At 55.3% G+C, this 57,671-nt stretch carries 41 protein-coding genes and 1 pseudogene (1 of these 42 only partly in view); 27 read left to right on the top strand and 15 right to left on the bottom strand.

The features are described from left to right. Positions 1-61 precede the first annotated feature (61 nt). Complete coding sequence (locus tag F3J17_RS23740) at positions 62-856, top strand: AraC family transcriptional regulator (RefSeq protein WP_167064608.1); 795 nt, start codon at positions 62-64, stop codon at positions 854-856. Between the two features lie 62 nt (positions 857-918). On the opposite strand, the gene F3J17_RS23735 is transcribed toward F3J17_RS23740, so the two are convergent. The 6 genes from F3J17_RS23735 to F3J17_RS23710 form a co-directional block, all read right to left on the bottom strand. Beyond that, positions 919-1,980 (bottom strand): hypothetical protein, encoded by a 1,062-nt coding sequence (locus F3J17_RS23735; RefSeq protein WP_167064604.1) that lies wholly within the window; start codon positions 1,978-1,980, stop codon positions 919-921. Between the two features lie 43 nt (positions 1,981-2,023). Further along, positions 2,024-3,721: an ATP-binding protein gene (locus F3J17_RS23730; protein WP_205194926.1), complete on the bottom strand. Its 1,698-nt coding sequence runs from the start codon at positions 3,719-3,721 to the stop codon at positions 2,024-2,026. Positions 3,722-3,765: 44 nt separating this feature from the next. Continuing rightward, the gene (locus tag F3J17_RS23725; RefSeq protein ID WP_167064598.1) at positions 3,766-4,803 is read right to left on the bottom strand and encodes an SIR2 family protein; all 1,038 of its coding nucleotides are present in this window, start codon (positions 4,801-4,803) and stop codon (positions 3,766-3,768) included. A 577-nt stretch (positions 4,804-5,380) separates the two neighbouring features. Beyond that, positions 5,381-6,202 (bottom strand): tyrosine-protein phosphatase, encoded by an 822-nt coding sequence (locus F3J17_RS23720; protein ID WP_167064594.1) that lies wholly within the window; start codon positions 6,200-6,202, stop codon positions 5,381-5,383. An 810-nt stretch (positions 6,203-7,012) separates the two neighbouring features. Beyond that, the gene (locus F3J17_RS23715) at positions 7,013-7,945 is read right to left on the bottom strand and encodes an NADP-dependent oxidoreductase (RefSeq protein WP_167064591.1); all 933 of its coding nucleotides are present in this window, start codon (positions 7,943-7,945) and stop codon (positions 7,013-7,015) included. A 919-nt stretch (positions 7,946-8,864) separates the two neighbouring features. Further along, positions 8,865-10,319 (bottom strand): MFS transporter, encoded by a 1,455-nt coding sequence (locus F3J17_RS23710; RefSeq protein WP_167064588.1) that lies wholly within the window; start codon positions 10,317-10,319, stop codon positions 8,865-8,867. Positions 10,320-10,686: 367 nt separating this feature from the next. Between F3J17_RS23710 and F3J17_RS23705 the strand changes: the two genes are divergently transcribed. Both F3J17_RS23705 and F3J17_RS23700 read left to right on the top strand, forming a co-directional pair. Further along, on the top strand, positions 10,687-10,998 hold the full coding sequence (locus F3J17_RS23705) for an EthD family reductase (protein ID WP_167064586.1): 312 nt from the start codon (positions 10,687-10,689) through the stop codon (positions 10,996-10,998). 1,070 nt (positions 10,999-12,068) lie between these two features. Then, positions 12,069-12,755, top strand: a complete 687-nt coding sequence (locus tag F3J17_RS23700; protein WP_167064583.1) for a TetR family transcriptional regulator — start codon at positions 12,069-12,071, stop codon at positions 12,753-12,755. A 1,141-nt stretch (positions 12,756-13,896) separates the two neighbouring features. On the opposite strand, the gene F3J17_RS23690 is transcribed toward F3J17_RS23700, so the two are convergent. The 5 genes from F3J17_RS23690 to F3J17_RS23670 form a co-directional block, all read right to left on the bottom strand. Further along, positions 13,897-15,486: a carbohydrate porin gene (locus F3J17_RS23690; RefSeq protein ID WP_167064575.1), complete on the bottom strand. Its 1,590-nt coding sequence runs from the start codon at positions 15,484-15,486 to the stop codon at positions 13,897-13,899. Positions 15,487-15,880: 394 nt separating this feature from the next. Further along, on the bottom strand, positions 15,881-16,744 hold the full coding sequence (locus tag F3J17_RS23685) for a polysaccharide deacetylase family protein (RefSeq protein WP_205194925.1): 864 nt from the start codon (positions 16,742-16,744) through the stop codon (positions 15,881-15,883). Between the two features lie 21 nt (positions 16,745-16,765). Next, the gene (locus F3J17_RS23680) at positions 16,766-17,278 is read right to left on the bottom strand and encodes a nuclear transport factor 2 family protein (RefSeq protein WP_167064572.1); all 513 of its coding nucleotides are present in this window, start codon (positions 17,276-17,278) and stop codon (positions 16,766-16,768) included. Positions 17,279-17,329: 51 nt separating this feature from the next. Next, positions 17,330-18,172 carry an SDR family oxidoreductase gene (locus F3J17_RS23675; protein ID WP_240161130.1) on the bottom strand — a complete coding sequence of 281 codons (843 nt, stop codon included), beginning with the start codon at positions 18,170-18,172 and terminating at the stop codon, positions 17,330-17,332. Between the two features lie 801 nt (positions 18,173-18,973). Next, positions 18,974-19,915, bottom strand: a complete 942-nt coding sequence (locus tag F3J17_RS23670; RefSeq protein WP_167064566.1) for a LysR family transcriptional regulator — start codon at positions 19,913-19,915, stop codon at positions 18,974-18,976. Positions 19,916-20,037: 122 nt separating this feature from the next. On the opposite strand from F3J17_RS23670, the gene F3J17_RS23665 reads away from it, so the two are divergent. Genes F3J17_RS23665 through F3J17_RS23655 form a run of 3 tightly spaced genes read left to right on the top strand, consistent with a single transcriptional unit; the run spans position 20,038 to position 22,666 of the window. Beyond that, positions 20,038-20,571: a phosphonopyruvate decarboxylase gene (locus tag F3J17_RS23665; RefSeq protein ID WP_167064563.1), complete on the top strand. Its 534-nt coding sequence runs from the start codon at positions 20,038-20,040 to the stop codon at positions 20,569-20,571. Between the two features lie 2 nt (positions 20,572-20,573). After that, positions 20,574-21,170, top strand: a complete 597-nt coding sequence (locus tag F3J17_RS23660) for a thiamine pyrophosphate-dependent enzyme (protein WP_345891238.1) — start codon at positions 20,574-20,576, stop codon at positions 21,168-21,170. 26 nt (positions 21,171-21,196) lie between these two features. Continuing rightward, the gene (locus tag F3J17_RS23655) at positions 21,197-22,666 is read left to right on the top strand and encodes an aldehyde dehydrogenase (RefSeq protein WP_167064557.1); all 1,470 of its coding nucleotides are present in this window, start codon (positions 21,197-21,199) and stop codon (positions 22,664-22,666) included. A 434-nt stretch (positions 22,667-23,100) separates the two neighbouring features. Here F3J17_RS23655 and F3J17_RS23650 read toward each other — a convergent pair whose 3' ends face one another. Next, positions 23,101-23,913, bottom strand: a complete 813-nt coding sequence (locus F3J17_RS23650; protein WP_167064554.1) for an IclR family transcriptional regulator — start codon at positions 23,911-23,913, stop codon at positions 23,101-23,103. 724 nt (positions 23,914-24,637) lie between these two features. Between F3J17_RS23650 and F3J17_RS23645 the strand changes: the two genes are divergently transcribed. Continuing rightward, the gene (locus F3J17_RS23645; RefSeq protein ID WP_345891237.1) at positions 24,638-26,581 is read left to right on the top strand and encodes a tannase/feruloyl esterase family alpha/beta hydrolase; all 1,944 of its coding nucleotides are present in this window, start codon (positions 24,638-24,640) and stop codon (positions 26,579-26,581) included. Between the two features lie 2,926 nt (positions 26,582-29,507). Beyond that, positions 29,508-30,212 carry a GntR family transcriptional regulator gene (locus F3J17_RS23640; RefSeq protein WP_205194924.1) on the top strand — a complete coding sequence of 235 codons (705 nt, stop codon included), beginning with the start codon at positions 29,508-29,510 and terminating at the stop codon, positions 30,210-30,212. 36 nt (positions 30,213-30,248) lie between these two features. Here the strand turns inward: F3J17_RS23640 and F3J17_RS23635 are convergent, their stop codons facing one another. Next, positions 30,249-30,521, bottom strand: coding sequence for a hypothetical protein (locus tag F3J17_RS23635; protein WP_167064551.1), 273 nt, complete (start codon positions 30,519-30,521; stop codon positions 30,249-30,251). 323 nt (positions 30,522-30,844) lie between these two features. On the opposite strand from F3J17_RS23635, the gene F3J17_RS23630 reads away from it, so the two are divergent. From F3J17_RS23630 to F3J17_RS23550, 17 genes and pseudogenes are all read left to right on the top strand, one after another. Further along, positions 30,845-31,600: a GntR family transcriptional regulator gene (locus F3J17_RS23630; RefSeq protein ID WP_240161128.1), complete on the top strand. Its 756-nt coding sequence runs from the start codon at positions 30,845-30,847 to the stop codon at positions 31,598-31,600. An 88-nt stretch (positions 31,601-31,688) separates the two neighbouring features. Continuing rightward, on the top strand, positions 31,689-32,483 hold the full coding sequence (locus F3J17_RS23625) for a phytanoyl-CoA dioxygenase family protein (RefSeq protein ID WP_167064548.1): 795 nt from the start codon (positions 31,689-31,691) through the stop codon (positions 32,481-32,483). Positions 32,484-32,604: 121 nt separating this feature from the next. After that, positions 32,605-33,402 carry an SDR family NAD(P)-dependent oxidoreductase gene (locus F3J17_RS23620; RefSeq protein WP_167064545.1) on the top strand — a complete coding sequence of 266 codons (798 nt, stop codon included), beginning with the start codon at positions 32,605-32,607 and terminating at the stop codon, positions 33,400-33,402. 34 nt (positions 33,403-33,436) lie between these two features. Further along, positions 33,437-34,447, top strand: a complete 1,011-nt coding sequence (locus F3J17_RS23615; RefSeq protein ID WP_167064542.1) for a TRAP transporter substrate-binding protein — start codon at positions 33,437-33,439, stop codon at positions 34,445-34,447. A 112-nt stretch (positions 34,448-34,559) separates the two neighbouring features. Next, positions 34,560-36,452, top strand: a complete 1,893-nt coding sequence (locus F3J17_RS23610) for a TRAP transporter large permease subunit (RefSeq protein WP_167064540.1) — start codon at positions 34,560-34,562, stop codon at positions 36,450-36,452. A gap of 58 nt (positions 36,453-36,510) precedes the next feature. Beyond that, positions 36,511-36,780 (top strand): annotated as a pseudogene (locus F3J17_RS23605) (LysR family transcriptional regulator); the annotation flags it as partial. Positions 36,781-37,489: 709 nt separating this feature from the next. Continuing rightward, a complete protein-coding gene (locus tag F3J17_RS23600) occupies positions 37,490-38,800 on the top strand; it encodes an MFS transporter (protein ID WP_167064534.1) in 1,311 nt (436 codons plus the stop codon). Between the two features lie 4 nt (positions 38,801-38,804). Continuing rightward, positions 38,805-39,707, top strand: a complete 903-nt coding sequence (gene ltnD / locus F3J17_RS23595; protein ID WP_167064531.1) for an L-threonate dehydrogenase — start codon at positions 38,805-38,807, stop codon at positions 39,705-39,707. Positions 39,708-41,129: 1,422 nt separating this feature from the next. Continuing rightward, positions 41,130-42,296: an acetyl-CoA acetyltransferase gene (locus F3J17_RS23590; protein ID WP_167064528.1), complete on the top strand. Its 1,167-nt coding sequence runs from the start codon at positions 41,130-41,132 to the stop codon at positions 42,294-42,296. A gap of 21 nt (positions 42,297-42,317) precedes the next feature. Further along, positions 42,318-43,904 carry an acyl-CoA synthetase gene (locus F3J17_RS23585; protein ID WP_167064525.1) on the top strand — a complete coding sequence of 529 codons (1,587 nt, stop codon included), beginning with the start codon at positions 42,318-42,320 and terminating at the stop codon, positions 43,902-43,904. Next, the gene (locus F3J17_RS23580; RefSeq protein WP_167064523.1) at positions 43,904-44,428 is read left to right on the top strand and encodes a gamma carbonic anhydrase family protein; all 525 of its coding nucleotides are present in this window, start codon (positions 43,904-43,906) and stop codon (positions 44,426-44,428) included. Before F3J17_RS23585 ends, F3J17_RS23580 begins: the two co-directional genes overlap by 1 nt. A 19-nt stretch (positions 44,429-44,447) precedes the next feature. Further along, entirely contained in the window at positions 44,448-44,633 is a 186-nt protein-coding gene (locus F3J17_RS23575; protein WP_167064520.1) for a hypothetical protein, read from the top strand. Position 44,634: 1 nt separating this feature from the next. Then, the gene (dld, locus tag F3J17_RS23570) at positions 44,635-46,383 is read left to right on the top strand and encodes a D-lactate dehydrogenase (RefSeq protein ID WP_167064518.1); all 1,749 of its coding nucleotides are present in this window, start codon (positions 44,635-44,637) and stop codon (positions 46,381-46,383) included. 76 nt (positions 46,384-46,459) lie between these two features. After that, complete coding sequence (locus tag F3J17_RS23565) at positions 46,460-47,404, top strand: AEC family transporter (RefSeq protein ID WP_167064515.1); 945 nt, start codon at positions 46,460-46,462, stop codon at positions 47,402-47,404. A gap of 171 nt (positions 47,405-47,575) precedes the next feature. After that, positions 47,576-48,160, top strand: coding sequence for a hypothetical protein (locus F3J17_RS23560; protein WP_167064512.1), 585 nt, complete (start codon positions 47,576-47,578; stop codon positions 48,158-48,160). Beyond that, positions 48,157-48,585, top strand: coding sequence for a PPC domain-containing DNA-binding protein (locus F3J17_RS23555; RefSeq protein WP_167064509.1), 429 nt, complete (start codon positions 48,157-48,159; stop codon positions 48,583-48,585). The genes F3J17_RS23560 and F3J17_RS23555 overlap by 4 nt, the downstream gene beginning before the upstream one ends. 359 nt (positions 48,586-48,944) lie before the next feature. Then, positions 48,945-52,457 carry a pyruvate carboxylase gene (locus F3J17_RS23550; protein ID WP_167064791.1) on the top strand — a complete coding sequence of 1,171 codons (3,513 nt, stop codon included), beginning with the start codon at positions 48,945-48,947 and terminating at the stop codon, positions 52,455-52,457. Between the two features lie 1,128 nt (positions 52,458-53,585). Here the strand turns inward: F3J17_RS23550 and F3J17_RS23540 are convergent. Beyond that, the gene (locus F3J17_RS23540) at positions 53,586-53,951 is read right to left on the bottom strand and encodes a VOC family protein (protein WP_167064503.1); all 366 of its coding nucleotides are present in this window, start codon (positions 53,949-53,951) and stop codon (positions 53,586-53,588) included. Positions 53,952-54,346: 395 nt separating this feature from the next. On the opposite strand from F3J17_RS23540, the gene F3J17_RS23535 reads away from it, so the two are divergent. Beyond that, positions 54,347-55,111, top strand: a complete 765-nt coding sequence (locus tag F3J17_RS23535; RefSeq protein ID WP_167064500.1) for an H-NS family nucleoid-associated regulatory protein — start codon at positions 54,347-54,349, stop codon at positions 55,109-55,111. Between the two features lie 194 nt (positions 55,112-55,305). On the opposite strand, the gene F3J17_RS23530 is transcribed toward F3J17_RS23535, so the two are convergent. After that, a complete protein-coding gene (locus F3J17_RS23530; RefSeq protein ID WP_167064497.1) occupies positions 55,306-56,970 on the bottom strand; it encodes a hypothetical protein in 1,665 nt (554 codons plus the stop codon). A 547-nt stretch (positions 56,971-57,517) separates the two neighbouring features. Here F3J17_RS23530 and F3J17_RS23525 point away from each other — a divergent pair. Further along, positions 57,518-57,671, top strand: the 5' portion of a protein-coding gene (locus F3J17_RS23525) for a 3'-5' exonuclease (protein WP_167064494.1). Its footprint extends 1,247 nt past the window's final position; only the first 154 of its 1,401 coding nucleotides appear in the window; its start codon is at positions 57,518-57,520; its stop codon lies beyond the right edge, outside the window.

The raw sequence follows: 57,671 nt of genomic DNA, 5'->3' as shown, positions 1-57,671 counted from the left end.
AGTCGTCTCCCCCGGTGGGGTGCAAGACTGGCCGTCGTCGTGTGTCGGGCTATGGAGAGGGATGCCTCTCGATGTTCGATCTTTCGATGGCGCTGCTGAAGTTGGATCAGTCGTTCATGATGTCCCTCATATTTTTCTGTTCGGGACCGGGAGCGGCGCATATACTTTGCGCTCCGGTAAGAAAATCTGGGAGGGGCGCGGTCGGCTTGGATGCGGTCAGATTGTGCCGGCTGGATTTGAGCTTGATAAAGGCACGTGGAGTGGTCAATGGAATCGGTGTTTAGGAATCCAGGTGTCGTCGGATTTCGTTACATCATTTCTCGAAGAAGATGTCAAAAAGCTCCGCATTGAGCCGGATCTCAATCTAGCTGATACTAGATTCGCCATAGTGAGATTGGCAATACTAGACGAACTCAGACGCAATTGCAGTTCCGGGACGCTTTATGCGCAGAGTATATCCCTTGCGCTGGCAGGACTCCTTCAACCCCAGCGGAGCTCGCTCCTGGAGGAGACTAAACCGGCACGTAAGCTGTCGACAGTGGTTAATGCGAGAATAAACGACTACGTAGATTCCAATCTGGGTTCGGAGATTAGTATTAAACACCTCGCTTCGTTGGCAAATCTCGGGCCTTCGCAATTTTCGCGGGCGTTCAAGGCGACAAATGGCGTAACCCCATATCAGTTCGTGCTTCAGAAGCGTGTACAACGCGCCGTAATACTGCTCCGCGGGACGCAGACGTTGGCACAAATCGCTCACGCAATTGGCCTAGAAAATCAATCACATTTCACTCAGACATTCAAAAAATCGTGTGGCGTGACGCCCGGTGCCTTTCGGGCGATGGCCCAATCTACTTGAGGCTATATTTTCTGCCGAAGACTACGCGAGTTGAACTGGTGGGGCTGCTAGCCATGGGCAGGTCACCTCGACCGGCGCCGCTCGAGATACGTCCGTATCCAGTTCGCATCGAGTTCAAGGCGGACATTTCTTTGAATTCCTCCGATCACGCCGGCAAGGTCGATGAAGGAGAAATGTTCTTGTTTGATTTGTGCAACTGCCACGTCGTCGTCCCACGCATCGGCGACAAGTTCGGCGATCAGCGGAGGAAGACTAAACTCCAGCTCAAACCACGCGCTATCACCCTGAGTCAAGTTTGCAGGAACAAACTTCCACTCATTTCGATCGTTGCCTCTGACCTCGCATCTAACGGTGTCGCTCGTGAACGCCGACGGAGGCAACGGTGCAGCCCGGAGTAAATGTAAGGGCCAGCGGCCTTGGAGCATTCCAAAATACGACCCCTGTATCCTCGTGCACGCCCGAACAATCGAGCCAGTAAGGAGCGTTATCCCCGAGGCGGTCAACGTACTTTCGATCTCGATATCGACGTTTTCACCATTAAGAATTGCTCTGAAAAAAGTTCGTACAGCTGACGCAGCCGCGTTATTTATCGCCTTCAGGCACGTTTCATCGAAGCTAAAAATAGCATCGACAAGAGGTTGAATCGCGGGAACATCCTCGTATTGAATCAAGAAGACCTGATGGGCTATTGCGTACTCGATCGCGCCACGTGTAAATCCAGACGTCGAGAAGATCGCAGCAGCATAATTGTAGCGTACCGCTTGAAAGATACTTCCGCGCCTAGTCCGTACGGTAAAAAAATTCTCGGATATATCTTTGAGAACCCCAACCGCGTTTCTCGGAACCTCTATCTGAACCGGTCGATGCGCGCTGTAGCACTTGGCTTCCACCATAAGTTGAAGCGGATACATGAAGGCAGGGGAATGTCTCCACAATGCAAACGCGTCCAACTGATGCCAAGTTCCTCGTCCTCGAACTTCAAGACCGGAGTGACCTGATCTCAATCCGTCGATAGGCCGAACTGCGAGCGTTCTAGGATCGAAAACTTCATATCCAATTTTTTGCAGAAGAAATAAAACCGCCTCCTCCAACAAAGCACCACGAATTTGAGAAATTGTCGCCATTCTCTTGTTATCCGTATTGATTTATGATTTCGTCGCCAGAGCATTAAATTCTCGCCTGGCTTCGCAGGCTCTCGATGGCCAACTTGATTGCATCTTCCTGCGGCTCTTGTGTTCCCCATTCCCTCCAAAAATCTCTTGTCGCGCTATCCGGCGTGATCTTTGGGATATCGAGCTTAATACGCGTCGGCAGCAGCACCGCGTCGCCTAAAAGCAGAGCTTCTCCTGTGTCGAGAAGCGGGAGCACACTGGTCAACCCTGCTAGTGAATCCGGCATAAGCCGTTTTATTACGCCTTGATCCGTCTCATTCGTCAATCGCAATGCCAGGAAATTATTACACTGGCTAAGAATCGTTCTGCTAACGTCGGCAGGGCGTTGACTGACCACCAATAGCGAAAAGCCGTACTTACGGCCTTCCTTAGCGACCCGTTCAAACGAGCCAAGTGCTTGCCGCTGCACTGCGTCAGCATCTTCCCGCACGGGGAGATAAAGATGAGCTTCGTCGCAGAGCAGCGTAACCGGTGTCCGCTTCCCTGAACGCATCCAGAATTGGACGTCATAGAGTAACCGCGCTAAAGTGCCAGTCACGACGGGGAGAACGTCGGCGGGCACCTCGGAAAAATCAACGACCTTGATCCCCGACCCGCCGCTTGATGTCAAAAGCTTGAGGACTTGGTTGGCCAACCAGTCATATGCCATCGCCGCTAGCGGCGGTGCAAACATGAATCCATACCGACGATCGTCGAGCTTCGCTTCCAGCCGCGACAGGAAGCGGGTAAGCTTGTCCTCCCACTCGCCCTTCACTGGCCCGGTTTTCCCCATGCCCTTGGTCGTATTGTCTGTCTCCAGCAGCGTTACGAGCTTTTTTATGTCATAGGGGATCGGCGAGTCTACGGTGAATGTCTTCTTAACCACATCCCGTTTCTCAGTATCGAGTGTCTCGCTCTTGAGGGTACGGACATGCAGTGTGAACCGTGAGGCCTGATTCGGCGCATTCTGGTCGCTTCTGTCGAGGATCATCGAGAGCATCTCGTCACGATTCAGAAGCCAATACGGCAAAAACAAAACATCATCGCCCGGCTTGTCTAAATCACCAGGTCCAGCGATCCGAAATCGTTGCGCAAAGCCGCCGATTGCTTCATCGGCAAGTGGCGCGTACTCCCCGTGCATATCAAAAACGATGATGTTAGGAAATTTCAGTTTCGCGGCTCGTTCCAAGATAAGTGCCACAGCCCAACTCTTGCCCGAACCGGTACTCCCTAAGATGGCCGCGTGCCGTTGAAAAAATTTGTCGCCACTTGCGATCGCATCGGCCGACCGGTCAGCGACAAATGTGCCGAGCTTCAGGCGCTCCTCTTCCTCGAAGCCTGCACCGAGGATACCCATGAAACGCTGAAGATTTCCGCCCTCGATGACATAACACTCTCGGTCAATCTGGGGGAAACTGTCCGCGCCGCGCTTGAAGGTGTTCACCTTCTCACCCTCGATCGTGCGGAAGGTGCCAATAAGAACGGCTTGGATCAAATCATCCGCAACCGCTTCTAGAAGTTGGCCATCCACTCCGGAATCGTCGGAATTTGGCAACTCATCACGCATGCTTCGTGTAACGCGCTCGGTCATGGCAATGAGGTACTCTCGTTCCGTCGTACCGCGAATGGCGATGAGCTGGCCGATTCCAATGCGGGTAAGAAGGATTGAGTTAGTTACATCCACTGCCACGCGACTTGTGTCGACCGATGCCACCCGACCAATCCTATCGTCGTCAGCAAACTGGAGAGCGGCTTCTATCACGGTTCAAGTACCTCCGAAATGAATGAGTTGAGATCCCAGAGAGCAAGCCCTGGCACGAAGTCCTCAATCCTGTTGACGAAGACCGACGAGCCGGACACCCCGTCGACAGCCCGGTGCTGGATCGCAATAACGTTGGTGTGGTCACGAGCGAGCTTCAGAGCGTTGCCTGAAAGCGAGTGTGTCATCAAAAGCGTAGGTACCCCACTTTTGATTCGCGGCGTCAGATGCGTTTCAAGGTGATCGTCGTTAAATCCGTAGCCCAACACGAGAAAGCGGCTCGCCTTGTCGATCGCCCCATTTGCGCGCTCGCGGTGTCGATCAAAGGGACTCTCGTAACCGCTCCGAAATTTATTCAAGCCCGGTGTGATAATTAAACGCTGCAAGTCGAGGTCGCCAGCATAACGCACAGGTTTGCCATCACGATGGTACCAGTCGAGGCTACCATGTGGCTTGAAGACATTCACCTTTTGCCGATAGCGATATTGAACGCTTTTTCCCTTTAGGGTGACCTCGCGACAGAAACTTAATTTACTTTCGTGTTCGTCTAACCGTCCAGCGAATTGACCTACAAACAGTGTGTCCGCACCGAGGCCAGCCTCCTCCGCTGCGATCTCCAGCAGTCGATCGTAGTTGGTGGTGACAACCGGCACTCCCGTAGTTGGCTTAAGAAGGTGTTTCAAAAGACGAGTGAAACGAAGGGTGCGCGCCTTAGTGAATACCTCAGCAACTACGTCACGTTCACGCTGCGCGATTAATTCGACTGTTTTTGCGACAATGGCGGTTTCAAGCGTAGGTGTCGGCGGTTTAGATAGTAGTGCAGCTTCGAGTCCGTTTGCCGTGATCAAGGGCGACAGTTGGGTCCAGTGATTCTTGTCGTCATTCGACAAATCGGCCTCGATGTTACCTTGGAGGTAATGTGCAAGTTCGCCCATGCCCGGAAGCCCCTCTGCGCATGACAAACCAGAACCGACGATGGTTACCAGTCCATCAGTAAAGTGCTGCTGGAGCAGCAATTTTAGTTGACTAAGCTCCAAGTTCGCCGCCCAAGTTGGTTTTCGGTAGGAATAGTCAGCGCATTGTTGCATCGAAATTCTAGCTCGAACATCTGAAATGCGCGATGACCCTTAGACCTGAGAAAGCCGCCACTCACTTGGTGCGGAATGCAACGGCAGAAATGGGTCGTAAGCTTTGTCGGCTGACCTTCGTGGACGGCCACGGAAGGTGCAGCCGTATCGCGAGCTGTTGTTTGAGATCGAGCGGTGTTTTCCCGCGTAACTGCTTTTGCGTGGATCGACCTAAGCAACAGGTGGCGCATACCCTGCCGCGATGCGAAATGACTCGCGTAATCCGAACTATGGCCAAGCGACGCTATTGTGGCCTTCCTCGTGGAACAACCTGACACACCAACTCCCCTTTTCCACATCGTGGCTCGATGTCGCCGGCGACGGATCTATTGCGATCTACGATTCAGTATTGCCGCATGCCAGACGCGGTGCCCCTGTGTTGCAGTCTGCCCGGGCCGGTTTCAACGGAACACTTTCGCGGGCTCGCGAAGAATCGCGTGGTTTTGGGAGCTCAGATCGGAGTCACCAGGGGAAGTTGTGTCCTTTCTCAGGACTCGAGAAGTCTTCCCTTCAACTTGTTTTGCAGATCGCTTCCCACGCCCAATCCTTCGGTAACGTAGCCAGTCACGGACCCGTAGCTTGTGTTTGCCTGATTAAGTGCTGCGCTCAACCATTCCTCTTGAGCGACAGAACCTGGATAAAAAATATCTGCCTCGGCTTGTCCGTAAGCCGCAATGTTAGCTTCGTATTGAGCCTGTATTAGGGCAGCGTCGTACGTGTTGGTGAGTAGGTAGTCGGACATGATGACGTCCGTCGGAAGATCTACAAGCGATTGCAGTACCGCAGAAACCCAGCCGGTGCGGTCTTTTCCCGCTGTACAGTGAAAGAGTTGTACGCTCGGACCATTCGCCATATTGGTTAGCAATTGCCCCAGATTGGCACGCTCTGTTGCGCTTGTAACAAACTGCTGATACGAAGTTACCCCGAAAGCCATCGTATCTGCCACTGAATTAAATGTACCGTTGGGGGGGGCTGTCGTACCGTAAATATTTACGTTCACATCCGTTGCGCCGCTCGGAATGCGATCGGGACTGGCGGCAACTTCGCTGGTCGTTCGAAGATCGTAAATGGTTCCGATTTGCAGTGAAGTCAGGGTCGCGAGGTCGGCGCCGGATGCACTGCTTAGCGCATTTGATCGATAGAAGACTCCCCGACGAAGTTTCTGTCCAGTCTGTGTCTTGTATACCGTTGCATCGCTTGAGCCCGCTATATCGCGAAAATTCGGAATGGAGGCCAATCGAGGTGTCGGTGCAAGGTCATATTGCACGCCGTTAGAGCCGCCTCCACATGCGGCGAGCCAGGGACTCATCGCTACGCCCAAAGTGATCGCCGACGATTTTCGAAGAAAAGCGCGTCTTGCGCGGAAACAACTGGACTGGTCTTGTAAGCTTCGAGACATTTCCCACCCTGCTGGAGTCAATTGAGTTCTTGAAAGATCCGGGGATTATCAGGCGTGGCGTTTTCCACTGTATATTGAGAAACGCCTAATTTTTGTCGGAAAACAGCTTTGTTGAGTTGACCGATTTTAGAAAAACATAATATTTTGTCGGTCTATGAGATTTATAAAAAATCATCATTAATTTAATAAAAATGACACAAAAGTAACCGCTTCTAGGTGGTCGGACGATTTGCACAATTGTTTTGACACAGGTTCGGGCTAGCTCGGCCATCTGCGTTGTGCCAGCGCACAGGCAGGTGAACAGCTGCCTCCCAGCCCCAAATTTCGCTTGCGAGTTTAGATACGAAACGCAGACGCAGATTGTCCAGTTGAGCGTCTGCGGTGGTTCCGCCTCTTAGTTCCGTGCTTGGGATAGGCCGCGGCAGACCAACGATGAACCTGCACGCCAGAATGTGCTCACCCAGCCGACCGGAGATCAATTGCTTAGTTACACGCGGAAGAATCTAATCCTCCAGACTGGGTGCGCGCCGCGCCGGTCGTCTGGGGCGTCCGCCATCAAATATGGCAATGGGTGTCGCGAGTGTAGGTCCCTAGCGCAGCCCAAGGTCTTCGGACATGCCCGGAATTTGTGAGGCACGGCGAGGGCGGGACGACAGTCGGAACGCAACAGTCGCCATCTTCAATGGCGTCATTTTTATCGACTAGTTCCTGCGGTGGACGTTAGAAGGTAAGGACGATCCTTCCGTGCAACCCCCCGGCGTCGAGCCGGTGATGTGCTTCGACAGCTTCTTCCGCAGTAAGACAGGCGCACACTCTAGGCTTTAGCGCTTGAGCTTCTACTGCCTTGCGAAGAAAATTTAGCAGTTTGGTATCTTGGCTGTGCTGACCACTCATGACCGGCAGAAATCGGACGTCTCGGTCAACGGTCGTTTCAAGGCCGCGTAGTGTTGCAACCGTTCCACCTTCACGAACGATGGCGGCAAGCTCGAGTCCGACGACGCCCGCGTCAACCACGCCGTCGATTCCGTTTAGCGAGAATGCCGCCACTTCGGTCGCGAAGCCGGCTCCGCGCGGCACAACTACGTCTGCCCCAAGTTCCCGGAGGAGTCTTTCGTCTTCAGGCTTCGCATCCGCGATTACGCGTAGCCCCGCGGATTTCGCGAGCTGAACAGCGAATCCGCCCACAGCGCCAACTGCGCCTGTAACGGCGACTGTATCGCTTTTGGACAGCCCGAGTGCGTCGAGAGCGAGTTTCGCCGTAAGAGCGTTCATCGGTATTGTCGCGGCTTCAGCGTCCGTAACCCCGCGAGGCGAGCGGACTACTGAGGCCGCGGGTAGCACAACGCTCTCGGCGTAGCCACCATGAGTACCGTGAGGAACGACGATTGCCATCACTCGATCGCCTACTTCAAGGTCGGTCATGGTACCTCTACCGATGCAACTCACGATTCCAGCAACCTCCATACCAGGCACATATATAGGATGATTCGGAGGAGGGGCGTAGAAGCCAGTGCGAACATTTCGATCGGCCGGATTTACCGTTGCTGCAAGTACCCGCACTTCGACTTCCTGGGACCCAGGCTCACGGTGAGGAAGGTCTAGTACTTCGAGTACTTCAGGTCCACCGAAGGTACGGAGTCCGACTGCTTTCATTATTTATCCGCCTTTTTGGGTTAGAAAACCTTGATGCAAGCATAAGTGCGCGTCTGAGGTCACCGAATCGCGTAAATGGCGAAGTGCGCGCTGGCCGTGTATGACACGACGTCATCCCTCGAATGGTTATCAGCAAGTGCGCGAACGTGTGAGCGCGCGATTCCGGTCGTTAGGGAAGAGATAGCGGTCACCCACACTCGCGCCCCTAATATAAGTGTCGCTCCGAGGTCTCGGGGCGGGTAAATGAGCAATCTCGAGCGCTTCGACCAACTCATGACTTGTGCTTCGCTTCGCCGAGGTCTGCCATGATATTTAGTTGGAACTCCTTTCGAATAACGGCCGCCTCCGCGACTGTTTGGTGAAAGATCGGCAGAATATCTCGATTAAGAAACACCTCTATGAAGTGCCCCAGCTCTGCCCTCGCGGCATGCCAAAATAATTCATTACCTCGACCAGTCTAGCCGTGAGCGAAGAGCGGATAGCTCTGTGCTTCTAGTCGCCTCCTGACGGATGCGGGGTTATCCGTCAGGAAACCGGCTTGGCTCATCGTATTCGGACGTGTGCTAGGCAGTTCTTGCAGCTCAGGAATCTCCTTTTTAAAAGTAAAGTTCTGCAACTCGGGCGCGAAGCGTCCAAACTTTCCGTTGGCCGAATTCACCGTGTAAGAGGCCATTTCTCCTCTAAAGTCGACCTCGAAATGATTTGAAAAATATCAAAACGGACCAACTCCATACCTCGATACCCATGTTTCCATTACTTTCGAAATGTCTTTGGCAGCGATTTTATGTGGTATATGCCGAGCTGTTTGAAATAGAATTATCGCTTCGGCATATTGTTCTCTCAGGCTCCAGACTATTCTGGCGCCAAAGCATGGCGCGTGCTCTCAATGACCGTAGAGCGATGTTGGACACGCGCCCGCTTAAACTCCCGCAGTGGCGCGTGCCACGTCCACGCGTCGGCCGTGTGGAACAACAAACATCACGAAAGGAACTGCAATAGCTGCGATTGCCGCAATCACCTCGAAGCTTAGTCTGTAACCGACTGCACCGAAGTAGTAACCGGTTGCGAGTTCAATCGTATGTTGTCCCAAGATCATAAAAATTAGTTGAGTAGGTATTCCGGCTCCAAGGACCATAACGGTTGCTTGAGTGGTAGCAGCGATTCCCTGTATTTCTTGCGGAACCGACTGCATCATCAGGTTAGGAAGACATCCGGTGGTTATCCCAACCCCGAGTCCGTACACGGCCATGATCGACATGATAGTTACAGGCGCATCGGGCAAAGTCCTCAGTGCCATTGTTGATGTTGCAACCGCAAGAAGGCCGATGATAAGGGGTACACGGATGCCCCAGAATCTAGACATCGCGCCGACAAGTATTCCGCCCGCAGTAAGTGTAATTGCCATCGGAACCATAAAGCGCGCAACACCATACTCGTTCAGGCCGAAGCCGAAGCCTGCACCGATGCCTGGAGGCGTTTGCAGCATTCCTGGCAAAATACTATTGGTCGCATTTGTAGCTGAAAAAACGACGAAGGTGACAACTAGGGTGGTCCACATGCGGCGCGTTCGAAGTTGCTTAATCTCAATAAGAGGATGCGGATGCTTGCTATCACGCTTTATCCAGAGAGCGTAACAAAGCAGGCCGGTCATTACGCCGCCGACAAACTTTGTTGATGTCCAGCCCCATTCGGAACTTTCGCCGATGGTGTAGATGAGGATTGCGCTGCCAATCCCAACCAGGGCAGACGCGACCCAATTCAATTTCCCTTGAACGCGAATGGTTGATTCCGGAACCGTGATAACGATTCCCACCATACAGATCACCTGGTAAATTGAAAGAAACCAGAACACCGACAGTAATCCGAAGTTGTTGATCAACCATCCGGCAACGAAAGGCCCTGCGACGTACACGACACCAGCGCCGGTGAACACCATTGAAATTCCGAGGGCAACGAGATTCCGCGGGAAAACATCGCGGATTAGCGAGAATCCGATCGCAGGCACCAGATAGAGTGTGCCTTGTAGGGCTCGCCCAACAAGGAAGGTGGCGTAGTTCGGCGCATTCGCACTGATGATCGAGCCGATCGTCGCTGATGTGACTAGACAGAGAAGAACCATCCGTTTGCCCTTCATATCGGCGAGTTTTCCGACAAGTCCGATGATGAGCGCCGACGTGATTGAGAGAATCGTGAATGCCCACGCGATCTGGGTCGTTTGATATCGCGCGGCAATCTTTGGCAATGCGGTTGCAACCAGAACGTAGGACGCGCCTGACAATTCGCCTAGCATGATAATAAAAAATAATCCCAATGCAAGGCTAAAAAAGGACCGCTTTCGGTCGCTCAACGTGCTTTCTTCGGAAATGGAACTCATTTGTCTCCTCCTGGCGTTTGCGATGCTAAGCATGATGCGTGCGTCCGGAAGTCGTTTGGTGACTGAAGAGACGGCCAGGGAAAAATAGAACGACTGTCCGTTGCTTCATCCGTCTGACCTTGATCCTACGCGTTCGCTTCACTACGTAACCAATTTCAATACTCGTGACATCGGGAAGGCTTGACGGACGCAGGCAACTCTCATTCGTTGATAAGCTGCAGCCAGATATCATTTTGGCATCCCGTGCCATCATGGCAATAAGTGTTGACACGGGTAGGTTCAGTCCAACAGAATGTCTCTCTGCCAAAGAAGGGTCTCGACGAATATCTTGGGGCCTTTGTGATCCACGGAGCACGGGAAGCCCACTATGTTCAAACTCACAATTTTTTTTGAAAGATTCGAGCGGGAGAGCGTCTTTATCGACTACTACCGGCGTGTTCACATGCCCCTTGCGCGCGAGCTTCCAGGGCTCGTGAAAAGTGAAGTTACTCTCTTTAGCAAGGGCTCCAACGGCGACGAGCCGCGATTCTGTCTTATGACCGAACTCTATTTTGAAACCGAAGACGCTTGGCGTTTGGCCATGGAATCTGAACAAGGATTAGCTTTGGTCGCCGATGGAGAAAACTTCCCGGAAGGGACGCGGTTTGGCGGGGTGGTGGTTGGTTCTGTCATCGTCTGAGCGGACCAGCACGTTCGGACTCGATCACGGCTCACCGAGCGGGCGTATCCAGGCAACGACATGCGCGTCGGGTCTCGATCGCGATGGGGCTGGCCTTAACTAAAGACAAAACGGCGGAACAAACACTTTGTTTTTTAAATAGCTATTGAAGTCTGATGATGCAGTTGCTGACCGATGCCATACCTGCTCACAGCGGCTTCGTCATTTGACACGGAGAATCTCGGAGGGCTGGCGCAGAATTTTCACCCTACAAGGCGACGGGTCGCAAGACGGATGAAAGCACGACGTCGCATGGCCTTCCGATAAGTTAGTAGCGGCCACAATCTTCGGCGTCCAGTCATGTGAACGAGTTTAGCCTGCCCCGGACGACGCCCCTTTCGTGACTAAAATGTTCTGTAGTTTGACTGCGCGTTCAACGTTAGCCCTGTCACATTACCTAATTGGAGTGCCTGGCTTGAGCTAATCTTTTGCTCGACAACAGCAGAGGGTGCGCAGGTGAGATCGCGAGTGCGCAGACGGCTTGGGAATATGGATGGCCATCACTGACGTGGCTCGCAGGAGTAAGTAAACCAGAGATTAATTCACACGCTTGGCTTTAGGCTGGATTGTCTCCCTGGCGCCATTTACCGTAAGTGCGAGCGTCCAGTTGCTTGCCTGCGAGTCACACAGAACCAAAACAATCGGCCTCATCCGTCTGATCCTTAGTGATGGTGCGAGGGGTTCGGTAGCCGGAAATCTCCCGGGCTATGCAATCTACCTCAGCGGGGAATGTGTTCTCGATACTACGTTGACTTCTTCAAACTCCTCGAGCATCGGATAGGGTCTGCCTAGCGTAGCGCGGAAAGGCTGTCGAGCTCAGGTGGTGGCGCGGGTGCGCGCGTCGTCTCGTCGGCGGAAGACGCTATAATGTGCCATGGTGGCACAGACTGAAAGGTTCTGTGATTTTGAGAGGCGAGGCGGATTCTCTATCCGCGTTCAGGCCGACGACAGGTCATCTTCCTTGTGGTGTGCGTTGGGTCTGTGCTGGGTCCACGATATTTAAGAGGCGGTACTTGCCGTCAGGGATAGCCATGGCGACAGAGAATGGAACGGACATACACAAAGCTTTTACTTTGCGTGAGCGCCGGAGACTAGCTACCGCCGTTGAGATTACGGAAGCGGCGCTTCACTTGTTTGAAACGGTAGGCGTTGAGAAAACGACAGTCGCAGATATCGCCGAAGCTGCGGGAATCTCGCCCCGCACTTTCTTCCGTTATTTTGAAACCAAAGAGCTCTCGGCTTTTATTGTAAACTCGGAATACGTCAATATTGTCGAAGAGTGGAGTCAGGAGCGCGTCGAGCTCGACGACGTCTTCGGCACGATGCTCGACATGCTCAAGAGAGCGGTTGGTGCATTGGATCATCCTGAGTCTCGCGAGCACCTTCTTCGTGCGCGGCGACTCATCCGAACTGAGCCAAGTATCAGAATCGCGGCGATGAGTCGCGAGGCCTCCCACATCGATCGTCTTGAGTCAGCGTTGCGTAGCCGCAGCAATGGCGCGTACACGGATCTGGAGATTACAACGCTCAGTCGGGTGGCAAGCTCGATGCTAAATGCCGCAATATTGGAGTGGGAGCAGCTATTCGAGTCTGGCGATGAGCAACACTTATCAGTCATATTTGATGAAGTTCGCGACGCGGTAGGTAGTGCCATAGGTGGCCGCAAGGCTACCAGTGAGAAGAGAAAGCCGACTAAGCAGCGTCGGACTACGCGTTAGTCTCAGAGCGACCAGGTTTCGTTTGGGACAGGGGCGCGATTTTGGAGCTACTGCAGCTTTTGCGACTGCGGCCAGCCCACGTCGTGCTCAGTTTTAGATCTGGACCACATGACTTCATAGAGCTGAGCACTCGTCTGAGACTTCCACGACGTCTCGATTCTCGGAGGTCAATCCCGAGAGCGAATGCCGGGTCGCCCGGCATTCATCCGCAACAAAGCTTTGCTTATGGCGATGGCGAATCAAGTCGGGGACTGTCGAGTTCGATAACCTCGACGAATCCTTCGGCCGTAAGGACGTCATCCCACGAGTTCAGACTACCACTTGCGGTTTTGCACGCTGTAACAAATAGATGCCGCCCTTCTGGTCCTCCGAGCGCAGTGGCGGTAGGCATCCGGCCGTCCGTAGCATCAATCGTCTTTATGATCTTCCCACTAGTCGAAACCCGTGCAGTTTGACGCGAAAGTAATCCGGCTACCCAAATAGCTGATTCGGAATCGGAACAGATTCCGTCCGGAACGTGATCCTCGAGTTCAGAATACACAGTGCGATTAGATAGGGTTCCATCCGCGGCGATCGTCCACGCTGATAGCCGATGGAGTAGGGATTCAGCCAGAACTAGCTTCCTTGTACGGGGCAAAATGCACATTCCATTCGGTGCGGAACATCCTGTTTCGACGACGCGAGCTTCACCGTGCGTGACCTGCACGATAATGTCCGAGTAGTTCCAAGGAGACTGTCCTACCTGAGTCCGAGGCATTGAGCAGCCGATGTAAAGCTGACCGCTATCATCGACCACCATGTCCCCGAATTTTGCGAATTGAACGCCGTTGTTTTCTATACGGCCGAGATCGCAGAAAACTGAATTGCTCTTCGCATTGACGATCTGCTTTGTCTGGGCGAACGCTACGAGCGGTGAGCCGTCCGGTAGAAAGCCAATCGTAGCCGGCCGATGCTCAAAAGCCTCGACTAGCTCGTCACGTCCGTCCAAATCGACAGCTCGAAGCTCGTGCCGCGGTATGTCGATGTACCAGAGGCGTCCGTCATGCCAGCGCGGCGCTTCTGGGAAACCGAGCCCGCGGACAATTGTCTTTGAGTATGTCACGCTAATTCCTCGTGTGCGAACGTGGTCATTTATCGACCATCAGAAGTTTGCATAGACCGCGACAAGGCCGCTCAGTGCGCTATGGATGTTCCATGGCTGCAGTGAAGCTGGAGCAGAATCCGTCGGTCCGTTCACCAATAACGGGCTATAGACGAGGCTTGGATTATCGGTATATTGCAGACCGGCCGAAAACCACAGCCCCTTTCTAATGTGTGCCGTGTAAGAAAGAAGAAGCGAGTTAACCTGTCTATGCATACAGAGATCCTGTGACTTGCAGGATGATGAAGCATTAAACTGATCAACCATGTATGAACTTGGGAGCTGCAATTGCCAGCTGAGCGCAATTTGATCTTCCGGGCGATTGAACAGCCCGAACGAGTAAATGCGTGCCTCGACGGTTGAGGCGATTGAGGAAGCTCTCGGGTTGTTGTGCGTTAGAGTTCCGCCAATATAGATGCCCTTATATGCCGTCGCCGCCGAACTAGGCTCAGATTGCCAAATTTGTCGATCGGCATAGAGAGATACAGCGTAGTTGTTATTAACCGTACCACCTGATGTCGAAGACAAGTCCGCGTACGTCGTCGTATTGTAGTATCCCGTCAGTCGGACCCATGACGAAGGGTCGCCCGCACCCGCTTGATGTTGGTATCCGATTTCGTTGATGAACAAAGCACGCGGTGAGTGGTATCGAACGCCATCTACTACCGGAGAGGAGTTAAGCGGGTTAAAGCCTGATGGATTACTCAATATCTCAACGGCAATCATATTTCCGCTGGCACCCGCCGTCGATACAGTTCCCGGGAGTGAACGCTGAACGGCAAAGCGATCGTACCAGTTACGATCAATATTCCATTTAACATTAATGCTAGGAACACCTGCAGATGCGGACTGACCTACAAGTGCGCCGGATGCGCTTCCCAACCCAAGTGGGTTAGCAACGTTACCTCCGACAACGGTCCCCTGGAAACGCAGATTATTCTGTAAGTACCCGAACTCGTACTCAATTGTCTTGTTTAAAGCAGTACCATAGACTTTGAATTCAGTCATTTGCAGCTGCTTCGCCGTATAGTCTGGCGCCCAAGTGTTGGTTGCGCCGGTACCCACGAACCCGAGCTGCCCGTCGGGAAGTCCGAATCGACTCAAATCATACGTTAGCATTAAGGAGTTAATGAAATTTCCTGACGGCCGCTGTCCGAAGTACTGCTGTTGGCTGTGTGAAGGCTCGTAGTGCGATAGGAGATTGTATTCACCGTACGTGGTGATGTTATCAATCAGGCCAATACCGTACTTTGCCAGATTCGTGCGCCAGCAATCGTAGTCTCCAGTGAAGGAATCTGCGAAGCTGGGCGGAGACATAGCCCACCCCTTGTATCCATATTTCGAATTGATTTCTGCCGCTGACTCAGCGGAGCAACTCTGAATCGGCTGAGTCGGCGCCGCCGTAGGGAGGTTTGACGCCGGTGTTCGACCGCCGTCAAATTGTGCATCCACCTCATCGGCGATGGCAACAGTTCCGTTAAACGCCGTCCAACATGATAGGATTGCTAAGGAAATGAAAGAAAATTTTCCTAGCTTTGCGTATCGTGCTGGAGGCCGAACACGGCGGTTCACCATGATATTCTCGTTCACACTTGTCTCCGTAATTTTGTTTAGTTTTAGCGCCTTTTTTCAACTGTTCGAAGTTGGACGCATAAGCATGCTATCGCCACGCACTGTGTAGTCGGCGCAAGCCGGTAAGGTGGCTTGAGTGTAATTTATAGTGGGGCACCTCCGTATGTTCTGCAGGTGAGTGGTCACAGCGTGGTCGTAGTCGTTGTTCAGGAACCGTCACCTAGTAAGTGGGAAAACAAGATCACAGTACTCTTTAGGGATTGGAGACCTAACTTGTGATTCACAAGGGAGACTCAATCACACGGCGCTCAATTGGCGAAAGTGAATTGGTATTCAAGTTACATTTTGGAGTCAAAATGTAATGTGTTGGACGTGCGCGGTAGCTGAACAGGTTGGCCACCGCGAGCTCTGTTTAGCTATTGTTGAAAATGTGGTCGGCAATCTTTCCACGTGTCGCGACCCATATGTCCGATCGATCGACGCACGATGCAGCGATCTCTCGAAGTGCCCAAGCGGACGCAGGTCGGCCGTAGCAATGGGCGTGAACCATTACATCAACGACAACGACGTCGGCTTTGGCTGCCAATAGGTGTGGCAATGCTTGGTGGAACATATCGACAAATTGTTGCGGGGTTCTTCCGAATCGCATCGCGTGTGGCAAATCGTTGAATTCCACCGACAGAGGGATAGCGAGAAGATCGCCTTCAGGGAATCGTTGGATATAGGGGAGATCCGCATCTAGCGCGTCAAAGTGCCATCGATAGCCATGCTGGACCAGTCGCCGGCGCGTCTCGTCTCCAGAGGTCGCGCGAGGACTTATCCAACCTCTCGGTTGGCGGCCAATCGCGTTGGTAATTGCTCTAGTGGACTTTGCGATTGATTCCTCGTCATCGGCAGGGGAGAGCAGGGGAGGAATGAGGTCCTGCGCAAAGCCGTGACCTACGATTTCATGGCCCGCTGCGGCGAGCGTACTCACTTGCTCGGGATCCTTGGCAGCGAGGACTCCGGAGGTAAGTATATTGGCGGACACCCCCGTGTCTTCGAGAATGCGAGATAAGCGCTTGATCCCGGCATTGGCACCATACCTCCCATAGCTATCCGCGTTGTTGTCGAAGACGCCGCCGGGCAAAGGGTTACCCATAGGGCCCACGCCAGATGATTTCCCTTCAGACCACGCCTCATAAGCAACGCTGAAGGTGACGGCGACGTTCCGATCCCCCGGCCATTTCAGGTCAGCTGTAGGAATTATTCGTTCGATTTTATTTTCCGATTTCATCTCAGAACTCCGTCGGGGCGCTTAAGCGCTCGCAGCAGCTTGTTTGAGCTGTACTGCTGTGACTTCTTCAAAACTCCGGGCGCTATTGTCGTGTGGGCCCCCAGTTACGTTGTCGACCACTAGTAGTCGCCGTCTCAGTTTCCAGACGTTACCTACTCGAACTGCCTCGCAGTGATAGTGTCCCACGCACAGCAATGCCGAATTTCCGCTCTCCCCGCCTAGGTTGGTCTTGAAATCAAGAAGAAAAGCGCGCACTGTCGCGACACGGCCGTCGCCTTCGACGAGGACATTACTAATGATGTGGCGCAATTGCTCAGTACGCCGAGGCCCCCAGGAAGGGGTTCTGGAGCGATATTCAACGAACGCATCGAGGCCGCGCTTGCCAGAGAACGTTCCCGAGAATGGACTGATTAATACCGCGTCATCTGTGAAGATCGCATAGAAATCTTTGTCTGTTGCGTATCCGTCTATCCACCACGTGTATCGGACGAGCAGTTGCTCGATCTCCCGTTGATCGTCGAGTGTAAGAGTCATCGTGGTCTCTCTTTAGGGGGCACTAAGCCCCCGCATCATCAAATGAGGCGCTTAAAGTCCACCACCGCCGCTGACGCGGAAGATCTCTCCGCTGACATAACTACTGTCTTCGCTCGCGATGAATCTGATAACCGCAGCGATATCCTCGGGTTCGCCGTATCGGCGTACGGCAATGCGGCGAGCGCCCGCATCCAGGTCGTCTTGATACATTCGACGTGTGGCTAGCTTGCCGCGAGAGGTCATCATCAAACCGGGTGCAACTGCCATTACCGTGATGCCCTGCGGGCCGACGTCAGCGGCCAGTGCACGAGTGAAACCGGTTAGTGCAGATTTTGCGGCTGTGAACGCTGCAAAACCGGCATGTCCTTCATCGGCTGATACTGACGTGATGTTCACAATTCGCCCCCAAGCGCGTTGGCGCATGTACTTCACGGCGGCTCGGGACATCAGGAATGCCCCCCGGACGTTGACTGCGAAAATGCGCTCCCATTGCTCAAGGGTGAAATCTTCGATGTCGAGGAATGTTTGTGAGGCGGCTGCGTTGTTAACCAGGATATCCACACTGCCAAACTGCTCGTATGCGTCGGCTACCATGCGTTGAGCGTCGGCTTCGGAACTGACGTCGCCCGTCAAGGCAAGTGCCTCGCCACCAAAATCGGAAATTTCCTCGACAAGGCTATCTATCCCGCGCCAAGAACCATGCTCGGCTTTAAGTTGCGCGACGAGTTTTTCGTCAGTCGAGGGCACTACGCCGCTTCTCGTAAGGTCGGTTACCACCACCGCGATTCCCGCTCGAGCCAGAGTGCGGGCGGTTGCGGCTCCAATGCCGTCGCGAAGGCCGCAGCCGGTAATCAGTGCGACCCGCCGAGGTTTCGAACTACTATCGATAGTCATATTGTTTTCACTCTTTCGTTTTGGTGGGAATTTAATCTCTAAACCTAGTTCTCGAAGTGAAACTTAAAGGCTCCAGGTGGTTTCAACTCAGCGCGTTTGCCTCTAGCTACGCGCGACAGAAATTCTGACTTGCAGATTACTGTTTGGCTCTGTTTGCCATGATGGCAGTGAATGTCACAATGGCCTTGAGGCGCATCGTGGCAGGGGTGTCTAGCTTTGTCAATTGGGGGCTACTCATTCTTTCCGGGATCTGAGGGGCCTTTTTTCGGGCGAATTGTCATATCGTCTCGTCCGAACATTGATTGAACTCGTCACTAAAGCAGCGCATGTAAGCGATGTATGCGTGTCGTTGTGTATCGGAGACAGCGGTTCGGCTGACGGGAGTCTCCAGCGGGGCGCGACGCGTTGCATCACGGTTATCGCAGTCGATTGATGCCCACGTGTCGGGCTCCCGGTGGTTCGCCCACCTTATGCTGCATACGGCGTGATGTATTGGCGCACGAGGGGCCGGCTGGCTGAGTATGAGGCCCGCGTTACGGGCTTTATCGCCGACGAGCACTCAACATGGCGAATGCGAGCCAGAGAGAATGTATGTACAAGCGCGTGCGCTCGTCAGAACGAAGGGGGACACCACAGCGGGCGAAGCGGCGGCAAGGATCCGTAGAGCTTCAGAGATGAAACGACGTCGCTCTGGCTCAGTCAATCGATAAACGAATTCTGCGGTTTATTAAGACTGCGTGACGGCAGTGGATGTGTGGTACGTTTGTTTGAAACGTACGCAGTTCGATGTGCGTTGCAGAACTAATTTGCCGAGTCGACTTTAGTACACGTAGCTCCCGGCCATGAGCCATCGAGAACCAGTTGTCTCATAAGGCTTTTGAGCTCTTCGCGAACGATGGCCGCCGCGGGAGAAAGGCGTCGGGTCGCCGCATGAGCCAAGATGATTCTACGGGAGAGGTCTGGTGACACGATTGGCGTTCCTGACAATGTACCTATTTCTAAGTCTTCGGATATTGCTGAACTAGGAAGTATCGAATGGCCAAACCCGCGCGAAACGAGACTTTTCTGGACTTCCAAGGAATTGGTCTCGATTGCGACGATCGGAGCGATGCCCGCCACCGCACATGCATGCTCAACGACGCTTCGCAGTCCGTGCGGTGCATCGGGAAGGATTAGCGGCACGCCGCGCAATTTCTCGATCGTTTCAGGCTGATCCATTGCATAACAGCCCGCGGGGCCGACGAGGAGCAGCTTCTCGTCGAGCACAGTCTCGAAATGCATTCCCGGCATGGCTTCCTTGTCATAGAGAAGCGCGATTTCAACGTCACCACTTTCGAGCCAGGTTAGAAGATTGCCTGCATATCCGACATTGAGGCGCATCATGATCTGCGGATGGGTGCCTCGTACGCGAGCGGCTAACTCGGATGCCAGCATCACGCACGTACTAGGGAGGAGGCCGATGGTCGCCGTGCCAACAACGGTTCCGGCCGTTGGCCGAATCTCCGCTTTCGCGCGATCCAGTTCTTGCAATGCCCGTCTTCCGTATTCAACCATGGTGTGGCCGGCGTCGGTCAGGGCCATGCCATAACGCTGCCGGTCAAAGAGCTCGGCGCCAAGCTCCTCTTCGAGGAGGCGAATGTGTCGTGAGACGGCTGGCTGTACCACCCGAAGAATCTCGGCGGCTTTTGTCGCGCTTCCAGTCTCAGCAACCGCGAGCAGCGCACGTAGCTGTTTGATGTCCATGAATACTCACTCTCTTAGGCATCGAATTAGTTGATCTAGGTATCGCGTAATTCTATTTCAGCAACTGTCCTAACCAAAATTATGATAGCACCGTCGTCCTACCACCTTCTAAGGTTTCAACAATGAACTCTCCGAGCAACGAGCCTCTCCCGTGGCAAGAGGCCATTTTTCAAGCTTTCAAACAGAATGACGTGCGTCAGATCGTGTACGTTCCCGATGCCGGTCACTCGTTGACTATCCGTAAGGCCAAAGCTGATCCGGACATTCGGGACGTCGTTCTGACAACGGAAGAAGAAGGTGTCGGCGTAGTGAGCGGGGCTTGGTTGGGCGGTCAACGTGCCGTGCTGCTGATGCAAAGTAGCGGTGTAGGTAACTGTGTGAACATGTTTTCGCTCCTTGAAAGCTGCCAGTTCCCGTTTTTCACATTGGTTACGATGCGCGGTGAATACGCCGAATTCAACCCTTGGCAGAATGCCATGGGCTTGCGCACCGCGAAGGCATTGGAACTGATGGGTATCACCGTCTATCGCGTGGACGACCCGTCGCAGGCCGCCGAGATCGTCGACGCTGGCCTCGTTTCGGCTTTCGATGCAGGTAATCGTGTAGCAGTCCTTCTTTCCCAAAGCCTCATTGGTCGCAAAAAATGGATGCGTTGATCGTGAATACTTCTACTTCCAAAAGCCGCATTGATCGTCGCAAGTTCGTTGCGGAGTTGCTCAAGCAATTTCCGGATGCCCTCGTCGTGACTGGGCTCGGCTCACCGTCATATGATGTGTTTGCGGCGGGCGACCGTCCAAGCAACTTTTATCTGTGGGGTGCGATGGGCGCTTCGACGTCAGTTGCTCTGGGCCTTGCACTGGCGCAGCCGGAGAAGACGGTAATCGCAATCACGGGCGACGGCGAGCAACTAATGGGTATGGGGAGCCTTGCATCTGCTGCCGTCCAGAGGCCCAAGAATCTGAATGTCGTCATCCTCGACAACGGTCACTTTGGTGAAACCGGAATGCAGCAGAGTCACACGAGCCTCGGCACTAACCTCGCAGAGGTTGCGAAGGCAGTCGGTGTACCTGCAACGCAGGAAATTACCGAAATCGACGAACTAGAGTCATTGGTTGCCGCGATTCGTAAGCGCGAAGGTATGACGGTTGCCCAAGTCTACATCGCTACGGACGAGCCACAGCGCGCGCTTCCCCCGCGTGACGGCACGTATGTCAAGAACAGGTTTCGTTGGCATCTCGGCTTCGGAACGTTCTAGTTGGTAATATCAAGGCGAGTCAAATCATGACCTACTATCAGATGTTCATCGACGGGACATACGTAGACGCCCGCGATGGCCGGCGGTTTGATACCCAAAATCCTTTTACCGGTCAGGTGTGGGCGGAGGTCGCACGGGCGTCAGCCGAGGACGTTGATCTTGCTGTACAAGCTGCGGACCGAGCATTCAGGGTCGGCCCGTGGGCCGAGGCGACTGCGACCCAAAGAGGTGCCCTGCTGCGCAAGGTGGGCGATTTGATTACGCGCGATGCCGACCGGCTCGCCGCATTGGAAGTACGGGACAATGGCAAGCTTCTCGCGGAGATGAGCGCACAGGTCCGCTATATTCCGCAATGGTTCTATTATTTCGCAGGACTTGCGGACAAAATTGAAGGCTCGGTTATTCCGCTCGACAAAAAGGGTTACTTCAACTACACCCGCCGAGAACCGCTTGGCGTGGTTGCAGCCATTACCCCGTGGAACTCACCGCTTCTGCTGCTTGCATGGAAGATTGCTCCAGCGCTAGCAGCCGGCTGTACGGTTGTCATCAAGCCATCAGAATTCACATCTGCGTCTACAGTGGAACTGGCTGGGTTGTTTGCAGAAGCGGGCTTCCCGAAAGGGGTCGTGAATGTGGTCACAGGCTTTGGAGCCGAAGTAGGTGCGCCTCTTGTGAACCATTCACTGGTCAAAAAGGTAACGTTTACGGGATCAGATTCGACCGGTCGGGTGATCAACCAGCAATGCGCTGCGCAGTTCAAGCACGTAAGCCTTGAACTTGGTGGCAAGTCGCCGAACATTGTCTTTTCTGATGCCAATCTCGATGATGCGATTAATGGCGCGGTGTCGGGTATTTTTGCGGCAACCGGGCAGACGTGCATCGCGGGCTCGCGTCTGTTGCTGCAGGAAGACATTCACGACATTTTTGTCGAGAAACTTGTCGACCTAGCGAAAACTGCGGAGCTAGGGGATCCAATGTTTGGCGGCACGCAGGTGGGTCCGGTTACGACTCCAGTCCAGTATGACAAGGTCCTCTCGTACATCAAGATTGCTCAAGACGAGGGAGCGGAACTCAAGTTAGGGGGCAAGCCAGCAGTCGCAGCCGGCAGGTGGTTCGTCGAACCCACAATCTTTGCGGGTGTTACTCCGAAAATGCGTATCGCTCGGGAAGAGGTGTTTGGGCCTGTGCTATCTATCCTGAAGTTTAGGGACGAAGAAGAAGCTGTGGCTATCGCCAACGACAGCTGCTACGGCTTGGGAGCTGGGGTCTGGACTGGCGATATTGGTCGCGCATTTCGAATGTCAGAGCGAATTCAGGCGGGCACTGTCTGGGTCAATACCTATCGCGCTGTCAGCTTTATGTCTCCCTTCGGCGGATATAAGGATTCGGGATTTGGGAGGGAGAACGGCAAGGTGGCGATCGAATCTTATCTGCAGACAAAGAGTGTCTGGATAAACACGGGCGTGCCCACGGGTAATCCTTTCACGATCCGTTGATATACATCGAACATTGCATTGGCAGTAGCTCCGCTGGCACTTCAGCCCAGGCAGCGCGTGTTAGCGGGCCGCACGTTGATTGCACTCGAGGCCATGAAGACGGGACGCATCTCGCTGCTCACGGCGATCGCATGGTGGCTGCCTTGCACGTTTACGCGGGCAATCGGGTTGCGGCGAAGGATCTGTTAATCGAACAGCAATTGACAGGCAGCCGAGTAGTGGTAAATGTGCGTTAGCTGTGCACGCACTTGCCTGCGGACCCAATGCAACTAGTGTCAGAGACGTGGAGGGTCTTTGGGGGAGCGAGATCACTTTCGATGAACATAGCGCAGGCAGAGCGGCACTCCTTCCGCAGTTAAATGTGAGGACTGAATCTGCCGTTGCGCAAACGTCGAATCGGCATCAAAACGGCGCCTCCGTGCGAATACGAAGGGTTAGCCTTGGGCACGCGATTTGCCTTCCGGTCGCATTGACGCTGCCCGCGCCAAATGCGACTCAAGGCGCTTGGCCTCTGCGACAAGTTTCTTGGCGAGTTCTGGTTGACGGTCAGGTCCCATTCTCGATTCGACTGCCGCAATAGTCAAAGCACCTACTATATCGCCGGTGTGACCATGCACGGCGACGGCCACCCCCCAAGATCCGGTGACAACTAAGCCTTCATTCACTGAGTATCCGCGCTCGCGAGTATTTGCGACTTCACGTTTTAGCAAATCAACGGAGAAGTTAGGGTAGCTTTTCTTTAGCAAGTCGGCGTTTTCTGCGATGCAACGGTCTATTTCGCCGTCGTCCAACGCAGCTAGCATTGCGAGACTACCTGCTCCTACACCAAGCGGGTGGCGCGTTCCCGGCTGGAGAACGTGCGTTTTCAGCGGAAAATCACCATCTTCGCGAAGTACGCAGACTGCGAATACATCACTTCGGATAGAGAAAAAGGCAGAGTCGCCAGACGCGCGCGCGAGGCGTGCGACTGCGTCAGCCGCTTCGCGCCCTAGACCAAAGCGCTCATTTGCGATCCCGCCCAGAACGTAGCATTCCCGTCCGATGTAATAACGCACGGTCTGTGCGTCGTGCTCCACCATCCCTTCCGCTATCAAGGCTAACAGAAGTCGATGCGCTGTCGGCTTGTTCAACTGTGTTTCGCGTACGAGTTGGGCTAGGCTGATTCCAGTGGTACGGGACCTTGCGACGGTGCGCAATACTAGCAAGGCGCGAGAAACGGCCTGCGTCCCCGCAACAGCTTCCTTCATGGTGCGATCTCCAGTATTGGATGGTGGATGGTGGATGGTCCATATTATGACGCCATAGTTAACCCTGAATCAATGGTCAATGTCTTTGTGGCTTGGGGGCATTCGACTAACATTGGCCACAAGAGAGGTTTTCGAATATCAATCGAGGTCCATATTGTGGAGCTTTGAATCATTCTAGGGTCAATCGACGCGGGCCACAGCTAATTCTGAGCGATGTCGCGTTTGCTGACCGCGTGGGAAATCGAATGAAAACGTAAGGCGATTAAGTTAGGGCTTACTGCCGGTGTATCTGTCTTTGTGCCTTAGCTAGGGGAGTTGTTATAGATGCGTTGCGGACATTATAAAAAATCAGACTAATTCTCGGGATGTAAAGCGCGTCGGATTTCGCGACGGCAGACTTGAGAGCCGGAGCTAGGGAGTGTGTGAGAGTGTTGGCGTAATCGGACTTGGCGCGAAGGGCCAAGGTGTGTCCAAAAATCTCATTCAGGCTGGCATCCCTAAAGGTAGATACGTTTCACTGGGCGTACCAGCAAATCCTCATTGCTAGTTGCTGCAGCTGTTTTGCAGCTTTTGCTCCAGCTCATCTACGGCTGGACTAGGCATGGAAGGCTCAAAGCATATTCGGGTATTACTCTGCTATGGAGCCGAGAGTCAGGCAGTTGAACTACCGCGGGGATTAAGGTTTTCGGGTTATTTGAAAAATTAGTAATACAAAATAAATAGGATGGAATTAATTGTGCAACGATTAATAGGAGACGCAGCGATGAGAAATCTGACGGGAGATGAACGAGAGAGTCCGAAGCTGGGAGCAATCCACAGACGCATTGTCGGTAGGTTTGTCCCGATTGTCGGTAGTTTTTCACTTTGCGTCGGCATGGCCGCACTCGTCTCGGGTTGCCATGGCGACAGCAGCGGGCCGGCCGCACCAGTCAGCCAAGCAGGCTGGACGCAAGCTGCCCATTGCACGTCCACTGCGATCGCGGCTGCGTTCGCACAGGATCCCGAGACTAAGGTCGTCAATGTGGTTGCTTTCAATCCAGGGGACCCACTGACGTTGGTCGCGAGTAGTGCCTCAACGGCCCCGGTCGCAACGACGCAGGTCTGCGGGGTGCAGCTACTTATTGGTCCGGGTAACCCGGGGCCGGCGAGTGCCCCTTCAACGTCAACGGGGATCGGGGTCAGCATCTACCTGCCAACCCAAGCCAGCTGGAACAAGCGGCTACATTTTCTAGGCGGAGCGGGTTGGCAAGGTAGTCTGGAAGGGAATGGCGCAGTAACTCATCCTTTGACGACGCCGGAGCAAGTCGTGCAGCAAGAGGGTGCCGTCGCTGTTGGGACAGACTCTGGCAATCAGACGCCCGCGGACGGCGGCTCTTTCCTCATGAACCCAGATGGATCTATCAACGAGGGTAATTGGAAAAATTACTCGGAACTAGGTATCCATGAAGCGCTTGTCAAGGCAAAGGCTGTGACAGCGACATACTTTGGATCGGCGCCGCAATACTCGTATTACGAAGGCGGATCAACCGGAGGGCGAACTGGTGTCAAGTCTGCCCAAGCGTATCCGTCGGACTTTAATGGCATTATCGTCGGATATCCGTCGGTCAACTGGACAAGATTTTTGACCGCCGGTGTTTATCCTCAAATTGTTTTTCAGCAAGACCTCGGTGGCGTTCCATTGACCACTGCGCAGGAGGATCTGGTTTCGAACGCGGCGATCAGTTCTTGCGATGTGGTAGGGGGGGTGCATTTGGGCTACATATCCGATCCGCAGCAGTGTACCTACGATCCGACAAAGGACGCGACTGTCCTGTGTCCGTCGGATGGCGGGACAAATGCAACCAGTGCTTGCGTTACGAAATTGCAAGCCAACGCGATTAACAAAATCTGGTATGGCATGACTTCTGACGGTAGCGTTCCGGATCCTACTGTGGACAACGGGTGGTCCGTGCAGCCGACGGGTGTTCACCGCTGGTACGGCAATACGCGAGGTACCAGTTTGTGGGGGCAGTGGTGGGTCAATGTCTTTGGGCTCCCGGCTTCGTTCCCAGTCGCATATGCCTCGCCATACGGCGTATTTTCACCACCGCTCGCAATGTTGGCGCTTGAGCTTCAGAATCCCGCGATCGGGGACTCCACTTTTGTGAATGCAACGGGTAACGGCCAGAACGCTTGGAAAACCTTGGGGTACGCGGGGCTCAACAACGCCTTTGATCAGGGGATCGCGCTACAACCTCAATTCGACAACGTTAACAGTGACAATCCCGATCTTTCTGCATTCAAAGCGGCCGGTGGCAAGATGATCGCGGTACACGGATTGTCCGACGAACTGGTGTACCCGCAAGGATCGATCAACTACTACACGAACGTCGCAAATCAGATGGGCGGCATATCTGCGGTGCAGCAGTTCTTCAAATTGTATTTCGTTGCGGGGATGGGCCACTCCAGCACGAATGGGACGGCGAATGCTGGCGCTACAGTGCCGATCCCGACGGCGAATCAGCCGTACGACATGCTTACAGGCTGGGTTGAGCAAGGGGTCGAACCCGGGCGGGAGGTGCTCACGGATCCGACGGGAAATGTGAGTCGTCCAATGTGCCCTTACCCGCAGAAACCCCAGTACACATCTGGCAGCCCGCTGGCAGCTGCAAGTTACGTCTGTAGTTGAGGCAGGCAAGAGGCTTGTGTCTTTGCAATGCAGGTTGAGTTGAGAAGAAATTTGGGTTGCCGTTGATTCAAATGCAACGTTTGTCGGAGAATCTTCGGCAATCCAATACGCTCCGCCAGTCAGAAAATAAGGACCTAACATTGGCTTCAGAACGCACATTAGAGTTTCTGACGGACTGCGGACTAGAGCGCGGGGTAAATGCTGTTTTTCGTGAGTTGGAAATGCGAGGTAGAAGTGCTGAGTTGTAAGCGCGTCCTTGTCGCATCGGTGAATTTGACTACTCCGACGTACACAAAAAGTTCGTTGAACGCAATGGCATGCGACCGAACCAACAGACTTTCCCGACGCGACTGCCGTGGTGGATCTACGAGCGGCTGTGCCAGCGGGAACATTGCAGGCATGGAAGATCTGGCGGTATTCGTAGCCGTCACGCCCTATACCGGCTGCGTTACGGGTGGACAGTCTGCAACTCCCTTAAGGGCGGTTTCTACAGTGTGGTGATGGTGAAGTAGATGGAGAAGGGCAATGAAGAGTGCAGAACGATCGTTGAGGGTAATGGTCCACGATTGGCTGTCCCCCGACCCGAAGCGAGGCTTTAGAGTCAGCCACTACGGGCGATCCCGGATCGGGCGCTACGTTTGTGTTGTCGCAGACAATGGCACAGGATCGCGAGCGATGTTCTTTTATCGCCATCGAGATGGAAACTGGTGCGTTTTTCCACCGGAACCCGAAAGACCGACCATGCGAATTGCGGACTATTGCTAATTTGCAAGCGTGACTCAAAACAAGGCCTCAACTCGAGGCCTCAACGCGGCATCGTGATCCTCAGACTCGAGTGTGGAACCGAACGATGATGACCTACGTTGCGAATTGATCAATGTAGTTGGCCGTTCAATCTGCGATACGTGCGAGAGACCGGTAAAAGTCGCGGTATCGTGAACCCGGGCCTCCTTGTAATTGATATCACAGACCCGACGAAGCCAGCACGCGTCACTTCGCTGACGTCGCCCGCGATGCTCGACCCAAGGGAATCTTTGATGGTTAGAGAGAAGCGCGGACTGCCCGTTGCTGATAATGGGAGTAATGGGGGTGGGGGTGCTGAGGTCGGCATTTACGACATTGCGTCGGACTGTAGGTACCGTCGGTTGCTATCAAGTATCGACGTCGCTACAGTCACCGATGGCGGTGTTGTCGCTCCAAAGGCGCCGTCAGGGCATGAAGGTGGTCTGTCTGCCGATGGCCTCACCTATTACATTGTCTCGCTTGTATCTAACGCATATTACGCGATCGACATCTCTGTCCCGGAACATCCGAAAAACGTTGGCTCGATCGATGTTGCTACGCTCCCATTGGGCGGCGTCGCTCACGGACTTTCGTTTAGCAACGACGGCACTTGAGCCTACTTCGCTTCGATTGGCTGTGACGGAATCAGGCTGTCGAGCTTACCCGCGCCGCTGAATGACCAGAATGCGAAGGCGCAGAACGGCTTCTACGTAATGGACACCACGCGAGTGCAGGCTCGCACCCCGAACGCACAAATGACGTTGGTTACATCTGTACCGGTAACGGATAGTTCGACGTCTCAGCACACCATTCCAATCAAAATTGGCGGAAAACAATACCTCGTGTACGTCGATGAAGGTGGAGAGGGGGGGCCTTGCGGATGCTGCAACGAAGAATCCGGCAGCAGCGTGCGCGGCAGGATTGGCACCGTTTCCGATGGCCCATATTTTTGACACGGCTAACGAAGCGAGTCCGGTACAAATCGCCGAGACTCGGCTCGAAGCACATGTCATCTCCAATTGTTCAAAGGTACTGCCTGATGTGGTTGGCTTGAGCATATTCACGTATGGCAGCGACTATTGCTCGGTGGATACAGTACGCCTGCCTAGCTCCCCATGCGGAAGACGCACGTGCAGTGCAGGAGCTTCATTACCCGAGCCAACAACTTGTGCCGTCCGATGCGGCGGAGCGTGTGGTCACCCCGGGAGGGCGCTCGTCGTTTTCTCTAGCTGAGCGTCTACTTGCGGACGCGCGCGGTAAGTCTGTCTTCATGCTGCAGCTTTTTGGCAGGTCACTTCACCCACTCTCGCTCGCCCATCAGGGAGTTCCTGTTGGCCCTCCACCTCTTCCCGCGGGCATTCGCTGTGACGCACGCTTAACTATGAGCGCGGCACTAGATCGGCAGCATTGGATCTATCGCGATGCGGAGTTAATGCGTAACTGGCAACCCCAGGCAGGAAATCGCGCGTGGGCTCGGCATTGCTGCGAGCCCGCCAATCGGCGTTCAGTTCGGTATCAGATGTGCTCGCGGTCCGCAAACCTTTCGTCCCGTAAATATTGTGACCATCAGGGAATGGGATGCGGATATAGGGGCAAACTCGCGTCGATAGTAATCAGCTGTGGTCGCCATTGCGCCACTGCGAAGATCAAAGCCAGTCTGGGTTAGATTGAGAGGGGGCCGGAATCACTGTTCAGCGCGGCAACGTCACAAAATCGTTGGCCGCGTGCAAATGTGAGAGCATCTTCGCCCCGTGAGAGTCCATACCGAAGGGGCCAAGGTGGCTTGCGCGTGCGAATCCGGGGGGGGAACGTCGCGTTGGCCTGTCTTTGCTGAATATTCTGCCGCGGCTGCGGCCATAAAATGCAGGGCGCGTCACGCACCGAACCGCCAGTTGCAGTTCTGTAGAGCTGCCGACCGCTACGGCTTGCAGTTTTGCAGGACATCTTGGAAGAGCCGCGGAGGCAAGAACGATTTTGGAGAATCCTGTTTGCTCTTGGGGCGTGTGGCTGACATGAGGCGATTTTTGCGCTGCACTATAATAGCCCCTATTTGTCTTCGATTGTGGTGTCTGTAATTCTCGGAGAAGTGGGGTAGGCTTTGCCTAGCGCCGCGACGCCGCCGTTACGGCCGAAAGCCTTGGATATGGATATTGAGATCGCTCGCGAGACGGTGGACGACAGTCCGCTGTTCATCAACCAGGTGTTCGACAGATTGCTGACCGACATCGCCTTGTGCGAACTTGCGCCTGGTCAGCGTATCCGTCAGTCTGCCTTGGCGACGAGATTGCAGGTTTCGCGGCAGCCCATTAGTCATGCGCTTCAACTCCTCAAGCACGAAGGACTTCTGCAGGACGCTGGGCGACAGGGGCTGGAAGTTGCCCCAATCAACCCGGATTACATGCGGTTGTTATATCAAGCTCGACGCCCGCTCGAGGCGACGGCGGCGGGGCTGGCCGCGCAGCGCGTGGCCGACGGCCAGGCGTCTTCTGAGGAACGCGCGAGTGTCGAACAGGCGCTGGAAGAAGGTCTGCAGAAACTGCGCACCAACGCACCAATTGCAGAGGTGGCATGGGCCGATTATGAATTTCACACGTCCGTCTATCGGCTATCGGGCAACACGGTCATCGAGCAGATGATGAATGGACGATGGGCGCACATCATGCGCTCGCTCATCGTTTCCAATAGCTATGCGAATCTGCCGCACGTTTGGGAAGAACACACGGCGATTGCGCACAGTGTGCTTAAGGGCGCAGTTGTGGACGCCTCCGACCTTGCCGGTCGTCACGTCCAAACGGCGGGAGTCGACCTCTGCAAGCGGCTTCAAGCAATGTCCGGGCCGGCCAGCTGAGACACTGCACTGTCAGAGCGATCTGATGCATGAAGGTCAGAGCGATGTTGAAACCTGACGGGCCCGCATCAACACCCGCGCAGTCTCGGGCGAAGCATTCGCTACCAGATTCGCCCTAGTCCGCAATACATCTTCGAACATTGTCTTGCCTGCAGAGTGTTTTCCAGCATGACTGTCGACCAGTTCCAAGGTCCTGCAGACAAGCTGTTGAATACTGTCGTCGACAGGTAAGCCGTCCGGGCTAGCGGCCAACTCCATCAGCGACCCGATACTCATTTCTACTACCGTAACGCTGTCTACGGTTGCCATTGCAAGTCTCTCCTTTAAGACACGTGCTACCTATCGTTCAGAGCGGGCGGCCGGAAGTTGCATCCTTTTGCACGAATTCCCCCGCGTGTCGCGCCGAGACGCTCTTCAATCCATGTCCCCGCCATAGTGTGAATTCGGAATTCCATTTTTGCTGAAATTTAGGGGTTTTTATGGGGGGAGTCAACGTTGTAATCGAAGGGTTTACCCTTCAGGTTTTGACGAAAAGCCACCAAGAAGGGCACGACCTCTGATTTTTTGGTGAAGTATTCCTTTATAAATCAGTTAATTAGACGTGGATTTGCCTCAGTATGGGGGAAGTCCCTATGCAAGTGGCGTTGACTTTGGATGGTCAGAGGCCTAACGTTGCGTTTATGGAATTCGGAATTCAAACTTCTCTGGTGGCAGACAGTCCTCTGTTTATCAACCAGGTATTCGACAGGCTGCTTGCGTCCATCGCGTTGGGCGAGCTCAAGCCCGGACAACGCATTAGGCAGGCGGAACTTGCACGTCAACTGAACGTGTCCCGTCAGCCGATCAGTCACGCCCTGCAGTTACTCAAGCATGAGGGCCTGCTGCAGGATTCGGGTCGTCAGGGACTTGAGGTAACGCCTATTGACCCTGAATACATGAGGCAGATGTATCAGGCTCGTAAAGCGTTAGAGGTGACAGCGGTGGGATTGGCGGCACAACGTGTGGCAGACCGGATTGCGACACCAGAGGAAGTGGCCGCACTCAAGCAGGCAGTGAGTCATGGTCAAAAAACCTACGAAGAAGGAGACTCGCTGCCGATGCTGGTCCGGGCGGATCTTGAATTTCATAGGGCGATCTACCGACTTTCCGGCAACTGCGTGATTGAGCAGATGATGAATGCTCGATGGGCTCACCTGATGCGATCAATGCTCATTGTCCTTGACGAACCGAAAACCCCGGGTCGCGCGTGGGAGGAGCACCAAGAAATGACGGAGTATGTGCTGTCCGGTAATGTACTTGAGGGGTCAGACTTGGCGGCTCGGCACATGCAACGAGCAAGCAGCGATATGTATCGCAGGCTTACTGAATTCGTAGTCAGCGTCGACTGACGCAGGCACATCACGAGCGGTAACTAACGATCCCGAAGACTCGGGATGTGTGGGCTCGCTTTTTCTGAGAATTTTGGAGAACTTAATAATGAAACTCACCACTGAACAACTCGCCGAATTTGACGAACTCGGCTACATCTTCCTTCCCGACTGCTTCCCGGCTGAACAGGTAAACGCACTGCGCGCGGCTGCCGCTGATGTGTTCACCCAGCAGCGCCCAGAAGTCTGGCGCGAAAAGGATGGCACGCCGCGGATGGCTTTCGCCTGTCAGGAGTACAACGAGGTGTGCAAGCTCCTCGCAGCGGATGAACGTCTTGTCGACCCCGTGGAGCAACTGTTCGGCGAGAGCTGCTATCTGCATCAGTTCAAAATCAACGCAAAAGCCGCTTTCACTGGCGACGTCTGGCAGTGGCATCAGGACTTCCCGACTTGGCATAAGGATGACGGCATGCCGGAGCCGCGCGCGATGAACATTGCGGTGTTCTTGGACGATGTAATGCCGATCAACGGCCCGCTGATGATTGTTCCGCGTAGCCACAAATCGGGCGCGCTCGCGTCGTCGCATGACGTGAAGACGACGTCGTACCCGCTCTGGACGCTTGACAACAAGACGGTCTCGGAACTCGTTGAGCGAAACGGCATTGTCACTCCGACCGGCAAGAAGGGGGGGGTGCTGATGTTCCACGCGAACATCGTCCATGGCTCGGCGGGGAACATTACGCCATATTCGCGCAGGATTGTGTACCTCACGCTTTCAGCAGTTTCGAACGCCATCGTTAATCCGACGCGACCTGAATTTATAGCCCACCGGGATTTCACCCCGGTCGAGAAAACGTCGGCTCGCGCCTTTGAAGAGTATGTAGAAAAGGTTGTTGCAGCCTAAAAGCTCCATGCGCGCGCGGCCGCAATTAATCTACTAAATAAGTATTCCTGATTGAAATAATTTGATCGAATAGACACAGCGTCCGCTCGGGCGCTGTGTCGCAGGATCTGAAGGTAAAGGTATGGCAAACAGAATGAAGGATAAGGTCGTTATCGTCACTGGTGCTGGCTCGTCCGGACCAGGTTGGGGTAACGGGAAGGCGGCTGCGGCGTTGTATGCCCGCGAGGGTGCAAGCGTGCTGGCGGTCGACTATCGCATCGAGGCTGCATTGGAAACAGCGGAGACCATCACCGCTGAAGGTGGAAAATGCGTCGCCGCGCGCGCAAATGTCGCCGACTCGAAGGATGTGCAGGCCATGGCTGCCGAGTGCATCAAGCACTTCGGCAAGATCGATGTTCTGCACAACAACGTGGGCATCGTTGAAGTCGGCGGCCCGGTCGAGACGGAAGAGGACGCGTGGAATCGAGTCATTGCCGTAAACCAGTCGAGTGTGTTTCTCACTTGCAAGTATGTTATCCCACATATGCTGCAGAACGGGGCTGGCTCCATCGTCAACATCGCATCGATTGCTGCCATCCGCTGGTTGGGTTTCCCGTATCTTGCCTATAGCGCTGCCAAGGCCGCCATGCTCGGGATGACACAGAACATGGCTGTTCAATATGCGGGGCAGGGCATTCGTGCGAACTGCGTACTACCGGGATTTATGAACACGCCGCTTATTCGCGAGCCGCTCAAAGAAACATACGGTGGGAATGTCGACGAGATGATCGACCAGCGCGACGCCCAAGTACCGACTGGCAAGATGGGCGACGGATGGGACACAGCCTATGCTGCGCTATTTCTAGCTTCCGATGAAGCCAAATACATCACGGGCACGAGTTTGGTGGTGGATGGCGGGCTGACAGCTCGTTGTGCTTGATAACACCTTATAAATAGAAAGTTTGGAGACACGCATGGATACCACCCGTCGTACATTCATCAAGGCTGGTGCATCGCTAGGTTTGGCAAGCATTACCGGTGCGCCGCTTTTCGCCGATACGCCGTCGTACACGTATAAGTTAGGGACAAACGTACCGGTCACACACCCGATCTATCTGCGTCTGAAAGAGGCATCGGAGAAGATCAAGGCAGAGACTGGCGGCAAGGTGGAGATCCGCGTGTTCCCCAATGGGCAGCTCGGCGGTGATACGGAGATGCTCAGCCAAGTCCGCAGTGGTGGCATCGACCTGCTCACCCTGCCGGGCGTCATTCTCGCGAACCTTGTGCCGATGGCTTCACTGAACAGCGTCGGTTTTGCCTTCCCGGATTACCCGACGGTCTGGAGGGCCATGGACGGTTCTCTGGGCGGGTTCATCCGAGACAAGATCAGTGCGTCCGGTCTTGTCGTCATGGACAAGGTCTGGGACAACGGCTTTCGTGAGATTACGGCAAACAATGCCATCAAAACGCCGGCCGACCTCACCAACATGAAGATTCGTGTTCCTGTGAGCCCGCTGCTACTGTCGCTGTTCAAGTCGCTGGGAGCGGCGCCGACGCCGATCAACTTTAACGAGTTGTATTCGTCGTTGCAGACGAAAGTCATCGACGCACAGGAAAATCCGCTGCCTATTATTGCGACCGCAAAACTGTACGAGGTGCAAAAAACCTGCGCACAGACGTCGCATGTTTGGGACGGGTACTGGCTTCTTGCAAACGGGCGGTCATGGCAGGGTCTCCCCCAGCCGATGCGAGATATCGTTGCCAAGAATTTGAATGCAGCGGCGACGTTGCAGCGGGCAGACAGCGAAAAGCTCGCGGTTTCGCTTGCGCAGGACCTCTCGGCGAAGGGGCTCAAGTTTAACAAGCCCGACCCTGCACCGTTCCGAAAGACGCTCGCAAGCGCCGGCTTCTACGCTGACTGGAAGAGCAAGTTCGGTGCTGAAGCGTGGTCTCACCTTGAAGCCTACTCGGGCAAGCTCGGTTAGTCCTCCCCGCAACATAGGTACTGGAATGCCAGTCGCATAACGACGGCGTTCCTAACACATCCTCCGATACAACGGTCGATCGAATCGCTACATGGATTCAAGGGAGACGTTCATGCGAGTATCCCCGCAGCTATCCGCGCCTGCGCCCACCCAAGCTGCCCCTCCGAAAGGGGGCTTGGGCTCGGTTTTTTTCTTTCTCGACCGGGCTATAGGTACTCTGGTCGAAACAGCCGCTGCACTATTGGTCGTGACGGAAATCGTCCTACTGATGGCGGGCATCGTAGCGCGGTACGCGCTCCACGACCCACTTACATGGTCTGACGAACTCGCTTCGCTGCTCTTTCTCTGGCTTGCGATGTTTGGCGCAGTTGTTGCCCTACGGCGCGGCGAACATATGCGGATGTCGTCGCTGGTCAGTCGGATGAAACCGGACAACTCGGCATTGTTTGAGGCGATTGCCGTGGTCTGTTCGCTAATTTTCCTGTTGCTCATTCTGGTGCCGGCTTATGATTCGGCTGAGAACGACGCAATCATGACCTTGCCGGCAACGGGAATTTCTCAACTTTGGCGCACAGCGGCGCTGCCAGTTGGCGCAGTGCTTATGGCAATTACTGCGGTGGTCCGACTCTTCGCCACTGTCAAGCCGATGACGGCGCTTAAGGCCGTGTTGGTCTGTGCGGTTATCTCCGGCATACTGATTCTCACGAGATCGCAGTTGACCAATCTTGGCGCGCTCAATTTGCTCGTGTTCTTCGTCGTTCTGATGGGGGCGGCGGTGCTCGCGGGTGTGCCGATTGCATTCTCGTTCGGCCTTTCAACGTTGGCTTACCTAACGCTAACGACGTCGACGCCTAGCGACATCCTCGTCGGCCGGATGGCAGAAGGAATGTCTCATCTGATCCTTCTGTCGGTGCCGCTGTTTGTATTCCTTGGTCTGCTCATTGAAATGACCGGGATGGCGCAGAGGTTGGTCGCGTTCTTGGCATCACTGCTCGGACATACTCGGGGCGGCCTTTCGTATGTACTGATCGGAGCCATGTATCTTGTCTCTGGCATCTCCGGTTCCAAGGCGGCCGACATGGCGGCGATCGCCCCGGCGCTGTTCCCGGAAATGCGCAAACAGGGTTGCAAGCCCGGCGAACTTGTCGCGTTGCTCTCGGCCTCGGGGGCGCAGACGGAAACCATCCCGCCGAGTCTCGTGCTCATTACGATTGGGTCGGTCACAGGCGTATCGATTACAGCGCTCTTCACGGGCGGAATTTTGCCGGCAGTCGTCGTTGGCGTTTTCCTGTGCGCCATGGTGTGGTACCGGAACAAGAAGATGGAGATCGCGAAGCGCGAGAGGGCCAGCGGAAGGGCTATCTGGCGCACTTTCGTGATTGCGCTGCCGGCAATTTTCTTGCCTTTCCTGATTCGGTTCGCGGTCGTAGAGGGTATCGCGACGGCCACAGAGGTATCGACTATAGGGATTGCATACACTGCCATCACAGGTCTATTTCTCTACCGACAGTTTGAGTGGAAGCGCATCGTACCTATGCTCATAGACTCAGCTTCGCTTTCTGGCGCGATTCTGCTCATCATCGGCGCTGCGACTGGCATGGCATGGGCGCTGACGCAATCTGGATTCTCGGACGCTCTTGCCCAAGCAGCGCAAAACCTACCGGGTGGTCGTTTGGGCTTCCTCGCCGCATCGATTGTTGGCTTTATCATACTGGGCAGCGTCCTTGAGGGCATTCCTGCTGTGGTCCTCTTCGGTCCGCTACTGTTCCCTGTCGCGCAGATGGTCGGCATTCATGAAGTTCACTATGCAATGGTGGTTATCTTGTCGATGGGCATCGGCCTCTTCATGCCTCCCTTCGGTGTAGGCTACTACTCTGCATGTGCGGTCGGCAAAGTTAACCCCAACGAAGGTATCGGCCCGATGCTTCAGTATTCGTTGGCGCTGCTTGCTGGCGTACTCATCATTGCGGTTGTGCCGTGGTTTTCGATGGGTTTCCTAAAGTGACGGCAAAGCACGTGGTGACGGATAGTCGGGTGTGTGTAATTGCGACGCGGTCCGACTGATGATTGACGTTAAACGACTACGCTATTTCGTGGCGCTTGCCGAAGTTCGCCACTTCGGCAAAGCAGCCGCGTTGCTGGATATCACTCAACCACCATTGAGTCGTCAGCTCAACGCGCTGGAAGCAGCCCTTGGTGTACAACTGCTCGAACGGTCGTCACGTCGGGTTGAACTTACGCCAGCAGGGCGGCAGTTCTATCAGGATGCCAGGCTTATTTTGGAGAAGTTGCAGCAGGCTGAGCGCAATGCGAAAGCCGTGGCTGCGGGTGAAATAGCTAACGCCGCAAAGAAAAATAAGACTACAAATTTGGTGAAGGGTGTGCGTGGGAGCCTTGCGTGACCGGGGCGCCTATGGCTCGAGTGTCGAATGCTTGAACCTCGATTTGTGCACCACAATCAAAAAAATAGTGCACGGTTCGAGACCGGAAAGCAGGCTTTTGGTGTGGGTGGTCCCCCGTGTGCAACGCTGCGCTCGTGAGCCGCCAATACGGTGGCTCACGGAGTGCCTGTGCAATGTCGGTGCACGAGATACACAGATAGGCTTGATCGACCTGTGGCTCAAAAAAGTTAGTTCCTCTGCAATGAACACTGGGCGTCACCTTGCGAGCGCGGGTCGTGATTGGTTGATGCTCCGCGCCGTGCGAAATGACTGCCCGCGATATTCGCGAATCATCTGGCATTTGCCGCTGGCGAGATAGCATCGCGATTACGGCGTGCGCGTTCTAGGCATTGAAATCATCGCGAACGTCTTTTTCGTTCGAATTTAACAATGTGGTCCACATAGTGGTGCTGTAGTTAACCCTGAAATTGTGAAATTAGCCTTTATGAAAGCATAATGCTTATCTAGTATGGAGGCCGAAGATCTTGGTATGAATTACATGGGTCCATAATATGGATCTCCTCGGCGAACTGCAAATCGGGAACTGCTCCTGTCGGGTAACTGAGATCGCTTCCTGTGCGTTCCCATCGAGAGACAGTACATGTCGAGTATCAAGGATTTTGCTCACCCGAGCGTTGTCGATTTGACCGAAGAGGAGCGCGTCTATTCAAAGATCACCTGGCGCCTGATCCCGCTATTGTTCATGTGCTACGTGGTCGCGTATCTCGACCGGGTCAACGTCGGATTCGCAAAGTTACAGATGCTGAGGAATCTTGGCTTCAGCGAAACGGTGTACGGGCTGGGTGCCGGTATTTTCTTCGTCGGCTACTTTGTTTTTGAGGTGCCGAGTAACATCATCCTGCACAAGGTCGGCGCGAGGGTGTGGATCGCGCGCGTAATGATCTCTTGGGCTGTCATCTCGGCAGCGACAATGGTTGTTACCACGCCGACGATGTTCTATCTCGTGCGTTTCCTGTTGGGTGTGGCAGAAGCCGGCCTGTTTCCAGGCGTGATTCTCTATCTCACATACTGGTATCCGTCCGCGCGCCGCTCGAAAATGATTGCCCTGTTCATGACGGGAATTCCTGTGGCGGGAGTGATCGGTGGCCCGGTATCTGGGTGGATCATGCACACGATGGACGGTCGGAACGGATGGGCGGCCTGGCAGTGGCTGTTTCTGATCGAAGCGATTCCTTCGATCGTAATGGCGATTGCCGTGCTTGCCTGCCTGCAGGATCGCGTAAGCGATGCTAAGTGGCTTACCGACGATGAACGCAAGCGGATTGCTCGGGACATCGCGCATGACCAGGCACAAGCACAGTCGCACAAGCTGCGCGATGGCTTTACAAATCCACACATGTGGATGATGTGCGGCATTTATTTCTTTTTTGCCGTGGGCCTTTACGGCGTCGGTTTTTTCCTGCCAACGCTGATCAAAAATTCCGGTGCAATCGATCCGCTTGTAGTTGGCTTATTGAGCATGTTGCCTTACGCGGCCGCGACCATCGCGATGATCCTGGTTTCCCGTTCGTCGGATGCGCGCCGCGAACGCCGCTGGCATATCACGCTTCCAGCGTGGCTCGGCGCGCTATCTTGGGTGGTGGCAGTGGAGTTCAGCCATAACCTCATAGTCGCGATGATTGCGCTCACCGTCGTGACCTGCTGCGTGATTGTCACGATTTCGCAGTTTTGGTGTCTACCGACAGCGGTTCTGTCGGGCGCTGCGGCTGCGGCGGGTATCGCGGTGGTGAACTCCCTCGGTAATCTGTCTGGTTTTCTAGGGCCGTTTTTCATTGGCTGGATCAGCGATAAGACACATTCTACCGATATCGGCCTGTACTTGATGGCTGCGTCGATCTTCATCGGTGGTGTGTTGGTACTGTTTGTAAAAAAGCAATTGGTTAATCGGTGAATGAATGATGAAGAAAGTCGGTGTGATTGGCCTGGGCGCAATGGGGCAAGGTGTTGCGAAAAATCTGCTTGCCGCGGGCTTCGACGTGTACGGCTGCGATGTGCGGGAGGCTTCGCTGGCTTTATTCGTGGCGCAGGGAGGCAAGCGCTGCGAAACGCCTGCGCAGCTGGGCGCTGAATGCGACGTCGTAATCATCTTCGTGGTGAGCGCGGAGCAGACGGACGTCGTGCTTTTCGGGGAACATGGGGCGGCGGGTGCGATGCGCGTGGGCAGCGTTGTGGTCGCATCGGCGACCGTGCCACCAGCATATCCGATCGCTCTTGGCGAGCGGCTCGCTAGGAGCGGCATCAGCCTAATTGATTCGCCCGTTTCTGGCGGTGTTGTAGGCGCGGCGGATGGCACACTTTCGTTGCTGGCGTCGGGCCCGGATAGCGCATTCGAAGCATGTGAGGACGTGCTGCGGGCAATCTCGTCGAAGGTGTATCGATTGGGCAGTGCGCATGGCGTGGGCTCAAAGGTCAAGATTATCAACCAGTTGCTAGTGGGGGTGCAGATCGCCGCCGCAGCCGAGGCGATGGCGTTGGGTCTGGCTGAAGGCGTCGACCCGGCTCAACTCTATGAGGTCATCACACATAGCGCTGGCAATTCGTGGGCTTTCTCGGAGCGCGTGCCGCGCATCATTGGGGGAAACTATGCGCCAGCAGTCACAGCGCTCGATATTTTCGTGAAGGATTTGGGTCTTGTGCTCGAAACTGCAAAGGCAAACGAGTTTCCGCTGCCGCTGGCCTCAACCGCGTATCAAATGTTCACAACAGCTTCCGCCGCCGGTTACGGCAGCGAGGACGACACGGCAGTCATCAAGATCTTCCCTGGAATCAAGTTGCCAACGTCCGAGGACCAGAACTGACAGGCGCAGAACATCCATCATCGGCTAGAGTATTCGTCGCTCCGGAAGGCCATCGCACTTGAAAACGATGGCACGTTTAGATATTTCGCTATCGCCAAGAAGGTGAATGCTTGCATCGGTGCGAGCGCACTTTTTTCGACGCAGGGTGGATGCACTCAATGCCGAGCCACGGCAATCGGAACTCCCGTCAGCGTAAGTGCAACCTAATCTTGATGCGCCACGATAGCGTGCTTGCAAAGACGCCTGCACGCCCCCCTCAGCCGCAACGTTCATGCGACTCCGTCGGCTCGGGCCGTTCGAAATAGACTCTTGTTTTGGTCAGCCTCCAGAAGATGGTGAAATCGCCGATTGAAGAATTCCTCTGCTCGATGCGGGAGTCCCTGTAAGCGAAGGAGTAAGCCGGCGGGTGGGGTTATTCGTCATCACTTTCGGCTCGCCCGCGCGAGTGCCTTTCGACTGCAGCGGTCGGCAATTTCACACCTTTGCGGCGCAGCGCAAAGGAATATTGCGAGCACACGAGGAACTCTCGTGCGACGACGTGGTGAAATTATCGCGCTACTAAATATTGGGCAGTACTTTTCGCGGAACTCCCTTCGCTTTCGTTCCGTTAGAGCGTTAAGACTGCTTATGGGGGCTCGCAGCGCGCGGCTCTGTCGAGCAGTTGGATGCAGTAGCCGATGTTGATTGAGAAAATCCCATCGTGTTCCTTGCGCCTTGCGTACAGCGGGCTAGCGTTTAGATGTCTCTTCTCATCACCCAAGCTTTCATCGACGAGCCGTTAGCCGCCACTCTCTAGCTGAAATGCTCGCGGAGATGACGGCACGCATTGCAGGCGATACCCGCAATCGCCAGTGCTGCGCGATTCCGCGCTGTCTTACACCGCACGTGATTGATCGGCAGAACTGGGCCGGGTCGTTTGCGTTTCTTCATGGCGGCGTAAGCGAAGCCGTGGGTTCGTGCGATCGGTCTTCATGGTGCGTTGGACGCTATTTTCAGACGATCACCCCGATTTTGTCTGAGTTCTCTCATACGCGAAGTAGCGTCGTCGTGGTGATTTTTCTCGCGGAGTCCGTCTGACAGCGTGGATAGAGCTGACCGGCTCGTCGATAAGTCTTGTCAATGCGTGGCGACACTGCCGCTTGGTGGCGGCCGACGCCACTTATAGCGGGCGAGTCGAAGCAATCTGATCTTAAGGTCCACAATATGAAACATGGTTAACCCGAGCTTGTCTAGTTATCGGCTAAAAACCATATATTACGGGTTAATATACGTATCAAGAGCGCTATTTATGGTCCATATAATGGACCTATGTGGGGCGAATGGAAATGTCCCTAGGCCTTCTGGCGTAGTAATGGGACATGCTCGCGGGGGACCTGCGTTGCGCACCAATACAGTCCCTGCAATCAGCATTAAGGAGATGCTATGCAACCCTCAATCATCGGTTGGAGTCACCTTCCGTTTGGAAAGCTTGATGCTCTCGAGCCGGAAGAAATGATGGCGGATGTCGCGGCAAAAGCGCTGGCACATGCTGGCGTCGATGCTTCGATTATTGATTCGGTTCACGTCGGCACATTCAATGCGGGCTTCGTGTACCAAGATTTTCCGTCGACCTTGGTCTTCAATTCGATTCCCGAGTTGCGTTATGCCGCTACGGTTCGCTGCGAAAATGCCTGCGCCACCGGCTCGGCGGCCGTCTACTCGGCGCTTGATGCTATCAACGCTGGACGTTCACGATACGCGCTCGTCATTGGCGTCGAGAAAATGACCAGCCTTCCGACTAAGGAAGTGGGCGATGTGCTGCTCAAATGCTCTTATGCGCGCGAAGAGTTGGGCGTCCCAGGTGGTTTCGCCGGCCTTTTCGGAAAAATTGCTGAAGCCTACTTCGCGCGTTTTGGTGACAAGTCGGATGCGCTCGCCGCCATCGCTGCGAAGAACCACCATAATGGCTTGGTGAACCCTTACGCGCATATGCGTCGGGACTTTGACTTCGACTTCTGTCGTACGCCTTCGGAGAAAAACCCTTTCGTTGCAGGTCCGCTCAAGCGCACGGATTGTTCGTTGATTTCAGATGGAGCTGCTGCGCTCGTTATCGCCATCGATGAGGAAGCCCGGCATGCGCCGCGCGCTATCACGTTTCGCTCCACCACCCAGGTTAGCGACTATCTCCCACTTTCTAAGCGCGATGTAACCAAGTTTGAAGGTGCGGCAAAAACATGGAAGACGGGGTTGGATAAGGCAGGCTTGACGCTCAAAGACCTGTCCCTCGTAGAGACCCATGATTGTTTCACCATCGCTGAGCTTTTGGAATACGAAGCGATGGGGCTTGCAGAACACGGCCAGGGCGCGCGCGTGATTCTCGATGGCGTGACACGAAAGGATGGCTCATTGCCGGTCAATCCTTCCGGTGGTCTGAAGTCGAAGGGCCACCCCGTCGGCGCCACTGGCGTGTCGATGCATGTGATGGCGGCGATGCAGCTTGCGAACGACGCGGGCGACATGCAGATCCCCGGTGCCAGCATTGCGGGTGTTTTCAACATGGGCGGTGCCGCCGTTGCGAACTATCTGTCGATCCTTGAGCGTCGAGCTTGAGTAAGAAAAGGGTAATCAAAAATGCTGACCAAAGTAATGAACCTTGGCAATCTGCTCACTCAGGTTGCCCGTCGTCATCCGACCGAGCCCGGTTTGATCACTTCATCGCGCACTTACACGTGGGCCGAGATCAACCGCCGTGTCGACGCGGTCTGTGCGGCTCTGCGCGCCAAGGGCGTGAAGAAGGGTGACAAGCTGCTCATTCATTCCCGCAACAACCTGCCACTCTTCGAAAGTGCCTATGTGGCGTTCAAGCTCGGAGCAGTCTGGGTACCGACCAACTATCGCATCGCACCGCCGGAGGCAGCATATTTGGCCAAGTCGAGCGGCGCTCGTGTGATGGTCTACGACAGCGGATTCGACTCGCACGTCGACGCTGTGAGTGAGGCGTCTGAAGCACTCGAAATCGTCATCGCGCTCGGCAAGCCACGCGAAGGTGAGATTGGATATGACGAGCTGTTGAAGGCGGAATGCACGGGTGAATTCGAAGCCGCGGAAGTGGAGCGCGACGACCCCCTGTGGTTCTTCTATACGTCCGGCACTACCGGTTATCCGAAGGCGGGTACGTTGACCCATGGTCAGATGGCCTTTGTTGTAACAAACCACATCGCCGATCTGATGCCAGGAATCACATATAGGTCGCGTTCGCTCGTCGTCGCACCGCTATCCCATGGCGCAGGCATCCACGCCATTGTGAACACTGCGCGCGGCGCAGCAAGCGTTCTTCCTGAGTCGGAGCGTCTCGACCCGGCCGAAGCGTGGTCGCTAGTTCAGCAGCACAAGATTGACAACATGTTCACGGTGCCGACTATCGTCAAAATTCTCACGGAGGACGAGTCAGTCGATCAGTACGATCATAGTTCGCTGAAATTTGTCATCTACGCCGGAGCGCCGATGTATCGTGCCGACCAGCAGATGGCACTGAAGAAGCTTGGCCGCGTTCTTGTCCAGTACTACGGCCTCGGTGAAGTGACCGGGAACATCACCGTGCTACCGCCAGAGATGCACCGCGAGGAGGATGGCCCCGACGCGAAGATTGGTACCTGTGGTTATCCGCGTACCGGTATGGAAGTCGCGATCCTGGGCGAAGCGGGTAATCGCATGGAGCCGTTTGAAACGGGAGAGATCTGTGTGCGCGGCCCAGCGGTGTTCATCGGCTACGACAACAACCCCGAGGCGAACATCAAGGCATTCAAGGACGATTGGTTCCACACTGGTGATCTTGGTCACTTGGACCGCGACGGCTTTTTGTACGTGACCGGCCGCTCATCCGACATGTACATTTCTGGCGGCTCGAACGTCTACCCCCGTGAGGTTGAAGAAGCGCTGCTTATGCACCCGGCTGTGCAAGAGGTCGCTGTCCTTGGGATGCCCGACCCGAAGTGGGGTGAGATTGGGGTCGCCGTGCTCGTGCGTCGCCCGGGCTTTTCCGTTGGCGAAGAAGAGCTTCTTGAGCACCTTGACGGCCGCCTTGCCCGCTACAAATGGCCTCGTCAATTCGTCTATTGGGATGCGCTTCCGAAATCGGCATACGGAAAGGTCACCAAGAAGGATGTGCGTGCACGACTTACGGCGACGCACGAAGCCGCACAAGAAAAGGTGGCGTAGTGGCAGGGTACAGTTTCGGCGACTTGCGTCCAGTAGTTCATCCTGATGCGTACGTTTCCTCACATGCGATCGTGATTGGAGACGTTGAGATTCGCCAAGGTGCTTCAGTTTGGCCCGGCGCCATTATTCGTGGCGACAACGCAAAAATTGTCATTGGCGAAAACGCGAATGTTCAGGATGGCGCAATCATTCATGCTGACCCTGGATTCCCTGTATTTGTTGGAGAATCAGTGTCAGTTGGACATATGGCCATGCTTCACGGGTGCCGCATTGGTAGCGGCAGCCTCATCGGAATTCAGGCCGTCGTGCTCAATGGTGCACATGTCGGGCCACGATGTATGGTAGGCGCTGCCTCGCTGATCGCGCAGGGAAAAATTTTTGATGGTTCCCATTTGATTCTTGGCAGTCCTGCAAAAGCATTACGCGCATTGACTGATGGGGAAGCGGCTTTCATCGAGGCGAACGCCGCAGAATATCGCGAGCGGGCGGAACGCTATCGCACCGAACTGAATCGCGAGTGGTAATTGGTATCTGGAGATCTGCATGCTGGAGTTCAAAGACGACGACGTGTATTGGAACGGTGTGCGCGTTCACAGCCTCAAACTGAAGGAAATGAGTCCATTGGATCGATTCGAGTTTCTCTGCGCGATTTCGTGCCATGACCCGTTCGACGAACTCTGCATGCACAAGTCCATGAAAACTGGCCAGCGTACTGATTGCAGGAACTGATATGGAAGTCATCCAGGATAAGTCACAAGGTCGTGCTGCTCGCGACCTCCTGCAATCTCTACGCGTCATCGCGGGGGAGCGCAACGTACTTACTGGTGAGAGGGGGACTCGCCGTTACACCAATGGATTTCGGTTTGGGGGCGGCCTTGCACTCGCGGTTGTCCGCCCGGGCTCGCTTGTCGAAATGTGGCGTACCCTCGTCACCTGCGTGCAGCATAACGCCATTGTCATCACCCAAGCCTCGAATACCGGACTAACCGGTGGCTCTACTCCGCACGGTAATGACTACGGGCGCGATGTCGTGGTCATCAACACGACACGCATCCGTGGGCTCCATCTCCTTTCGGGCGGCGAGCAGGTTGTTTGCCTGGCGGGTACAACCCTTGATCAACTCGAGCGTGCGCTTAAACCGTTGGGGCGCGAACCTCATTCTGTGATCGGCTCTTCATGCATCGGCGCGTCCGTTATTGGAGGGGTTTGCAACAATTCCGGAGGCTCCCTCGTCCGGCGTGGGCCAGCATATACGGAGCTGGCGTTATACGCTCAGGTGGACGCTACGGGTCGCGTGCATCTTGTCAACCATCTTGGCATTGAGCTTGGCTCGTCTCCTGAGGAAACGCTCCGTCGCCTCGAAAGGGGGGCCTTCAGCGAACACGACTTAATTGGAGCCAATAGGGTGGCGTCAGACCACACCTATGCAGACCACGTCAGAGATGTTGACGCGGACACTCCGGCTCGATACAACGCCGACCCGCTCCGTCTTCGTGAGGCATCGGGATCGGCCGGAAAACTCATGGTGTTTGCCGTCCGTCTTGACACGTTCGTCGCGGAGAAGGCGACTAGTGTCTTTTATATCGGTACCAACGAAACTAGGTACCTGACAGATGTCCGTCGGCACATGCTCACCAACAGTTCAGAGCTTCCAATTGCAGGTGAGTATCTGCACCGCGATGCTTACGATATGGCTGCAAAGTACGGGAAGGATATGTTCGTAGCGATCGAGCGTCTCGGCACGCGGCGATTGCCATCGCTTTTCGCCGCGAAGAACTGGTTTGATTCGGCGCTTGGCCGGCTGGGATTCTCAAATGAGGGCGTGTCCGACCGGATTCTGCAGTGGATCAGCTACCTGTTGCCGAATCATTTGCCGGAGCGCATGCAGGATTTTCGTGAGCGTTACGAGCATCACCTCATGATAAAGGTCTCCGGCAGCGCGGCAGACGAGGTCCGGACCTATCTGGAGGCTACTCGCGGGTCAGCCGATGCGGACTACTTTGAATGCACTCGAATTGAGGCTAGCAAGGCGTTTCTCCACCGATTTGTTGCAGCTAGTGCGGCAGTCCGATATCGCGCAGTTCATCGTCGAAGGGTCGAGGACATCGTGGCGCTAGATATTGCGCTGCGGCGAAACGACAGGCAGTGGTTGGAGCACCTACCGCCGGAGCTCGACAAAAACTTTGTGCTGAAGCTGTACTACGGCCACTTCTTCTGCCATGTCTTCCATCAAGACTACATCGTGAAGAAGGGGGGGGACTGTCTGGAACTGGAACATGAACTTTTGGACATCTGCGATAAACGTGGTGCGAAGTACCCAGCCGAGCACAACGTAGGACATCTATATAAAGCCGAGGCGGGTCTTGCGGCTTTCTATCAGGAACTCGACCCTTGCAACTGCATGAACCCCGGTATCGGGCAGACGTCCAAGTTCGCAAACTATCGGGAGCCAAGCGAACGAGAGGCGGTCGTCGCGTGAGAGGTTGCCTCGCCGTTGGCTGCGCATTTCGTTGACTCATCGGCGGAGAATTCAGGTCCTGACATCCAGATAAAAAATGCTTTCGACTCTCGGCACATTGTTGCCTATCTTCGGATTGGTGCTTGCCGGCTTCATCTGCCGCAAGCGGAATTTCCTCGGCCCGACCGCTGCTTCAGAACTAAACCGTTTCGTTATCTGGCTAGGGCTGCCAGCACTGCTCTTCGATGCGGTAAGCCATTCTTCGACGTCGGAACTCGCGCAGCCAGGGTTTATTGCTGCATTCGCAATTGCAGGCGCGGTTATCTTTGCGGTCGTTCTTGTCGCACAGTTGCTACAGCGTAGGCATCTGGCCGATTCCAGTATTGACGCAATCTGTGCGTCCTATCCGAACACAGCCTATGTGGGTTTCCCATTGCTGATGTTGGTGTTCGGTCCGGCGAGTCTCGTGCCTACCACAATCGCGGCTGTTTTGACTGCTTGCGTGCTCTTCGGACTAGCCGTCATCCTGATGGAAATTGGCATGCTGGGTGAGACGAGACAGGGCAGCCCGCTGCTAGCAGTTGGCAAGTCCCTAGCGAAGAACCCCCTCATGATCGCGCCCGTTCTGGGTGCACTGTTTGCGGCCTCGGGCCTAAGGATGCCTTCAAGCATCGACTCGACTCTGCGCCTGCTCGGAGACGCAGCAAGTCCTTGCGCACTAGTTAGCCTTGGTGCGTTCTTCGTGGACAACCGGAAGGGCTTCGGTGCGCAGGGGAAGGCGGCAAGGCTTGCACTCGTAAAGGTCTTCGCACAGCCACTGCTTACTTGGGTAATCGCGGGACCGGTACTACACCTACCATCGCCGATTCGTGAGATGGCGGTACTACTGTCGGCGCTACCGACGGGTACCGGTCCGTACATGTTGGCTGAGTTTTACCGGCGCGAGGCCGCTGTTGCGTCGCAGACCATTCTGTACTCGACATTGGGTTCGCTGCTTTCGCTGACGGCGCTACTCACACTGCTGCACCCGGCGAGGATCTAGCGCCTAGAAGTAAGCGGAGTCTGATTACCGGAATCCAAAAGACGCCGGTTTCAGGCTTCAGTCATGGACCGTCGGTTGGGAAAACCCCGGCGGGTCATTAACTGCGGTCGTGCACTAGAAGGTGTGCACGTACGCCTGCGCCAAAAGCGCGCAATCCCAGGAGACCTACTAATGAAGGAGCGAGATCCGAACGCGAGACGATTGGAACTGCAAGCTGAGGGGCGTGGAGCCGGAGCGCACAGCACCTTTGTACACCCCGGACCGGCCACGGGCTTGCGTGTTCTCAAAGTTGAGAGCAACGCCCCAAGCCGTGACATCTGTATTACCGTCGGCGCAGAACAGAACATCGGCGCCGTAGTCAATGTGGCCCTTGACCGCATCGGCGAGCGCGGTGGCTGCGGTCGCATCACCTCTGGAGGCTTCAGTCGGGTCCAATATCACGTGATGACACGAGCAACCGAGGGGGTCAAACCGTACGTGTACGGAGCGCCAAGACTTGTAGACGGGGAATCTACGCTTGTTGTCTCATCGATAAATATTGGGCATCTGTCCGACGGTGCGCGCATCCTGCACTGTCATGGCGGATTCGTCGATTCGAGCGGCCATCAGCATGGCGGTCACATAATCCTCACGGAAAGCGTCGCAGGTGCAACCGGGCTGCAGATCCGACTGACGTTGTTCGCCGCAGTGGACTTCGTCGCAGGTCCAGATGATGAGACTACCTTCAACCTTCTAGCACCGGTACAACTATCATGAATACGACGACTTTCCAATCCGCAGAGCAAGTCACGGTTGAGACGGGCCGCTTTGGACGACTCGTTGTTGCGCGAGTGCGGCCTAATGAAGATTTGACCTGCGCTGTTGAAGCGCTTTGCAAAGAACTTGGCATCAAGCGCGCGGTAGTCCGCGGCGTCGTGGGTAGTCTCATTGACGCGAACTTGGCATTCGGAGCGCCAGACGACGAACATGTAGTGACGGTGAAGGGGCCTGGGGTTGAGATTCTCAACGTTTCCGGCGAAGTCGTATCTCGCGCGGGTGACGAAGTTAATGCTTTATTGTCTGCAACGGTCGCGGATCCGCAGGGGCAGATGTATGCCGGGCGCCTTCGTCGCGGGTCGAACCTCTCGTTCATTACGATCGAGGTGACTTTTCAGGAATGGGAAGTCCAATCGATCCATTGAATGCCAGTTTTCCTTCGAAGCTCCGCTTCGTTTGCCTAGAGCGCTGCATATTGTTCGCAAGGCGTCGCCCGCGGATTTGGAGACACAGACGTAAGAGACGTTGAGTCTTGACGACTCGCACGGTCGTTTGCTTAGCGATGCTACATTGACTTCGCTCCTGCGTTTGCGCATGCCATGGCGCTTGCTCCATTGTGGCGGCTTCCCAGACGTCTCGTTGGAGTGCGCATTTCTGATTACTAGCTTCTTCCTCTTCGGCGTTGTTGTAGTGGGCTCATCTCCGCCACAATCGTTGATGGGGTTCGATGCTCCCTGTTTTTGACCCTGTCCGATTCGACCTGTTCGACCCGAGCGCAAATATCATGAACCACAAACCCATCAAGTCATTGCTCATTGCCAACCGCTCAGAGATCGCGATTAGGGTGATGCGCGCTGCGGCGGAAATGGACATTCGAACGGTCGCAATCTACTCGAAGGAAGACCGTCTGGCTCTGCATCGCTTCAAGTCCGACGAAAGCTATTTGGTTGGCGAGGGCAAGAAGCCGCTTGCTGCTTATCTTGACATCGACGACGTCTTGCGGATCGCGAGACAAGCAAACGTCGATGCTGTCCATCCCGGTTACGGCTTCCTTTCCGAGAATCCGGATTTTGCACAGGCCGTGATCGATGCGGGCATGCGCTGGATCGGTCCGACGCCCGAAGTCATGCGCATGCTCGGCAACAAGGTTGCCGCGCGCAATGCCGCGATAGCTGCCGGCGTGTCGGTGATGCCGGCCACCGACCCGTTGCCCTTCGACATCGAAACATGCAAGCGATTGGCCGCGGAAGTGGGATATCCGCTGATGCTAAAGGCGAGTTGGGGCGGTGGCGGTCGCGGTATGCGTGTTCTGGAGAGCGAGTCGGACCTCGAAACGTCGTTGGTCGCAGCACGGCGCGAAGCGCTCGCGGCATTCGGCAACGACGAAGTCTACGTAGAAAAACTCGTGCGCAACGCGCGCCATGTCGAAGTACAGGTGCTTGGCGACACACACGGCAATATCGTGCACCTGTACGAGCGAGACTGCACGGTGCAACGACGCAACCAGAAAGTTGTCGAGCGCGCGCCAGCGCCGTACCTCGACCACGCGGGTCGGGCCGAGCTTTGCGAAGCGGCGCTACGTCTTATGCGAGCGGTCGGCTATACGCATGCGGGGACGGTTGAGTTTCTGATGGATGCGGACAGCGGTCGGTTCTATTTCATCGAGGTGAACCCGCGCATTCAGGTCGAACACACGGTTACGGAAATGATCACCGGAGTCGACATCGTCAAGGCACAAATCAGGATTACCGAGGGCGGTCGAATTGGCGTTGCTGAGGACGTTGTTCATGAGAGCGGCGACATCGTCGAACGCACGGCAGGCGTTCCCGCTCAGGCGTCCATTCCATTGAATGGCCATGCACTGCAATGCCGGATCACGACCGAGGATCCCGACAACGGGTTTCTCCCCGACTATGGGCGGCTCACGGCGTACCGCAGCGCATCGGGTTTCGGCGTGCGACTCGATGCCGGGACGGCCTATGGCGGCGCGGAAATCACGCCGTACTACGACTCGCTGTTGGTTAAGGTGACAACCTGGGCGCCTACCTCGGCTGAAACTATTCGCCGCATGGACAGGGCGTTGCGCGAATTTCGCATTCGGGGTGTCGCGTCGAACCTGCTGTTTCTCGAGAACGTCATTAACCATCCGGCTTTCGGCAAAGGCGAGGTGACGACGCGCTTCATCGATCTGACACCCGAGTTGCTGGCGGTTACCAAGCGACGCGACCGCGCGACCAAACTGCTGCGCTACCTGGGCGAGACGTGTGTGAATGGCCACCCGGAGATGACCGGTCGCACGCTTCCGGCGTTGCCGATGTCGAAGCCGCTGCTGGCGAACGTGGACACGTCAAGGCCGTTGCCCGCAGGCACGCGCGACCGTCTGCGCGAGCTGGGTGCTGACGGTTTCTCCCGATGGATGCTGGACCAGAAGCAGGCGCTCCTGACAGACACGACGATGCGCGACGCGCACCAATCGCTGTTCGCAACGCGCATGCGCACGGCTGACATGCTGCCAATTGCGCCGTTTTATGCGCGCGAACTTCCCCAGCTCTTTTCAATGGAGTGCTGGGGCGGAGCGACGTTCGACGTGGCGTTGCGTTTTCTCAAGGAAGACCCGTGGCAGCGTCTCGCGCAGTTGCGTGAGCAGGTGCCCAACATCCTTTTCCAGATGCTGTTGCGCGGTTCGAACGCGGTGGGCTACACGAACTACGCGGATAACGTCGTGCGCTTCTTCGTGCAGCAGGCGGCGAGTGCAGGCGTGGACGTGTTCCGCGTGTTCGACTCGCTGAACTGGGTGCGCAACATGCGCGTCGCTATCGACGCGGTGCGCGAAAGCGGCGCGCTGTGCGAGGGCGCGATTTGCTACACCGGCGATTTGTTCGACGCCACACGTTCAAAGTACGACCTCAAGTATTACGTGGGCATCGCTCGCGAACTCAAGCACGCGGGCGTGCATATCCTTGGCATTAAGGATATGGCGGGCATTTGCCGTCCGCAAGCGGCTTCGGCGCTCGTGAAGGCGCTCAAGGAGGAGACCGGGCTGCCGGTTCACTTCCATACCCACGACACGAGTGGCATTTCGGCGGCATCTGCACTTGCCGCAATCCAGGCGGGTTGCGATGCGGTTGATGGCGCACTCGATGCGATGAGTGGCCTGACCTCGCAGCCGAACCTCTCCAGCATTGCCGCCGCGCTCGTGGGCACGGAGCGCGATTCGGGACTCAGTCTCGATCGGCTGCATGAGGCTTCGATGTACTGGGAAGGGGTGCGTCGCTACTACGCGCCTTTCGAGTCGGAGATCCGCGCAGGGACGGCAGATGTCTACCGCCACGAAATGCCGGGCGGACAATATACGAATCTGCGCGAACAGGCGCGCTCGCTCGGCATCGAGCATCGCTGGACCGAGGTATCGCGCGCGTACGCGGACGTCAACCGGATGTTCGGCGATATCGTCAAGGTGACGCCCACCTCGAAAGTGGTGGGTGACATGGCGCTTATGATGGTGGCGAATGACCTGAGCGCGGCGGACGTTTGCGATCCGGCAAAGGAGGTCGCGTTTCCCGAGTCGGTCGTGTCGCTGCTCAAGGGCGAGTTGGGTTTTCCGCCTGACGGCTTTCCCGAGGAGTTGTCGCGCAAGGTATTGCGCGGCGAACCGCCGGCGCCGTACCGGCCGGGCGACGAGATCGCACCGGTCGATCTGGACGCCGCGCGCGTGCGCGGAGAGGCCACCTGCGAGCACCAGCTGGATGACCGGCAGCTCGCCTCCTATCTCATGTATCCGAAGCAGACCGCTGACTTCTACGCACACCTGCGCGCGTACAGCGACACGTCGGTATTGCCCACTACGGCGTTCTACTATGGTCTGCAACCGCAGGAAGAGATCGCCATCGATATTGACGCAGGCAAGACGCTGCTCGTTTCGTTGCAGGGGCAGCACGCCGATGTCAATGAAGGCATGGTGAAAGTCCAGTTCGAACTGAACGGTCAGTCGCGCACAGCCCTTGTCGAACAGCGCAGCGCAGTTCAGGTAGCGACTGCGCGTAAGGGGCGCACGGTTGCCGACCTGGAAAATTCGCTGCACGTCGCTGCACCGATGCCTGGCTCAATCGTGAGTGTTGCGGTTCAGCCCGGGCAGCGCGTAAGCGCTGGCAGCACGCTGTTCGCCATGGAGGCAATGAAGATGGAGACGCACATTGCCGCCGAGCGTGACTGCGTGATTGCTGCAGTGCATGTGCAGCCCGGTGATCGCGTGGCTGCAAAGGATCTCCTCATTGAACTCGAGGCGACAAACGGCTAAGGTGTGTCCCGTCCGGTCGGAAGCAAATTGGAAGGCCGCCCCGACCGGTTCTATCGCGATAGGTGCGGCAGCGTGATGTCAACGCCGTTAGGCAGGACGAACTCTCACGGCGTTGCCAAGGGCAGTCCGGGCGGCGCATTTCTGAGCAACGGCAAAGCACAGAACAATATGGTGGTCACCGGCTCATGTCACGTGCGGTAAGGTTTCCATTTCACTCTTCACCAACTCTGCACACTGACAGTTGGTCAAGTCTCTGCATGAAAAGCATGCTTTGTGTCCCGGCGGGGCCCATACGGCATCTTCTCGTCGCCGCCTGCGTGGCGAATGCGTACAACGGCGATGTGCGAATTTTGTGAACTGCGTGAATCTATCGCGATTTCCTTGATCCGCGCGATTCGAGAACAGGAACCCGAGTTAGCCGGATGAGGCTAAAAATCTATTCGCTTTCCAGGCACACTATGGCAGTTTGACATAGGCGGCCAGCGCCCCCATCTTGACGTGCTTGGTTACACTGAGAGTTGACGTCTCAAAATGACCGGAATCAGCATCAGTGCTGGGTTTCGGCTATGTTTTTGGCTATCAGTAACCATGTAGATTAGTAATTCTGTTTTGAAATATTGCGATTTTCTTCTTGAGTACTCATATGCAACGCGGTCTTGAAGAGATTCAGTCTGCAATGGGCAAGCCACAGGAATCTGAACAGTTGAGGCGAATCTCGACGACCCACCTGGAAGGAATCAACTTGCGCGGGGACGTTCAATTTCCCAGTGGCTCGGTACGCGCGGCGAATCCTTCCAAGTCTCAACAGTGATTCGCACGTTTCGACCGCCAGTCGGTGGGCCTGAGCTGAAGTCCCGGCCATTAAGTCGACAACGTAGCCGGTGTCAGCAATTTCGGTGCACATCACGGATTGAACCATCGGGGCTCCTACCGTCATGCTAGCCTGCAAAAGGTAATAAGCAAGCGCTTGATTCGAAGGGCAATTTATAGATGATCACGAGGCGGGCCCGCGCTACGCTTAGGTGCACCTAAGCGGAAATCTGCACAGAAATCCAGGGCACGCCTAGGGGGTGTCCAGTTCTGTTGCGCGCAAGCTTCGTAAGCGAGCGCCCATACCGCAAACTGATGTCAGTCGCCGCGAAACACCGCCTCGATATTGTTGCCGTCCGGATCGAGGACGAACGCAGCGTAGTAATGCGGCTGGCGTTGGCCAGGTGGCCCGTTGTCGGTTCCGCCCGCCTTGAGCGCCGCCGCGTAAAACGCGTCCACCTCCGTCCGGTTTTTTGCTACGAATGCAGTGTGTTGGCGGACAGAATGTGGGTGAAATAGATCGATCCAGAAGACCGGATACTCGATACCGTAGCCGATGCCGTCACTGCCGACATTTTCGGGCATCTGCATGACCCGGCGCAGTCCGAGCATGCCCAAAGTAGCATCATAGAACCGAGCAGAACGGGCGATGTCAGCAACACCAATTCCGGTGTGATCGATCATTGTAGGCCTCACTTCCGGTTGGGCCGAAGGCGTCTCTGGGACCCGCAGGATATCCTACCCATGCTATCACAGCGAAGCGCGCCAAGTATCCATTCGGTTCGGACGAAGCTTGGCCGACGGTAAGTCATTCCGACGAGATTGCCCATTACAGAGAAAACTGTTCCCCCATTTTGAGCGTGACTCGATAGGAGACGCCGCTCCAGAGATCGGCAGAACTTCTAGGAACAGTTATGTCTAGCGGTGGTCGGCTACTACCGATGTCTAGTTGGAAAATTGCTTTCGCGTAGATAGACTAGTGTTACGCCGCGCGCAAAATGAGGAGCAGTATCTCGCGCTATTCGAGGTGCGACGGTATGTGGCATAGTTCGAGCATTGTCAACACAATGGGGGGAACTATGGCTACTCTAGAAAGCATACAAGCGAAAATCGCAAAATTGCAGGCGCAGGCCGAAGAGGTGATTTCAAAGAAGTCGTCAGCTGTTCTCCAGAAGATTCGTGACCTGATGGAGAAGCACGGTATTACGACCGCTGACATTGAGGCGCATGTTGGAAGGCGCCGTGGTCGCATGCCGGGTGCCAAGACTGCAACGAAGGCCGCCGACGTCGTGGTGAAGTATCGTGACCCCAAGAGCGGCGCCACCTGGTCAGGGCGTGGTCGAGCCCCCTCATGGATTGCATCTGCAAAGGACCGCAATAGATTCCTCGTCGACGAATCCACAGCGATTTCGTCGCTTGATTCTGCCAAGCCTGCCAAGGCTGGAAAGTACGTCAGGGGCCATCAGCCCGCCCTCTACCGCGACCCGAAGACTGGCGCGACCTGGAGTGGCCGCGGTCGTGCACCTGCATGGCTCGCTGGTGCCAAAGACCGGTCTCGCTTTCTGATCGCAGAGGTCGAAGGTACTGCCGGCAAGCCTAAAGCGGCGGCCACCAAGAAGGCGGCGCCTGCTAAAAAGGCAGCTGCGAAGAAGGTAGCTCCGAAGAAGCCCACGTCAGCGGCGACGAAGTCGCAGGGCGCCTCCAAGAGGGCTCCGGCGAAGAAAGTTGCGGCCAAGAAGGTAACGGCAAACAGAGCGTCCACCAAGGAGACTGTGAACACTGTCGCTCCGTCTGAGGCGCCAGTTCCTGCCGCGCAGGCGGTTGTCACTTCAGCGCCTGTCTGAGCAATAGAGATTCGCCGGGCGCCGTCTGGTCAAAGACGGCGCCCGGATGATAGCACCTTCGATTTTGGCTCTTTTCCCGCAGAGCCCCAGTGCGATGCCAGGAGCCGCAAGTCTCGCTCCGGCGAAAGCACGTAGGACCCATTTGAGCCAGGCCGAATGCCTAAAGCGATGCCGCGAAAAGCGGCGTTCGCGGCCTACTGACCCGCATAGCGCCCTGCAAGTGTTCCCCGCATGCGGTCGAGCGCTTCATCGATTATTCGCTGCTCTCGCGACAGAACAGCATCGGGCTTTTCGCGCAAGTACGTTTCACTGAGTTTTCGACAAGTAGCGCCTCCTGTCATGTCTACGACGTTGCTGAGCAACGATGGCTTGATTCGGCTTCCATCTGGCAACACAGAAATCCACGCGGACCCGTTTTTATCCTGGCCCCAATCCTCATCCGATATGTGGAGCAATGACCGCCAGTGGTAGGGAGTGTCGACGAGTGCCCTCAAGTCGCTGAAATGCTGAAAGCGGTACCGAGCCAATGCGCAGCGTCCTTCAAACACATACAGGACCGGGATGCTGCGGCGGAAGCTTGGCAAATGCGTCAGCAGTTTTTCATAGTCGCACCAAAACGCCCGGCTTATCGCCAGTGCAAAATATTCGTTACCTCGGTCCGTCCGCCAGAAAAAGGAATCAAGGCCTGGCTGTGACGCTAGTTCGTCCGGTGCTGCCGACCAAGGCTCGGGCAAACGAACGACCAAAACCCGGGTCTCGTCTGTGCACTCGCGAAAGCTGGCGGGCAACATCTCGATATCGGCGAAGTAACAGGTGTCGATTGCGTTGGCGCATTCCCGCACGAAGTCCAGAAAAGCGTTCGACTCGATTGAGCGAATTGGGTCGCTGCCACGTTCACTGTTGCACGAGCTGCGTCGCTGCATCATGCGCCATACTCGCTTTGACCACGCAATAACTTCGTTCTCGTCGACAGAGGAGCCATCCGCTCTGACGACTTCAGCGATGAGTGCGACCCCACAGGCCTCGTCGTTCTCCGTAAGGAGCAGCTCACGGATAGGGGATCCGAGACCACTCCAAAATCGCTCTACCTTTTGCATCTGGCTGACATACACCCAGGCGGAGCTGAAATATTCGGCTGTCAAACCTTTCTCTAAAATTTCCGCGGCAACCTCAGGCATGTCAGTCTGCAACCAGTCACCCAGGACCGACGTGTAGACCTTGCGCCAGAAGCTTGGGTCGTCACCGGTATCGCAAGCGAGTAGCTCCCGACGCGCGTGAGTGATAGCCATGTCCAGTGGCGGCTGGAGGGCAGAGTCCAATTCGTCAGCAGCGTAGGCCTCGTCCACCGATTTCGTTTTCGCATCGGAAGCGGTCTGGGAGCGAGTGAGGTCGAAATGCCAAGCGGGAGACGAAGCCGGCAGGGTGTCTTCCTCATGCCCTACTACAAAACGCAGAGCTCGAGTGATGGCACCGTACGCTACTCGCTCGGAGCATTTCCACTCGCCGCTCCGAACGGCGAAAAGCATGTCCATAGGGGTGAGGCACCCGTTGTCGTCATAGTCCACACCCGCTTCCATACACCCTCGCAAATGTTCGCTGATGCGCAAGCACTCGGCGATGGGCCGCAGCTTGGCGTAGTGACGAAGCAGGTCGGCAAAATTCGTCAACTGCCCGACGTCGGCCAACGCCTGGATGACTGCCGGCTCGGACTTCTCTAGAGCCCAAGTAACAATTTCCGGGACGAAGATTAGGCTACCCAGGCGGGCGGACCGGTCCATGCTTGCGGTTAGGCGGATGGCTGCTATCAGCGCCAGTTCAACTTTGTTGAGTTGGTACTCGGAGTGGAGTGGTTGTTTCATTTCAGCATTTCTAGATGGGTGGGGATACTGCTCAGCCAATCTAGGTAGCCAAATTTATCCGTATGCAATCCGAATTCATGGCTTTTCAAGGCGATGATGAGCGGAGAGTGTTGGAGCATCTGCAATTTGCGATGCGACTATAAACACGGTCGCCCGCTGCCTCTACGTCGTGCCATTGGGCGGTATCGGTAGTCCGTGCAGCGGCGACGTCCGCAACGCGCGAACGGCCTTTTCGGCGGTCACGTGCACATGACTATTAGTCTCATCTTGTTCCGGAAGTGGGGGATTCGACAAAAGCTGGTCGACGAATACGAAATGTCGACACCGAAATTGATCCAATATGCATAAATTCAACGGATGAAGCGTCTGCGCAACGCGATATTGCTCCTGCGGTTATAAAATGGCTTCATGCGGACATCCAGCTACTGCATTACCGCTTAAAAAATTCAGAGGTGAATGATGGGTTGGTGTAACGCACTGCTGCAAGCGAAGAAAATTTAGAATTGAACAAGCAATAAGGCAGTAAAGAATAAAGACGGGGATTTATATGGCCTTGCCAAAACCAATCGGAAAACAACGTGAAGTTGTTTGTCTTCCTGCAACCGGGCAACATGTCGTTCTCGGCACGGCTGGCAGTGGGAAGACGACCATGGCTATCGCGCGAGCAAAATATCTAACAAACAGTTTGTTGCCCGACGCTG

It is taken from the genome of Burkholderia sp. Ax-1719 (assembly GCF_011753055.1).
Classification (GTDB): domain Bacteria; phylum Pseudomonadota; class Gammaproteobacteria; order Burkholderiales; family Burkholderiaceae; genus Paraburkholderia.
The sequence above is the reverse complement of the archived record's forward strand: the minus strand, read 5'-3'. Positions and strand labels throughout refer to the sequence as shown.

Bases quoted from the DNA above. Each gene is read 5' to 3' on its own strand.
- F3J17_RS23740 (WP_167064608.1), top strand. From the start codon at position 62: ATGCCTCTCGATGTTCGATCTTTCGATGGCGCTGCTGAAGTTGGATCA.
- F3J17_RS23735 (WP_167064604.1), bottom strand. From the start codon at position 1,980: ATGGCGACAATTTCTCAAATTCGTGGTGCTTTGTTGGAGGAGGCGGTT.
- F3J17_RS23720 (WP_167064594.1), bottom strand. From the start codon at position 6,202: ATGAGTCCCTGGCTCGCCGCATGTGGAGGCGGCTCTAACGGCGTGCAA.
- F3J17_RS23715 (WP_167064591.1), bottom strand. From the start codon at position 7,945: ATGAAAGCAGTCGGACTCCGTACCTTCGGTGGACCTGAAGTACTCGAA.
- F3J17_RS23710 (WP_167064588.1), bottom strand. From the start codon at position 10,319: ATGAGTTCCATTTCCGAAGAAAGCACGTTGAGCGACCGAAAGCGGTCC.
- F3J17_RS23705 (WP_167064586.1), top strand. From the start codon at position 10,687: ATGTTCAAACTCACAATTTTTTTTGAAAGATTCGAGCGGGAGAGCGTC.
- F3J17_RS23700 (WP_167064583.1), top strand. From the start codon at position 12,069: ATGGCGACAGAGAATGGAACGGACATACACAAAGCTTTTACTTTGCGT.
- F3J17_RS23685 (WP_205194925.1), bottom strand. From the start codon at position 16,744: ATGAAATCGGAAAATAAAATCGAACGAATAATTCCTACAGCTGACCTG.
- F3J17_RS23680 (WP_167064572.1), bottom strand. From the start codon at position 17,278: ATGACTCTTACACTCGACGATCAACGGGAGATCGAGCAACTGCTCGTC.
- F3J17_RS23675 (WP_240161130.1), bottom strand. From the start codon at position 18,172: ATGACTATCGATAGTAGTTCGAAACCTCGGCGGGTCGCACTGATTACC.
- F3J17_RS23670 (WP_167064566.1), bottom strand. From the start codon at position 19,915: ATGGACATCAAACAGCTACGTGCGCTGCTCGCGGTTGCTGAGACTGGA.
- F3J17_RS23665 (WP_167064563.1), top strand. From the start codon at position 20,038: ATGAACTCTCCGAGCAACGAGCCTCTCCCGTGGCAAGAGGCCATTTTT.
- F3J17_RS23655 (WP_167064557.1), top strand. From the start codon at position 21,197: ATGACCTACTATCAGATGTTCATCGACGGGACATACGTAGACGCCCGC.
- F3J17_RS23650 (WP_167064554.1), bottom strand. From the start codon at position 23,913: ATGAAGGAAGCTGTTGCGGGGACGCAGGCCGTTTCTCGCGCCTTGCTA.
- F3J17_RS23645 (WP_345891237.1), top strand. From the start codon at position 24,638: ATGGAATTAATTGTGCAACGATTAATAGGAGACGCAGCGATGAGAAAT.
- F3J17_RS23640 (WP_205194924.1), top strand. From the start codon at position 29,508: ATGGATATTGAGATCGCTCGCGAGACGGTGGACGACAGTCCGCTGTTC.
- F3J17_RS23635 (WP_167064551.1), bottom strand. From the start codon at position 30,521: ATGGCAACCGTAGACAGCGTTACGGTAGTAGAAATGAGTATCGGGTCG.
- F3J17_RS23630 (WP_240161128.1), top strand. From the start codon at position 30,845: ATGCAAGTGGCGTTGACTTTGGATGGTCAGAGGCCTAACGTTGCGTTT.
- F3J17_RS23625 (WP_167064548.1), top strand. From the start codon at position 31,689: ATGAAACTCACCACTGAACAACTCGCCGAATTTGACGAACTCGGCTAC.
- F3J17_RS23620 (WP_167064545.1), top strand. From the start codon at position 32,605: ATGGCAAACAGAATGAAGGATAAGGTCGTTATCGTCACTGGTGCTGGC.
- F3J17_RS23615 (WP_167064542.1), top strand. From the start codon at position 33,437: ATGGATACCACCCGTCGTACATTCATCAAGGCTGGTGCATCGCTAGGT.
- F3J17_RS23610 (WP_167064540.1), top strand. From the start codon at position 34,560: ATGCGAGTATCCCCGCAGCTATCCGCGCCTGCGCCCACCCAAGCTGCC.
- F3J17_RS23600 (WP_167064534.1), top strand. From the start codon at position 37,490: ATGTCGAGTATCAAGGATTTTGCTCACCCGAGCGTTGTCGATTTGACC.
- ltnD (WP_167064531.1), top strand. From the start codon at position 38,805: ATGATGAAGAAAGTCGGTGTGATTGGCCTGGGCGCAATGGGGCAAGGT.
- F3J17_RS23590 (WP_167064528.1), top strand. From the start codon at position 41,130: ATGCAACCCTCAATCATCGGTTGGAGTCACCTTCCGTTTGGAAAGCTT.
- F3J17_RS23585 (WP_167064525.1), top strand. From the start codon at position 42,318: ATGCTGACCAAAGTAATGAACCTTGGCAATCTGCTCACTCAGGTTGCC.
- F3J17_RS23575 (WP_167064520.1), top strand. From the start codon at position 44,448: ATGCTGGAGTTCAAAGACGACGACGTGTATTGGAACGGTGTGCGCGTT.
- dld (WP_167064518.1), top strand. From the start codon at position 44,635: ATGGAAGTCATCCAGGATAAGTCACAAGGTCGTGCTGCTCGCGACCTC.
- F3J17_RS23565 (WP_167064515.1), top strand. From the start codon at position 46,460: ATGCTTTCGACTCTCGGCACATTGTTGCCTATCTTCGGATTGGTGCTT.
- F3J17_RS23560 (WP_167064512.1), top strand. From the start codon at position 47,576: ATGAAGGAGCGAGATCCGAACGCGAGACGATTGGAACTGCAAGCTGAG.
- F3J17_RS23555 (WP_167064509.1), top strand. From the start codon at position 48,157: ATGAATACGACGACTTTCCAATCCGCAGAGCAAGTCACGGTTGAGACG.
- F3J17_RS23550 (WP_167064791.1), top strand. From the start codon at position 48,945: ATGAACCACAAACCCATCAAGTCATTGCTCATTGCCAACCGCTCAGAG.
- F3J17_RS23540 (WP_167064503.1), bottom strand. From the start codon at position 53,951: ATGATCGATCACACCGGAATTGGTGTTGCTGACATCGCCCGTTCTGCT.
- F3J17_RS23535 (WP_167064500.1), top strand. From the start codon at position 54,347: ATGGCTACTCTAGAAAGCATACAAGCGAAAATCGCAAAATTGCAGGCG.
- F3J17_RS23530 (WP_167064497.1), bottom strand. From the start codon at position 56,970: ATGAAACAACCACTCCACTCCGAGTACCAACTCAACAAAGTTGAACTG.